The sequence below is a fragment of the Clostridium sp. D33t1_170424_F3 genome (assembly GCF_015667585.1).
Lineage (GTDB): Bacteria > Bacillota > Clostridia > Oscillospirales > Acutalibacteraceae > Anaeromassilibacillus.
Window position 1 is genome coordinate 1 of sequence record NZ_JADPEG010000014.1, and the last position, 57,671, is coordinate 57,671.

The 57,671-nt window shown below is 57.0% G+C and carries 22 protein-coding genes; 10 read left to right on the top strand and 12 right to left on the bottom strand.

The features are described from left to right. From I4V53_RS10320 to I4V53_RS10345, 6 genes are all read left to right on the top strand, one after another. On the top strand, positions 1–233 hold a 233-nt coding region (locus I4V53_RS10320; RefSeq protein ID WP_195985615.1), incomplete at its 5' end, for a hypothetical protein. A 532-nt stretch (positions 234–765) separates the two neighbouring features. After that, the gene (locus I4V53_RS10325) at positions 766–6,987 is read left to right on the top strand and encodes a carbohydrate-binding protein (protein ID WP_195985616.1); all 6,222 of its coding nucleotides are present in this window, start codon (positions 766–768) and stop codon (positions 6,985–6,987) included. A gap of 372 nt (positions 6,988–7,359) precedes the next feature. After that, positions 7,360–10,965: an FIVAR domain-containing protein gene (locus I4V53_RS10330; RefSeq protein ID WP_195985617.1), complete on the top strand. Its 3,606-nt coding sequence runs from the start codon at positions 7,360–7,362 to the stop codon at positions 10,963–10,965. Between the two features lie 308 nt (positions 10,966–11,273). Beyond that, positions 11,274–12,566 (top strand): SPFH domain-containing protein, encoded by a 1,293-nt coding sequence (locus I4V53_RS10335; RefSeq protein ID WP_195985618.1) that lies wholly within the window; start codon positions 11,274–11,276, stop codon positions 12,564–12,566. Between the two features lie 26 nt (positions 12,567–12,592). Next, a complete protein-coding gene (locus tag I4V53_RS10340; protein WP_195985619.1) occupies positions 12,593–13,657 on the top strand; it encodes a TFIIB-type zinc ribbon-containing protein in 1,065 nt (354 codons plus the stop codon). Then, positions 13,657–15,330 (top strand): TPM domain-containing protein, encoded by a 1,674-nt coding sequence (locus I4V53_RS10345; RefSeq protein WP_195985620.1) that lies wholly within the window; start codon positions 13,657–13,659, stop codon positions 15,328–15,330. The genes I4V53_RS10340 and I4V53_RS10345 overlap by 1 nt, the downstream gene beginning before the upstream one ends. A gap of 190 nt (positions 15,331–15,520) precedes the next feature. Here I4V53_RS10345 and I4V53_RS14200 read toward each other — a convergent pair whose 3' ends face one another. From I4V53_RS14200 to I4V53_RS10355, 3 genes are all read right to left on the bottom strand, one after another. Further along, positions 15,521–15,853 carry a DUF6809 family protein gene (locus I4V53_RS14200; protein WP_353616511.1) on the bottom strand — a complete coding sequence of 111 codons (333 nt, stop codon included), beginning with the start codon at positions 15,851–15,853 and terminating at the stop codon, positions 15,521–15,523. Between the two features lie 88 nt (positions 15,854–15,941). After that, positions 15,942–16,121, bottom strand: a complete 180-nt coding sequence (locus I4V53_RS10350; protein WP_195985621.1) for a ribbon-helix-helix domain-containing protein — start codon at positions 16,119–16,121, stop codon at positions 15,942–15,944. A 218-nt stretch (positions 16,122–16,339) separates the two neighbouring features. After that, on the bottom strand, positions 16,340–23,389 hold the full coding sequence (locus I4V53_RS10355; RefSeq protein ID WP_195985622.1) for a glycoside hydrolase family 3 C-terminal domain-containing protein: 7,050 nt from the start codon (positions 23,387–23,389) through the stop codon (positions 16,340–16,342). Between the two features lie 343 nt (positions 23,390–23,732). On the opposite strand from I4V53_RS10355, the gene I4V53_RS10360 reads away from it, so the two are divergent. After that, positions 23,733–24,626 (top strand): N-acetylmuramoyl-L-alanine amidase, encoded by an 894-nt coding sequence (locus I4V53_RS10360; protein WP_195985623.1) that lies wholly within the window; start codon positions 23,733–23,735, stop codon positions 24,624–24,626. A 149-nt stretch (positions 24,627–24,775) separates the two neighbouring features. Here I4V53_RS10360 and I4V53_RS10365 read toward each other — a convergent pair whose 3' ends face one another. Together I4V53_RS10365 and I4V53_RS10370 are read right to left on the bottom strand one after the other, a co-directional pair. Beyond that, positions 24,776–25,732: a collagen-like domain-containing protein gene (locus tag I4V53_RS10365; protein WP_286167112.1), complete on the bottom strand. Its 957-nt coding sequence runs from the start codon at positions 25,730–25,732 to the stop codon at positions 24,776–24,778. 183 nt (positions 25,733–25,915) lie between these two features. Beyond that, on the bottom strand, positions 25,916–29,878 hold the full coding sequence (locus I4V53_RS10370) for a discoidin domain-containing protein (protein ID WP_195985625.1): 3,963 nt from the start codon (positions 29,876–29,878) through the stop codon (positions 25,916–25,918). Between the two features lie 463 nt (positions 29,879–30,341). Here I4V53_RS10370 and I4V53_RS10375 point away from each other — a divergent pair, with 463 nt between their 5' ends. Then, on the top strand, positions 30,342–31,580 hold the full coding sequence (locus tag I4V53_RS10375) for an ROK family protein (RefSeq protein ID WP_195985626.1): 1,239 nt from the start codon (positions 30,342–30,344) through the stop codon (positions 31,578–31,580). Positions 31,581–31,643: 63 nt separating this feature from the next. Here the strand turns inward: I4V53_RS10375 and I4V53_RS10380 are convergent, their stop codons facing one another. Beyond that, positions 31,644–32,924 carry a glycosyl hydrolase family 18 protein gene (locus tag I4V53_RS10380; RefSeq protein WP_195985627.1) on the bottom strand — a complete coding sequence of 427 codons (1,281 nt, stop codon included), beginning with the start codon at positions 32,922–32,924 and terminating at the stop codon, positions 31,644–31,646. A 511-nt stretch (positions 32,925–33,435) separates the two neighbouring features. Between I4V53_RS10380 and I4V53_RS10385 the strand changes: the two genes are divergently transcribed. Both I4V53_RS10385 and abc-f read left to right on the top strand, forming a co-directional pair. Beyond that, positions 33,436–38,976, top strand: coding sequence for a beta-N-acetylglucosaminidase domain-containing protein (locus tag I4V53_RS10385; RefSeq protein ID WP_195985628.1), 5,541 nt, complete (start codon positions 33,436–33,438; stop codon positions 38,974–38,976). 450 nt (positions 38,977–39,426) lie between these two features. Then, positions 39,427–40,905, top strand: coding sequence for a ribosomal protection-like ABC-F family protein (abc-f, locus tag I4V53_RS10390; RefSeq protein ID WP_195985629.1), 1,479 nt, complete (start codon positions 39,427–39,429; stop codon positions 40,903–40,905). Between the two features lie 139 nt (positions 40,906–41,044). Here abc-f and I4V53_RS10395 read toward each other — a convergent pair whose 3' ends face one another. The 6 genes from I4V53_RS10395 to I4V53_RS10420 form a co-directional block, all read right to left on the bottom strand. Next, the gene (locus I4V53_RS10395) at positions 41,045–41,812 is read right to left on the bottom strand and encodes a sulfite exporter TauE/SafE family protein (protein WP_195985630.1); all 768 of its coding nucleotides are present in this window, start codon (positions 41,810–41,812) and stop codon (positions 41,045–41,047) included. Between the two features lie 3 nt (positions 41,813–41,815). Beyond that, positions 41,816–42,268 (bottom strand): MarR family winged helix-turn-helix transcriptional regulator, encoded by a 453-nt coding sequence (locus tag I4V53_RS10400; RefSeq protein WP_207747893.1) that lies wholly within the window; start codon positions 42,266–42,268, stop codon positions 41,816–41,818. Positions 42,269–42,406: 138 nt separating this feature from the next. Beyond that, positions 42,407–43,084, bottom strand: coding sequence for a hypothetical protein (locus I4V53_RS10405; RefSeq protein WP_195985631.1), 678 nt, complete (start codon positions 43,082–43,084; stop codon positions 42,407–42,409). A gap of 108 nt (positions 43,085–43,192) precedes the next feature. Further along, positions 43,193–44,437, bottom strand: coding sequence for an ROK family protein (locus I4V53_RS10410; protein WP_195985632.1), 1,245 nt, complete (start codon positions 44,435–44,437; stop codon positions 43,193–43,195). 410 nt (positions 44,438–44,847) lie between these two features. Next, on the bottom strand, positions 44,848–51,393 hold the full coding sequence (locus I4V53_RS10415) for a cadherin-like beta sandwich domain-containing protein (RefSeq protein WP_195985633.1): 6,546 nt from the start codon (positions 51,391–51,393) through the stop codon (positions 44,848–44,850). A gap of 840 nt (positions 51,394–52,233) precedes the next feature. After that, complete coding sequence (locus I4V53_RS10420) at positions 52,234–57,651, bottom strand: NPCBM/NEW2 domain-containing protein (protein ID WP_195985634.1); 5,418 nt, start codon at positions 57,649–57,651, stop codon at positions 52,234–52,236. Between the last annotated feature and the right edge of the window lie 20 nt (positions 57,652–57,671).

Sequence of the window (57,671 nt, forward strand, 5' to 3'; positions counted from 1 at the left end):
TGAAGAGAGGCAGCGCCTACTGCTTCAAGATGACGGTTGTCAACGGCAGCAATGCGGCCCCGAACTTCACTGTGGGCGACGGCAGTGTATTGAAGACCCAGTTTGTGGCGAAGATCGGCAACGACTGCTATTACAGAGTCTGGGCGGTCGGCACACCGGGCCAGAGCACCGGCGTGTATACGACTATGTCCAATGAGGAGCCGCAAAAGCATTGTGTTATCACAATTGCGTAAAATGGTCTTCGCTGTAAGCGCGTCCTGACCGGAGGTTCCGATGAAGCGGCACAGCGGAATTGTATGGTAACCTTCGGTTAAAGCTAGATGACAGCTGCCTGAAAAAATCACCAAAGATGTGTCCTGACCGAAGGTCCATCTTAGGTGGGTGCACGCTTTGTGTTCATGAAAGACGCTGTGCGTCCGCGTGCCGGCTACAGATTTATAACGACATCCCTGGTGCAAAAGACAGCATCAGGGGTGTCGTTTTTATTTGATTCAATATGCGAAGAAAAAATAAAGATATCTATAAATTTAACATAAATTTTTAATATAAAATTGACAACAAATAGATAACATGCTACTATTATTACAAATGAATATAATACTGAATATAATTTAATTTATTATTCGAGGGATATAAAATGTTGAGATAATTTGATGCGGCTGATGACGCTTGCCCATCGGAAAATCAGCAGAATAATGAAGGAGGTGCAGGTCTCAGAATTCGGTTCACAGGAGTTTGCAGACAAAAGGAAAGTTGGTATGGAAGATGAAAAGTAAAAAAATACTCGCATTGGTTATGGCAATGACAATTGGATTGTCCGGGTTCTCATCCATGTTTGCGGCAGATACAACCGCCCCGGCTTCCGGGAGTACACAGGCGCAGCAGGTGGCGGGAGAAGCGGTAGAACTGCCCGCAAAACTGGCCTCCGCATCATACAGCGACGCTTCACAGGGCGTTGTGTTGAAGGCAAATACCGACCCGCTGAAAATTGACGGGCAGATGACGGGCGAAACCTACGGCGGCGCGTGGATTGAGTTTCAGGTTTCCGTTCCGGCAAACGGGGATTATCTGTTTACCGCACGCGTGCAGTCTCCGGCTGGCGCGAAGCCGCAGATGGACGTTCTTGTGGACGGTGAATTGGCGCTTACGGTGGAGGAGGGAGACCCCGCAGGGGAGAGCCTGCCGTGGATGACAACGACGCCCCAGGCTCTTTCAATGAAAAAGGGCGAACACACCATCCGTCTGGTCTTCAGCAGCGATTTTGAGATGAGCTGGATGCAGCTTGCCTCCGCCGTGGAGCCAATTGAAATCAGCGACAGCACGGTCATTCCCGTAATGGACTACGCCCGCATTTCCAAGGAAAATGTGGAGACGGAGTCGGGCGATGATCCGCAGGTTCCAGGCGGATTGATTCCCAAATACATGATGGCCGGGGACTGGCTGGAATATGAAGTGACCGTCCCGGAAGAGGCGGCGGGTGCGTATAACCTGGTGATGAACGTTGCCCGTGCCGGCACGGACGACGGTGCAATCGGACTGCAATGCTATGTGGACGGTACGCTGGCCGGGCAGATTTCCCGCGCCGGTACGGGCGGCTGGAAATCCTGGGTCCCCTCTGATGAACTGGAGCTGGACCTCAGCGCCGGCGTCCACACGATCAAGCTGGTGTATACCAGGCAGTTCAACATGAGCATGCTGAAGTTTACCGAGGCGGTCAAAGGGGACAAGCGCTTCAAGATCGATGCGGTCAGTTATTCCAAGGCGTCCAAGACGCTGAAAACGGAAGAGGCCAACAACCCCGAGGTGGAAAGCGGCCTGATCCCTGCGGGAACTTACGCGGGCGACTGGCTGGAGTATACCATTGACGTGCCGGAAAACATGGCGGGCAAATATTACCTGACCATGCAGGTGGCGCGTGCGGGTACAGCGCCGGGCGATATTAAAATAAAAGCGCATTTGGACGGCGTGCAGGTGATGGATTACGTGCGTGCCGGAACAGGGGGCTGGAAAGCCTGGGCGGAGACAGACGCGGCGCTGGTGAATTTAACCGCAGGTACGCATACGCTCAAGGTGTCTTTTGTCAGCCAATTTAATCTCAGCCTGTTAAAATTTGAGCAGGAAAAGGAGATTGGGAACAGCATTAAGGTGGAGGCTTCCACTTTTTCCCGCGCGTCCGGCAATATCGGTCTGGAAAACTGCCAGGACCCGGAGGTCACCAGCGGCAAGAACCCGACGTCCACAATGGCGGGAACCTGGCTGGAGTACAATATTAACGTGCCGAAGAAGCTGGAAGGCGACTTCAAATTGAGTATGCATGTGGCGCGCGCCACAACGGAACCGGACCTGATCGGTCTGGAAGCCTATATAGACGGGGAGCTGGCGGCAATTGTCAGCCACGACGGCACGGGCGGCTGGCAGAACTGGCAGGCGACGGAGCCGGTTGGCGTCAATCTGACCGCGGGCAGCCATGTGGTTCGCATCCTGTTCACCAAGCAGTTCAACCTCAGTCTGTTGAAATTTGAGCAGTTGGAGGTCGATCCCGACGCGAAGGTGTCGGAGATCACCGTACAGACGCAAGAGCCTCAGGCGATTAAAGGAAAAACGACCTCTTTCTTTGCCACCGTCAAGGGTGATGAGAACTGCGACCCGTTTGTTACCTGGGAGGTGGAAGGCGCGGAGAGCGCGAAGATCAGCGCTTACGGCCTGCTTTCTGTATCGTTCGGAGACCCGGCGGCGTTTGTGACTGTGCGCGCGCGGTCCCGTTCCAACCCGGAGGTGGTTTCGGCGCCGGTAACAATTCCGCTGATCGACGAATCGACCGAGCACGGCAGGCTTTCCCGCGAGATCGCGGAGGAAGGCATGGTGCTCCTCAAAAATGAAAATGGAGCGCTCCCGCTCAGAGCGGAAACCAATGTGGCGCTGCTGGGCATTGGGCAGGCGAGTTATGTCAAGGGCGGCAGCGGCTCCGGCGACGTGGAGTCCGCATATGTCCGCACCATCCAGGAGGGCCTGCTCGACAAGGCGGCGAATAAGAAGATTAAGCTGTACGAGCCGCTGACGGATTACTATTCCCAGTATTACACGAGGGTTGGCGGCGGTTATGGGACGGACGAGCCGGAAATGAACGGCGAGCTGGCCCGGCTGGTCGACGAAGCCGCCGCACAGGAGAATGCGACGGCGGTGGTTGTTCTGCGCCGCCGCACGGGAGAAGGCTCCGATATCGGCATTAAAGCAGGCGAGTATTACCTGCGCAGCCGTGAAAAGGAGTTGATCCAGACTGCGCTGGACAAGTTCGACCGTGTGGTTGTGGTTTTGAATATCGGCGTGGTTATGGACGTCAATTGGCTGAACACCATTCAGAGCAGCGACGGCAGAAGTGTCGACGCGGTATTCCTTGCCTGGCAGCCGGGCATGGAGGGCGGCGTCGCTGTGGCGAACGCGCTCTGCGGCGAGGTCAACCCGTCCGGCCGTTTGACGGACACCTTTGTAACCAGCTTTGACGATTATCCCTCCGCAAATGTCTATGAAAATGCCGGCAGAAACGCGTGGGTTTCTTATGAAGAAGATATTTTTGTCGGCTACCGCTATTTTGAAACCTTTGCAAAGGACAAGGTGATTTTCCCGTTTGGATTCGGCCTGTCTTATACAACCTTTGACATTCACGATGTAAATGCGGTTGCAAACCCGGAGAAAGGCGTCATCGACGTTTCCGCAACAGTGACCAACACCGGCGATCTGGCGGGCAAGGAAGTGGTGCAGACCTATTTCAGCGCGCCGGCAGGCGACCTGCCCAAACCGGCTCTGGAGCTGGCGGCGTTCCAGAAAACGGAGCTGCTGCAGCCCGGTGCGTCGCAGACCGTTACCATGTCCTTTGACATTGCGGACATGGCTTCCTATGACGACGTCGGCAAGACAGGGGCAGAGTCCGCGTTCGTATGGGAGCCGGGCGCATACAAGATTCTGGTGGGCAGCAATGTGCGCGACACCCAGCAGGCGGGCGTCTACACCGTGGACAAGCTGGAAGTGGCGGAGCAGCTCACAAAGGCTTTCCAGCCGGCGAATCCGGACAAGATGCTGGAGCGCCGTCTGGATGGAAAGGGTCCGGACAGCTACGAAACAACCGTCTGGTCGGATTCCGAAAAACCGGACGCACAGTCTATGCAGCCGGAACCAACAAGGGCCCAGATGAACAACGCGGCGCGGGCCGTACAGACCTCCGGCGAAACGATCATGCTGGCGGATGTGGCGGAAAACCCGGCGCTGATGACCGCGTTCCTGGAGCAGCTTTCGGACGACCAATTGATCATCCTGTCCCGCGGCACCGGCAGCGACAATCCCAGAGAGATCGTGGACGGAGCAAACACCGCCTGTACCAAGGAAGTGCTGGAATTCGGTATTCCGCGCCTGCAAACGGCGGACGGCCCTGCCGGTATTCGTAACAATAAATACACAGCCACGGCATGGCCCTGCGCAACCCTGCAGGCTTGTACCTGGAACCCTGATTTGATAGAAGCGGCGGGACAGGCCGGCGCGGAAGAGGCCAAGACCTTTAAGACGCTGGACAAATACAAGAATCTGTCCATGGGCAACGACGGATTCCCCATCTGGCTGACGCCCAGCACCAATATTCATCGCAATCCCAGATGCGGGCGAAATTTTGAGTATTATTCGGAAGATCCGTTTATTGCCGGCAAAATGGCTGCCGCGCAGATCCGCGGTATTCAGTCGGAGGGCGTCTCTGCAACGCTCAAGCATTTTTCGGCGAACAACAGCGAAAATTACCGTAAAAACAGCGACAGTATGGTTTCCGAGCGCGCCATGCGCGAAATCTACCTGCGCCCGTTTGAAATCGCGGTCAAGGAGTCCCAGCCGTGGTGCGTGATGTCCTCCTATAATCTGATTAACGGGGTGCGCGCGGCGGAGAGTGTGGACTTGCTCACGCAGGTGCTGCGCAACGAATGGAATTTCAAGGGCATGGTTATGACCGATTGGGGCAGTGAATCCACCCTGGTTGAGGAGATCAAGGCTGGCGGAGATTTGAAGATGCCGTCTTCCGGCAGCGACAACGACCCTGCCGGCGCCCCCGGCAGCCTGCAGCTGCAGGCGGTGCGCGATGCGCTCGCGGACGGCTCCCTTTCCCGAAAGACACTGGAGCGCAATATCCGCAGCACCATGCGCATGATCCTGCACACCTATTTCTTCGACGGCGATAAAGAAGCGCTGGATGTCTACAATCCGGTCGACGTCGCCTCAGCGCCCGGTGTCATTGCAGCGACCGATTTCCGCTTCTATTATGAAAACGAACCGGTATCCCTGCATGTAACGCAGGCCGAAGGAAGTGGGCCAGTACAAGCAGTGTCCGTTGTTGACGCGGACGGAAATGCGGTGGACGTGACCAAGCTGGCGGATGGCGAGTATAGCTTTGTCATGCCGGCCTCCGCTGTGACAGTCTACACCGAACAGAAGGAAGCCGACCCGCAGCTCTTGAACGTGCAGTGGAACCCGAGCCAGGCGGATGTGGAAATCGCCGGCGAGGCGGATGTGCTGATCGACGGCAACGGCATTTACGGCGCGACGGTGGTTCCGGGCACGAAGCTGACCCTGACCTTCACCCCGGCGAACGGCCCGTTTGCGAGCGCGCAGCTCAACGGCGAGGACATCCCGTTTGAGGCCGACGGCTTTACCTACACTTATACCATGCCGAACGATAAGACCGTCCTGCGCTTCACCTTTACCAGCGTGAACAAGGATGTTCTGGAAACCCTGCTGGAGAAGGCGAACGAAGTGACCGACGAGCAGCTTGACAAGCTGGTCGAATCCGTGCGCAAGAAGTTTATCGCAGCGCGCGACAACGCCCAGAAAGCCTTTGAAAGCGATAAGGCTACTCAGGACGAAGTGAACGAAGCCTGGAAAGAGCTGCTCGACGCGATGCATTACCTCTCCTTTGAGGAAGGCACCAAGGACAAGATGGAATACTGGCTCGACTACGCGGCGCAGCTCGATCTGGACAACTTCACCCCGAAGAGTCAGGAAGGCTACGCGGAAGCGCTTGCCTACGCAGAAGAAATCTACAACGACGAGGGCGAAACGCTGAAGGCGGAAGTCGAAAAGGCGGCTAAGAATCTGTACGATGCGATTATGCGCCTGACATTCAAGGCAAATACCGAGACGCTGGCGCTGTTCGTGCAGCAGGCACAGGAAATCGATCCGGATGCGTATCTGGACGGCCCGGAAAAGGATAAGTTCAATGAAATCCTCCCGCAGGCGGAAGCTGTTCTGGCAGACGCCAACGCGACCCAGAAGCAGGTCGACGAAATGGCGGATAAACTGTTTGACGCCCTGACCGGTCTGCGCGTCACGCCGGACAGAGAAGCCCTGAAAGCCCTGCTGGAGGAATCCGAAGCGCTCAATCCGGCGGACTACACAGAAGCAAGCTATGCGATCCTGCGCGCGGCACTGAATCTGGCGTGGGATACCTGCAAGGATGATGCAGCCACCCCGAAGGACGTCGCCGTGCAGTATGCAACGGTGGAGAAAGCCCGCGCGGGTCTGGTTCTGACGGACAAGCCGGAAGAGCCTGCGAAGCCTGACAACAAGCCCAGCAGCAAGCCGTCCAACAGCGGCAGCAAGAGACCGTCTGGCAATGTTTCTGGCGCAGGAACGGCAGTCGCCGTAACCAGTCCGGTCGTCAGTGCGGCACAGAACGTGATGGGCCAGAAGTCCGTCCGTTCCGATACGACGATGAACTTCACCCTGAAGAGAGGCAGCGCCTACTGCTTCAAGATGACGGTTGTCAACGGAAGCAATACGGCCCCGAACTTCACCGTGGGCAACGGCAGTGTACTGAAGACCCAGTTCGTGGCGAAAATCGGCAATGACTGCTATTACAGAGTCTGGGCGGTCGGCACACCCGGCCAGAGCACCGGCGTGTATACGACTATGTCCAATGAGGAGCCGCAAAAGCATTGTGTTATCACAATTGCTTAAAATGGTCTTCGCTGTAAGCGCGTCCTGACCGGAGGTCCTGGAGAGAACGCACAGCAGCATTGTGTAGTAACAGTTGGCTGATGACTGCCACTGAAAGCCTCTAATAGGTGCGGACAGCACTGTGCATCTGTGTGATGAAAAAAATAAACGAACCGTCTTCCGGCTGCTCCCGGGGGACGGTTCTGCTTTTATATGGGAATATGCGAAAATGTTTTTGTAAAATTTCTAAATTGATATATATGCTAAAATTTCATATAATCCTGATTGATTTTCATAAATACAAACCAAATATGTACGCCTATGATTAAGATAAACAGGGACGGTCAATTGGGAACCGCCCAAGAGGAGTACTATTGGATTAGGAGGCGTATTATGAAAAAACAGATCATCGCGTGCTTGCTCAGCACAACCATTCTGTGTTCCAGCGTTCCCACCGCGCTTGCCGCCACACCCACGAAGGGCGGAGCGATTCCCGGCGCATATGCATCGTTTGTCAACCGGGAGGGCGTTCCGGAAAATCTGGACAATCTGGCGCTCAATCCCCAGAATCTCGGTTTTCCGAAAGTCTTTGCCGAATTCACCTGTTCGGGCGACAAATTGGAACAGATCAACGACGGCGTCATATCCAGCAAGCAGGGGCCGCCCATTGATGAAGGCCCGCGCAACCGCTGGACCAACTACAACAAACAGGGAACCGCCTACGTGGATACCATCTTTGAAACGGAACAAAATGTCTACAGTGTGGAGCTGTTTGCCTATAACGATTTTGGCGGCGTACCGACGCCCAAGTCAGTCAGCGTGCAGTATTGGGACGGCAGTCAATGGATAGAAGCAAACAACCAGGTGGTAGAGCAGGGAACCTATGGAACGGATACCTGGATCGTACCGTTTACCATCACGTTTGACATGTTCCGCGCCTCGCAGGTGCGCGTGCTGATGGAACCGCAGGGCGGTAAATCGGTCGGCGCAACGGAGCTGCGCATTTGGGGTATAAAGGAAATGCTGCACGGCTTTGAGATGCAGACGCCCGCCGTTGTCCCGGAGGACGGCATATTGCCTGTTTCCATCACGTTGGAAGAGGCGCAGAACGTTGCGCAGTCCGTCTACATAAAGGCGGTGGACAGCCAAAACATAACACGGACCTTCCAAAAGGAAATTCCGGCCGGGGAGAACTCCGGTACCTTTACAGTAGACCTTTCCGCCTGTGCGGAGGGAGCGCTCGGCCTGACCGTATCCCTGGATGAGTCATACTCACAGGCGCGCACAGTTCAGTTGACAAAACGCATGTCCAGCGAAGTCATCCGGCAAATTTATGAGGAGGTCAAGACCCCCTATGAATATGGAATCGTTCTATCCTATTCCGGACAGGGAACGGGCACGTTTGACAGCGACCTGATCGACAACCCGAATGTGTTTGCGATTCCCGGCGATGACGCCTATGTCTATATGACCTATGTCGGCCACGACGGCACCGGATACCGCACGGGTCTGGCGCGCAGCAAAGATATGATTACCTGGGAAAAGGTCGGCAAGATTCTGGAAAACGGCGAACCTGGCGCTTGGGACGAGTTCAACGCCGCGGGATATATTGTCCGCGATCACGAGTGGGGCGAGCTTCCAACCCCGCATGTCATGAAGGACGGCCGGCTGGCCATGACCTATCTGGCCTCCGACACGCCGGGCTATGAAGCAGGCATCAAGCGCGCGGGCGTGGCATTTGCCGACACGATTTTTCAGGAGGACGGCTCGCTTTCCCAGTGGGAACGCTATCCGGAGCCGGTTCTGGATGCGCACGACGGGGCGTATCCCTACGAAAAAGGCACCATCTGGAAGCTGCAGGCGGTTTGGGACGAAGCAAACCAGCGCTATGTGGGCTTTTATAACGCCGCGGGCGGACCGGAAGTCATGTGCCAGGCATATTCCAAAGACCTGATCCAATGGGAACGTGAGGAAACCAATCCGGTCCTCAATCAGGACAGCTCGCCCACCGGGGAGGTTTGGGGCGCCAGCCACAACGCGGACGCGGATGTGGTAAAAATCGGTGACTACTGGGTAATGTTTTACTTTACCAGTTCGCCGGGCGGGATCATCGATTCCTTTGCCGTTTCCCGCGATATGGTTCACTGGGAAAAATCCTATCTCCCGCTGACCACACGCAACAGCACCTACAGTTCCACCTATGCGCATAAACCGTGCGTGCTGCAAAAGAACGGCGTCACCTATCATTATTACAACGCCGTCGGCAGTCAGGGCCGGCTGATCGCGCTGGACACCTCCGTAGACCTGACTGCCCTGCGGCAGGCGCAGGAAATCGACCCGGCCTCCTGCCCCGAAGCGTGGTACGCTGCATTACAGACGAAAATATATGCGCTCCAAACGGAGCTGCGCCGCGATAACGGTTCTCTGGAGCAGGTGCAATCGGCTTTGCAAACGCTGCAAGATTATCTGGAAGCGGGGCCGCAGGAATCCCCGCAGCTGCTGAACGTACAGTGGAACCCAAGCCAGGCAGATGTGGAAATCGCCGGAGAAGCGGACGTACTGATCGACGGCAACGGCATTTACGGCGCGACGGTGGTTCCGGGTACGAAGCTGACCTTCACCTTCACCCCGGCGAACGGCCCGTTTGCAAGCGCGCAGCTCAACGGCGAGGACATCCCGTTTGAAGCGGACGGCTGCACCTATGCCTTTACCATGCCGAACGACAAGACGGTTCTGCGCTTCACCTTCACCACCGTGAACAAGGACGTGCTGGAAACCCTGCTGGAGAAGGCGAACGAAGTCACCGACGAGCAGCTCGGCAAGCTGGTCGAATCCGTGCGCAAGAAGTTTATTGCGGCGCGCGACAACGCCCAGAAGGTCTTTGAAAGCGACAAAGCTACCCAGGACGAAGTGAACGAAGCCTGGAAGGAACTGCTCGATGCGATGCATTACCTCTCCTTTGAGGAAGGCACCAAGGAGAAGCTGGAGTACTGGCTCGACTATGCAGCGCTGCTCGATCTGGACAACTTCACCCCGAAGAGCCAGGAAGGCTACGTGGAAGCACTCGCCTACGCACAGGAAATCTACAACGACGAGGGCGAAACGCTGAAGGCGGAAGTCGAAAAGGCGGCAAAGAACCTGTACGACGCGATTATGCGTCTGACGTTCAAGGCGAATACCGAGACGCTGGCATTGTTCGTACAGCAGGCACAGGAAATTGATCCGGATGCGTATCTGGATGGCCCGGAGAAGGATACGTTCAATGAGATTCTCCCGCAGGCGGAAGCTGTTCTGGCAGACGCCAACGCGACCCAGAAGCAGGTCGACGAAATGGCGGATAAACTGTTTGACGCCCTGACCGGCCTGCGCGTAATGCCGGACAGAGAAGCACTGAAAGCCCTGCTGGAGGAATCCGAAGCGCTCAATCCGGCGGACTACACCGAAGCAAGCTATGCGATCCTGCGCGCGGCACTGAATCTGGCGTGGGAAACCTGCAAGGACGAGGCAGCGACTCCGAAGGACGTCGCCGTGCAGTATGCAATGGTGGAGAAGGCCCGCGCGGGTCTGGTTCCGGCAGACAAGCCGGAAGAGCCTGCGAAGCCTGACAATAAACCCAGTAGCAAGCCATCCAGCGGCAGCAAGAAGCCGACTGGCAACACCTCCGGCGCGGGAACGGCAGTTGCCGTAACCAGTCCGGTCGTCAGCGCGGCGCAGAATGTGATGGGCCAGAAGTCCGTGCGTTCCGATACGACGATGAACTTCACTTTGAAGAGAGGCAATGCATATTGCTTCAAGATGACGGTTGTCAATGGAAGCAATGCGGCCCCGAGCTTCACAGTGGGCAACGGCAATGTGCTCAAGACGCAGTTCGTGGCAAAGATCGGCAACGACTGCTATTATAGAGTCTGGGCCGTCGGCGCGCCGGGCCAGAGTACCGGCGTATATACAACTATGGCGGGTGAAGCGGCACAGCAGCATTGTGTGATCACAATTGCTTAAAATGGTCTCCGCTGTAAGCGCGTCCCGACCGGAGGTCCCCAATGAGAAACCGCAACAGCATTGTGTGATTACAATTGCGTAAAATGCTCTTCGCTGTAAGCGCGTCCCTGCGTTGACCGGAACCCATTGCATAAAAACGGAAAAACCCGGCAGGCTTTCTTTTGAAACCTGCCGGGTTTTTTGTTAAACGAAGAAACTTCACGTCCAATCCATTGCATCTTCCGGTGTTTTCCGTTACACTGAAGAGGATCACAAATATTCTAATAAGAGGCGGCTGAACCGTCCCTTTCATTCAGGAGGTATATAAAATGGGAATCATCAAAGCAGCGGCAAATATGATCGGCGGCGCGCTGGCGGATCAGTGGCTGGAGGTCATCGAGCCGGACAATATGAGCGACACCACCGTATTCACCAGCGGCGTGACCGTGCGGAAAAATGACCGGCGCAACAGCAATACCAAAGGGACAGCGAACACCGTTTCCGATGGTTCCGTCATCCATGTTTACGCCAACCAATTCATGATGCTGGTGGATGGCGGCAGGATTGTCGATTATACCGCGGAGGAGGGTTATTACATTGTAAACAATGCCTCCATGCCCTCGCTGATGAACGGGCAGCTTGACGAAACCATTGACGAGGCGTTCAACCGCTTCCGCTTTGGCGGCGTGACGCCGGCGCAGCAGAAGGTGTATTTTGTCAACCTGCAGGAGATCAAGGGGATTAAATTCGGCACCCGCAATCCGGTCAATTATTTTGATAACGCCTACAATGCGGAGCTGTTTCTGCGTGCGCACGGCACCTATTCCATCAAGATTACCAACCCGCTTTTGTTTTACAAGGAGGCGATTCCGCACAACCGCGAGCGTGTGGACATTGAGGATATCAACGAACAGTACCTGTCGGAATTCATGGAGGCGCTGCAGGCGGCGATCAACCAGATGTCCGCGGACGGCGTGCGCATCTCCTATGTGACCTCCAAAGGGCGGGAACTCAGCAAGTATATGAGCACCATTCTGGACGAGGACTGGAACCGTACACGCGGCATGCAGATTCAATCCGTCGGCATCGCCAGCATCAGCTATGACGAGGAGTCCACCCGCCTGATCCACATGCGCAACCAGGGCGCGATGCTCGGCGACCCGTCCGTCCGCGAGGGCTACGTGCAGGGCGCGGCGGCACGGGGGCTGGAGGCGGCGGGCTCCAATCCCAACGGCGCCATGTCAGGTTTTATGGGTGTGAATATGGGCACGCAGGGCGGCGGAATCGCGGGGGCGTTTTCCCAGTCCAACCAGCAGCAGATGCAGCGTGGGCAGGCGGACGCACAGAAGAACGAGCCGAAGGTATGGACCTGTTCCTGCGGGACGCAGAACAGCCGCGGCAACCGGTTCTGTAAAGACTGCGGCCGGCCGAAGCCACAGCTAGAAGCGCAGTGGGCCTGCCCGGAATGCGGCGCCTCCAACGATGGCAAGTTCTGCGGAACCTGCGGGCAGAAACGGCCCGCAGGTGGGTTCCGGTGCGACAAATGCGGCTATACCTCCGATGAGGACATGAAGTTCTGCCCGGAATGCGGCGACCGCGTGGATGAAAACGACCGGAGGTAAAACCGGGAAATCGGGGAGGGAAACAGATGGAGACCGTAACCTATAAATGCCCCAACTGCGACGCCGGCCTGATATTCAGCCCGGAAAAGCAGTCGTTTGTATGTGAATACTGCCGCAGTGCTTTTTCAGAAGCGGAGCTGGAAAAGGTGGAGCAAAACAGCACGGCGGCGGACCGTACGCAGGATGTGCCAGCCGGGGAGGAAACGGTAGACGCGTTCACCGCGCACGCCGCCCTGTATACCTGTGCGAACTGCGGCGCGGAGGTTGTGACGGACGATACCACCGCCGCCACACAGTGCTTCTATTGCCATAATCCGGTGGTGCTTTCCGGAAAACTCTCCGGGGAATACCGCCCGCAGAGTATTGTTCCGTTTGCGCTGGAAAAGGAAGAGGTCAAAAAGCGCTTTGCGGATTTCTGCCGGAAAAAACATTTTCTCCGCCGAGACTTCCGCACGGAAGCGCAGGCGCAGGAACTGACAGGCGTGTATCTGCCGTATTGGCTGATCGACAGCAGGCTGACCGCAAAAATGGACGCGGACGGCACCAAAATCCGCGTTTGGAAGGTTGGGGACACAGAATACACGGAGACCAAACGTTACCGCATCCGACGCGAGGGATACGTGGATTTCCGCGATTTTTCCGCCTCAGCGTTTTCCAAGCGGACAATGGAACTGGCCCGCGGCGTCCTGCCGTTTGATATGGACAAAAGAAAACCGTTTTCTATGCCGTATCTTTCCGGATTCCAGGCGGAAAAGCGCAGTCTGGAACGGGCGGAGCTCCAGGTCCGGGTTCATGAGGAAATGGCGCGGGAGGCGGGGCGGCTTTTGGACGACAGTATACACGGATACACCACCGTGCGGAAGGACGATTTGCAGACCAATGTCACGCAGGAGGACTGGAACCATACGCTGCTGCCGGTTTGGCTGATGACGTACCAATTCCATGATCAGCTGTACTATTTCGCCATGAACGGACAGACGGGAAAAGTCTGCGGCAGCCTGCCGGTCAGCGTTCCAAAGCTGGCGGCGCTGTTTTTCGGCGTGGCAGCGGCGATTTTTGCCCTGTTTCTGCTGATTGGGGGTGCGCTGTAATGAGAGTGCGGATAACAGGCGGCGTGCTGGCGTTTTTTCTGCTGATTACGGTATGCTGCGGCGGATGGACGGCCTTTGCTGCGGAGAAGAAGGTCTACGATCAGGCGGGATTGTTTTCCGCGGACAGCGCCGTGACGCTGGACGCCCGGGCGTCGGCTTTGACCCGGAAGCTGGAATCGGATTTCATCATCGTCACGACGGACGACGCGCGGGGAAAAACGCCGCAGGATTACGCGGACGATTTTTATGACGAGAACGGCTTTGGCGTGGGGGAGGATCAAACCGGCGCGCTGTTCCTGATCGATATGGACAACCGGCAGGTGTACATTTCCACTTCCGGAAAGGCCATCGCCTATCTGACGGACTCCATCATAGACGGGCTTCTGGACGATTCCGTCGGGTATCTCAAGAGACAGGACTATGACGGCGCGGCCTCGCATTTTCTGGACCGGATGGAAAAGCTGTTTCCGTCCGGGGATCCTATGCCCGGGGAAAAAGAACCGGAATATGTCTTCGATCAGGTGGGACTGCTGTTGCCAAATCAGCTGTTGTCGCTGGAGAGCGACGCGGCCACCCTGAGCAAAAGTTTGCAGATGGATCTGGTGATTGTCACCGCGGACGATACGGAGGGAAAACCCTCGCAAACCTATGCGGATACATTTTTTCAATCGAATGGGTTTGGGCAGGGGGACGGCAAAAGCGGTGCGCTGTTCCTGATCGACGTTGCAAACCGGCAGGTGACCCTTTCCACGTCGGGCAGAGCTTCCCGGCTTCTGACCACGGAAAAAATCCAGGCCGTTCTGGATCGTGTCGCCCCGATGATGGAGACGCAGGATTACAATGGAGCGGTACAGTCCTTTTTGAATACCATGCGGGAATTTGTCCGGCCCGAGACGAAATATGTGGTCGACCCGGCCCGCCTGCTGACAAGTGAGCAGCTTGTGGAGCTGAATGAAGAGGCGGAAGAGATGAGCCGGCGGTGGGACGTGGACATCATTATGGTTTATACGGATGACCTGCAGGGGGAAAGCATTCAAAGTTACACAGACAGAATATACGATGAAGGGAATTATCGTTCGAAAGCGGTTCTGCTGGTGTACCATTTGAACGACGGAGCAGTTTATGAGAAAAGCCGGGGCGGCATCCTGGAAAGTGTAACAAAGGAGTCTCCGGTGATGCAAAGCCCGATGCGGTACTTGGAAAAACAGGATTATGTTGGTGCGGTAAAAAGCTATTTGGAGGAGTCGGAAAAAGAACTGACGAGACAAGTACGCATGGAGGAAGTGCGGCGAAAGGAACGGGAGCGCCAGGAAAGACAGAGGCAGCGGGAGCAGCGCTTCCAGATATTGCTTGCGATCGGAAGCCTGGTCTCTCTGGCGGGCGGTTTTATCGCCGTACAGATCGCGCGCTCCGGCTACAAGGCCCGCGCGGAGAAAGAGGAAGAAAAGCAGCAGCGCGGCGGCGCACTGCATCTGACGGTGGACGAGGATGTGCTGGTCAACACATATACGACCAGCCGGTATATTCCGCCTCCCCCGCCGCCCAGCTCGCACAGCGGGGGAGGCTCCAGCGGAGGAGGGTCCAGCTTTGGCGGGGGCAGCTCCGGTTTTGGCGGAAGCACCCATACCTCCAGCGGCGGCGCAACGCACGGCGGCGGGGGAAGAGGCTTTTAGCTGTAAGAAAAGCGCGGCCTTAACGGCGCCGTAAAATGGAGTCTTTTCATCGGCGTTCAAAATAATATTAAAAATGGTCGGCCCTTTGTAAAGAGCCGGCCATTCTTTGAATGAATAGGTAGTGGGGATTTTGTTTGATCGTCCTTCAAGACTTATTGTAAAAAGTGTTGAAATCCATTTTATTGAAGTCCTATTTGTTGTATTCCATAAAAACCTCACATATAAAACGTACGCCAAGCTTTAGCCCATAGGAAAAACCAGCGCAGCAGTTCATAGAAGATTCGCTGTAGAAATCATCGCATAGTTTATCCAGTAGTTCGGCAGCCTCTCTGTTCAGTTTCTGTCTGATATGTTCGCATGTGCCCTGAATTTCATGTATCAGGGGCCAGTAATCCGGCTCTTGCGGCAAAATTTGATCCGCTGGGGATAGATCACCAGAATACATTTGATCAAATATGCTTTTCAATTGAAACAGTCCTTTCTTCGTGCTTCCGACAAAAACTTGAAAGGAGTTGCGCCGCATGATATAATTATTTACGTCGCAAGTGCTTTTGGCGGTTGTCGGCTGGGGAGGCGGCGAGTTGCTTTGTAGGGGCACGCGCCGCTTCCTTTCATTTTTCTTCCAGGTCGTTGTGGACCTTATGAATGCCCTGCCGGATCACTTCCGCTCGTGAAACGTGCATTTTTTCACTGCATTCTTTCAACTTTTCAAAGGTTTCGTTATCCGATTGGAACTTAACAGACACATTCTTTGGATTATCGGTCGGACGGCCCATTTTTTTCTCACCCAAGGATGAATCACCTCACTTTATTGGGTCATTCAATATTGCAACTTATTAACCCAATAAAGTCAATGAAAAAGGTTGTTTCCGCTTATAAAAACACTGAAAGAGGGCCCTTGCAGATGGCGTCAGCCACCCGCAAGGGCCTTTTTACAGCTTAAATGCAAGATGCATTGAAGAGATCCTATGCTTTCAAACGATTTTCACAGATAGCGGTGGTTATGCATTTACCCAATCGTTACCGTACAGTGTTTAACCGGCGTCTGACCATTCAGCGCCGTATACACGCCGGTGCTCTGGCCCGATGCGCCAACGGCGTAGACTCTGTAGTAGCAGTCGTTGCCGACCTTCGCCACAAACTGGGTCTTGAGCACGCTGCCGTTGCCCACGGTGAAGCTCGGAACCTGTCCGTTACCGTTGACAACCGTCATCTTGAAACAGTACGCGCTGCCTCTCCTGAGCGCGAAGTCCACGGTGGTATCGGAACGGACGAACGCCTGCTGTACCACGCCCTGCGCCGCGTTTACCACCGCGATGCCCTGCGCGCCGTAGAGGTTGCCGTAGGACGGCGTGCGGCTGCCGGAGCTCTTGGAGGGTTTGTTTTCCGGTTTCAGCTGCAGGCCGTTGTACGCGTTGGTGACGAGGTCGATTGCCTGCGCGATTTCTTCGCCGGTCGCGTCAGGATCGTCCAGTACGCCGTTTGCCAGGTTGACGGACGCCTTGAGGGCCGCAACGCTGGTATCCGTGTACTTGCTGAGATCCAGTGTGTTGTACATATTGAGCACGTCTTTCAGCGCGTCCTTGGTCGGAATTTTACGGAGCTCCTGCATCGCGTTGTTCAGCGCGGACAATGCCGCATTGACTTCCGCCGCGGTCGCGTCCTGGTCTTCCAGCACGGCCTGCGCGTGGGTGAGCGCCTCGGTGAAGGCTTCCTTGCCCTCGTCCAAATACTCGTTCAGGTCGATCGCCAGCGCCGTGTTGACCACCTCTTGCAAAAGGTTCTTATCCGCCGCGCGAACCAGGGCGTTCCACGCCTTTTGCAGCGCGTCGTATGCTTTTTCCACGTCCGCCTGGAGCGGTTCGCCGTCCGCGATCAGTTCTTTCGCGGTATCGACGGCGGTCTGGAGCGCCGCCCAGCTGTCGGAGGTGTAATCCGCCGGGTCGAGCATCTCGATCACAGCCAGCAGATGTTCCAATTCGGTGGTGTCGCCCTCGGCAAAGCTCAGGAAATGGATGGCTTTCAGCATTTTCGACCACGCGTTGTCGATGGCTTTCTGGTCGGCCTTCCGGTCGGCTTCCACGGACTGCGCGTTTTCCAGCGCCTTGTCAAACGCCTTCCGCACGGTCGGGATTGCCGCGCCGTACTCGTCGCCGTTCCGGAGGTCTTCCGCGATAGAGATCACCGTGCGCAAAACCTGCTTGTTCACGGTGGTGAACGCAAAGTTCAGTTCTTTGTCCGCCTTTGCCATTTCGCCCTCGTAAGTGAACGCGGACTCGTTAGTTTCCTCATTGAATCCAATCGCGTCGGAAACATCCTTGCCGTTGAGCTGGGCGGAGAGGAACTCTCTGCCTTCCACTCTGGGGGTGAAGACCAGTGTGAACGCTTCGCCCGCTTTCAGCGCCGCCTTGTAGACGCCGGTCAGATTGGCAAGTCCAGTGTCGCCCTCTGCTTCCAGCGCCGCCAGTCTGGCGGTGAAGGTCACGGTGAGATGACGGTCCGGCTGCTGGACTTCCGCCTGATTGTACAGATAAAGTTCGTTGATGGACCACCAGTTGGAGGGTACGTTTTCCGTGGAAATGATCTTTACAAACTGCGCGGTCTGCGCCGGGAAGTTGATCTCCATACTTTCGGACGGATAGCCCTTGCCGCTGGTAACCGGCTCGGACCAGGTTTCGCCGTCGTTGGAGACCACGACTTCATAGCCATGGATATAGTCGCCGCTGCTCTGGCAGTTCAAAACAATGCGGCTGAAGGTCTGCGGTTTGCCCAGGTTGACCATAAACCACATGCCCTTGTACTGTCCGGTTCCGGAGGTCCAGCGGCTGCCAACGTTGTTGTCGATGGCGCAGCCGGGGCTGTCCTGCGCGGGCGTTGCGGACGACGGCATGTCGGAGGCGTCCGCGGCCCAGCCGTCCTTCGGGAGCAGGACGGGCGCATCCGCCACCTGCACGGTGACTGTTTTGGACAGTTCGGATTCGTTGTCCGCGGCGTCCAGCGCGCGGATGCTGTACGTATAGAATTCGCCGGTTTCCAGGCCGGTATCCGTATAGGTGCTGTTGGAGGTGCGGGCGATCTCCTCGCCGTCGCGGTAAATCACATACATCACGACGCCGGTGTCGTCTGCCGCGCCGCTCCAGTTCAGTGTCACTGCGCCATTGTTGGAGACGGCGGAAAGCTCCGTCGGCGGGGTAGGCGGTTCTTTATCCTCCACCCTGCGGTTGCAGATGTTCAGTTCAAAGATGGCCCACCAGTTGCCGCCCGCGACGCCAACCTGGTTGATCTTTACGTATTCCGCCACCTGCTGCGGGAAGGTGATCACGGTCTGTCCCTGTACGCCGAGGGCGCTGACGACCGGATCGGACCAGGTGACGCCGTCGTTGGAGACGCGCACCTCGTAGGCGCGGCCGTAATCGGCGGTGTCGCAGTCGATCACAACCTGGTTGAAAGCGTATCTGCCGCCCAGGTCAATCATGAACCACTGGTTGTTCGGGTCCTGCATCACACTGGAAGTCCAGCGTGTACCCGGGTTGCCGTCGATGGCGCACACCGGCGCGTCTCCAGAGGGAGAAGCGGAGGCCGGGGATTTAAATGCGCTGGCAGTCCATTTGTCGCGCGGGAGCTGCTCCTTGGACGGGTCGTCCTGTGCCTGAAATTCCATGGAGGCATCGGAGACATTGCCCGCAAGATCGTAAGCCTTGACGGTATAGGTATAGGAGACGCCGCTCTCGACATTCGTGTCCACATAGAGAAGCTCGGAGGTCCGGGCGATTTCCACGCCGTTGCGGTATACGATGTACCCGGCCACGCCGATGTCATCGGACCCGCCCTCCCAATTCAGGATAATCTGTCCGCCGAGGCCGGTCGCATAGAGGTATTCCGGCGGGGTCGGAGGCTCTTTGTCCGTAAACTCCTTACAGAAGAGGTACGCTTCGTTGACGCACCACCAGTTGTTGGAGGAGGAGCCGGTCTGGACGATCTTGATATAGCGGCAGTTTTGCTTGGAGAAATTCATCGTGGTGTAGCCCTTGACGCCCTTGCCGGAGGTAAGGATCGGGCCCCAGACGGTTCCGTCGTTGGAGGCGTAGACCTCGTAGCCGCGGATATAGTCGTCGTTCGGGGTGTACAGAACAATGGTGTTGATGTCCTTCGGCTCTTTGAAGTCGACCGTCAGCCACTGGCCGGGGGCCTGCATCTGGCCGGAGGACCAGCGCGCGCCTGTGCCGTCAAAGATATTGGAGAACGGCTCGGAATCGACCGCGTAGGAGAAGCCGTTTGCGACGAAACCGTCGGTGGACATCGGCGCGGAGGAGAGTCCGCCTACAATCTCCAAAGCGCGCAGGCCGATCGCGCCGTTTGCGGTGATGCGGACGCGGTGCATGCCTTCGGAGAGGGTGCCGGTGTCGTATACCAGCGCGTTGTCCGCCGCGTCGTCCTGCCGGAAGCTGATGGAACCGGCGACCGTGTCGTCGATGGCGACAGAGGCGGTTCCCAGGCCGGGACCCTTGGGGCCGTACAGCTTCGCGTTGGTGCCGTCAAACCAGAATTCCACATAATCGCCTGCGTTGGAGGTGGCGTTTACGCCGTCCGCTTCGGTCCAACCGGAGCCGTGGTAGGAGAGGTCCGCGTCGCTGCTCTCATAGGTGAAGACCTGCGGGGCTTTGACGGTAAATTGGAAGTCCGCCTCCATCGCGTTGCCGGAGGCGTCCGTGATCGCCGCGGCGGGAAGCACCGCGGTGTAAACTTTGCCGTATTCCAGCGTTTCCGCCGGCGTCAGGGAAAGCTTGCTGCCGTTTGTCACGGCGGTGCAGCCGATGGCTGTATCGCCGTCGGAGAGGGTGAAGGAAGCGCCCTCGGCTGCCTGAATCACTTCGGAGAAATAGACGTCGATGCTGGCGGTCAGGTTGGGCATGTAACGGCCCGCCATGGGAACCGTTGCGATGACCTCCGGCGCGGTGGTATCCAGCACGCCCATGCCGCCGTGCATCAGGACGCTGTCGAGGAGCAGGCCCTGGCTCAGCGATTTGATCTGAATCTGGTTCAGGCCCACCTTGAGGTCGACCGGCGCGCACATCTCGGTTTTCCAGCGCGTCCAGCCGCCGGTGGAGGGCAGATAATACGTTGCAGCCAGCTTGCCGTTGACGTACAGCTCGCACGGGGCGGCCTCGCGGTTGCCGTTGGAGTAGGTGAGACCCAGACGGTAGGCGTTGAAGGTCGGGGCAAGAACGTCCATATTGACAGTGCTGCCCGCGCCGTTGAGCTCCACATAGCCGGTTCCGGTGAATCCGGGGGTCTTTTTGCCGACTTCCGCGCCGTTGAGCTCGGTGGCGTTCTCCGCCTGATAGACGAATCCGTCGTCTGTCTCGTCCGGAGGCGGCACGTCGCCGTCGTCGGGCGCGCAGTCCGCAGGCTTCGGCGCGGTGCGGTGAATGGTCTGCACGATCAGTTTGTCAAGGTGCAGGTTTTCCGTTGCGTCGGTGCCCTGCAGCTCCACGGTGTTGTCGCCTGCGGTCAGCGCGACGTCGATGCTGTCGTAGTTCCAGACGGTATCCCAGCGGGTGTTCTGGAAGTCGTACGCGCCGGCGGTTTCGCCGTTGACCAGCAGCGTGGTCACGCGGTTCGGACCGTAGCTCGAAGCGGTCGCGCCGTTGTAGCCGGGGTTGGAATAGCGGAAAATCAGGGAATAATTGCCGTCCTCGGGCACGTTGACGGTCCACCTGGCGTGGCTGTCCGCGCTGTTGAAAAGCAGGTAGCCGGTTTTGGCGCCGTCCACCTCTTCGCCCTCTTTCACCTGGGCGTCGACGGTGTCAGCAGCGTCTTCCGCCTGCACAACGCGATAGTCCGGGTCCGGCAGCGTATCTTCCGTCAGGGTAAAGGTACCCTTCTGGCGGATGTCGTCGGACGCAGAGCCGATCCAGGCCTCAAAGTCGCCCTTTTCTGCCATCAGGGAGTGTACGTCCACATCCCAGAAGCTCAGGGATTCCGCATTGATGGTAAAATCGACGGTTTTGGTCTCGCCGGGCTCCAGGGAAATCTTTTTGTAGCCCTTGAGCTCCTTGAGCGGCCGGTCGATGGAGGATTCCACATCGTGGATATAGAGCTGTACGACTTCCTTGCCCGCGCGGCTGCCGTTATTGGTCACGTCCACGCTGGCTGTGATGGTGTCGTCGCGGCCCATGGAGTCCGCGCTGAAGCGCAGATTGTCATAGGTGAAGTCGGTGTAGGAAAGGCCGTGGCCGAACGCGAATTCCGGCTCGATGTTTTGCAGGTCGTTCCATTTGTAGCCGACATAGACGCCTTCCTTGTAGAATACGTCGTCGTATTTCACATCGCGCTGGTCCTCGCCCTCGTGGCCCGGCACATAGCCGACGGTGTCCTCGTAGCGCTTGGGCCAGGTGTTGGTCAGTTTGCCGGAGGGGTTTACGTTGCCCAGCAGAATATCCGCGACGGCGTTGCCGCCCTCCATGCCGGGATAATAGGTCTGCAGCACGGCGGGCACGTTGTCCACCCAGTCGCGCACTTCATACATGGAACCGCTCAGGACCACGATGGTCTTCGGGTTGACTTCCGCCACGGCGTTGATCAGCTCCAGCTGAAGCGGCGGGAAGTCCAGATTGGAGCGGTCGCCGTCCTCGGTGTCCGCCACGTTCGGGTCTCCGGTGGTGGTGCTGTTCAGCCCCGCGAATACGATCGCGTATTCGGCGTTCTTCGCGGCCTCTACCGCGGCGGCCTTGGTCGCCGCAAAATTGCCTTCGTCGTAGGCGGGAACATTCAGGCTGACGGAATCGCCCAGCCTGCTTTGAAGTCCCTGTAAATTGGTAATCTGGTACGGCGGGTTGGTCGCGCCGCTGCCGCCCAGGCCGGGGACATAGAAGTTGTAATTGACATATTTGCCCAGCAGGGCGATGGAACCAGTTTTCTCCTTGTCCAGTGGCAGGAGGTTGCCGTCGTTTTTCAGCAGGACAATACCTTCGTCCGCGACCTGCCGTGCGACCGCCTGGTTCGCCGGGGTGTTGGACTCGCCCTTTTTGCGGTCCGCCGCGGTGTAACCGGTGGAATCGACCTCGTCCGTGGAGATCATGGACTTGGTCAGATGCGCCAATCGCAAAAAGCGCTGGGACGCTTCGTTCAGATATTTGACGTCCAGTTCGTCGCCGCGGATCAGCGCTTCCAGCTTTTTGAAGGGGCTGCCCGCGCTGTAGGGCATGGCCAGATCCAATCCGGCCTTGGCGGCGATCACGTCGGTGCGGGTGTTGATCCAGTCGGTGATGACAACGCCCTTCATGCCGTAGTCGTATTTGACCAGGTTGGTCAGGACATATCGGTTGTCGCTGGTGAAGATGCCGTTCATGCGGTTGGCCGCGGTCATCACGCTCCACGCGTCGCCCTGCTCAATGGAGGCCTGGAAGGCCGGCAGGTACAGCTCGTGCATGGCGCGTTCGCTGACGTTGGAGGACATGAAGTTGCGGTTCTTCTCCTGATTGTTCGCCATCAGGTGCTTGACCGTGGCGGCGACGTCCATGCTCTGGACGCCCTGCACATACGGGGCGACCGTTTGCGCGGAGAGGTACGGATCCTCGCTGTAATATTCAAAGGTGCGGCCATTGATGAGGTCGCGGTTGATATTGGTGCCCGGTCCCAGGAAATACTGGATGTCTTTGTCCAGACATTCCTTTCCGATGACCTCGCCGATCTGGTAAACCAGCTCCGGGTTCCAGGTGGAAGCCATAATCAGGCCGGAACCGAAGGAGGTGTGGTGCCCCATGACGTTGCAGCCCATCGGGCCGTCGGACATGGTCATGTATCCAAGGCCCTTGTCCGCAATCGCCTTGGTCTGGTTGCCGATTTTAGTGCTCTGTCCGGGTTCTCCCGCGACGCCGCCCAGCGTCAGGCGGGTGCGGTCGCGCAGCGTGAGCTGGGACAGGGACAGGTTGATTTGTTCCTCCAGGTTTGCGCCCTTCTGCGGCTCCGCCGCCTCCGGCACAGCAAACGCCGGGGTGCAGCTTCCCAGCGCCAGCAATGCGCTGAGCAGAACCGCGGTTGCTCGTTTCAATTTCATCTGCAAGCTCCTTTCATATTGCGGAACCGCTGTGCCGGCACTTCCGGCGGCGGTCCCAATCCCCCTGAATCCAAATAAGCGCGTTTCATCCTCCTTCCGGTTTCACAGCCAAAAAATACAAGTTAAACCATTTAAATCTGTAATTGTATTAAATCAAATTCAATAATTAAAGTGATATTAATGAAAGAATTATAGGGAATTATCATAAAATCCCGCCTGGCGGATACAGCGAATGATTCACAAAAAGTTCAGGGTTTCGTTCTGGATGTGATTTATACAGGCCACGCTATCCGATAGGATAAGGGCAACCGGTCCGCCGGAAAAACAGAGAGGAGAAACCGTTATGAAACGACCAGCTAAGACCAGCCTGACCGCCGCATTGCTTTGCCTTGCCGTGTCCGTTGCCGGGATCCCGCCGGCCTCGGCTGCCGTCGCGGAAAAAACGTTCCTTGTCTACATCAGCCCGTCCGCCCAGCCGTGGAACACCTATGCGGACGGTGCGGGCAACGAGGAGATGTACATGCGGAAGATCGCCGTGGCCATGGTGCCGTATTTACAGCAGTACGGCATCCAGTATATTGTCGCCGGCCCGCAGGACGGCCCGTCGTCCAACCAGAGCAATTTTCTGCGCGCCCGCATCCGGGAGGCGGAAAACCGCGGTTGCGACCTTTACCTGTCCATCCACTCGAACGCCGCCAACGGGCAGGCCCGGGGCGCGCGCTTTTATCTGCACGGGCAGGACCAGGGGGGCAACACCTTTACGCAGCTCCTTGCCAGAAACTATCCCTACCCCGACGCGTCCAATATCCGGCGCATCAACAACAGCTCGTTTCTGGAGCTGAACACGCCGTCCATGCCGCGCGCGCTGATTGAAACGGCCTTCCACGACAACACACAGGATATGGTGTGGATTCAGAACAACATCGACGTGATTGCAAGAGATCTGGCGGAATCCGTCTATCAATTCTCGCAGCAGCGGGACGTGCCGGCCCGCGCGGGGATCGGTTCTACCCGCATCTCGGCGCGGCTTGCGCCCGGAGAGAGCTTTCAGTGGCTGATCGACTCCGTGCCGACGGGAATTGTCTACAACGCGTCCGACGTCCGGTTCACGACCAGCAATGCCGCTGTGGCGACGGTGGACGCGGGCGGCAGGGTGACGGCGCGCGGCAGAGGGACCGCCGTGGTCCGCGCCAGCGTGGACGGTTATACCACCTCCTGCACCGTGACGGTCCAATAAGTTCAGCCGCGCGGTCATGGGACAACAGAACAAGCAGGACCTGCATCGGAACAGGTTTGCACAAAAATTCAGGCGTATTCCCCCGCTAAAAACGGGGGAATACGCCTGTTTTGGGATTGTTTGCCTGTAATATGGTTCCGGTGTGCGTGTTACAGGTCGGCCACAGATGAAATACTGACGATACCGGTAAGGTTGTCTGTCAAGCTGCCGTATACCTGAAAGGTGAGGTACGTCTGCAAAGGAACGTCGACAAAGAACGTGCCGGAAGCGGAGATCGGCAAATCGCTGGAAACCGCCTGTGCGGTGACAATCAGGTTCCGATCCGGCCCGCTGCCAATGTTTGGCACAATTTGCAGATAGCTTCCCGCCGCAACCTTTGTCTGAAAGATAAAAGAGCATTGGTACAATTTAGGAGGGGACGGGGCGATTGTCTGGTTGTTTGCGTTCAGAACAATGCCGCCCTTGCCGGGCAGGTAACGGTACAATGTGATATAAGAGCCGCTTGTATATCTTTGAGGCTGTGCGTAGAATATGGCGTAATCGTGGCTGTCCGCGCCGGAAGGCCCCGTTGCCCCGGTTGGCCCGGCGTCGCCCTGGGGCCCGGTCGCGCCGGTTTCTCCCCGTGGACCTGTGGGGCCGATGGGGCCCGGATCGCCCGTCGCGCCCGTCGTGCCCTGCGGCCCGGCTGCACCGGTTTCCCCCCGCGGCCCTGTGGGGCCGATGGGGCCCGGATCGCCCGTCGCGCCTGTTGTGCCCTGCGGCCCGGTCGCGCCGGTTTCCCCCCGCAAACCCGCCACGCCCGTGGCTCCGGTCGGCCCCTGGCGCCCGGTGGTTCCGGTTGCGCCCCGTGCGCCGGTTGGGCCGGTTGCCCCGCGGGGCCCGGCTGGCCCGGTTGCGCCCTGCTGCCCGGTGGTCCCGGTCGCGCCCCGCATGCCGGTTGGCCCTGTTGGCCCGCGGAACCCGGTTGCGCCGGTCATGCCCCTTGGTCCGGTCGGTCCGGTTGTACCTCTTGGCCCGGTTGGTCCCACAATGCCCGTGGGGATGCATCCCGGGCAGCATCCCGGGACATAAAACGGAACGGATCCGTTTGTATCATATGGATTCATAGTCATAACCTCCCGCGCCAGTCTATGCATGGTTTGCGGCGCGGGGAAGTTGTCCGGAACGAATGGATCACAGTGTATGTCTTATATTTATAGCGATAAGAAAACGGCTCCTGCCCACCAAAGCGGGAAGAAGCCGTTCAATTCAGCCTTTAGCCGGTTTCTGCGGATGGCGGTACAGCTCTGTCAGCTGAGCACCTGGTAAACGTTGAGTTCCGCGGCGGAGGCAAAGCCGCCGTTGCCCGCTTTGGCGACCAGTGTGATGCTCCTGGCGTTCACCGTGTCAAAGGAGACGGTTTTCAGGTTGGCGTTGTTTGCCCAGCTGCCGCTGGCAACGGTGACGGTGTCGCCCTCTGCGCTGACCACCTGCAGGTCGTACTGTGTGATGATGCCGTTCGGACCGGAGGCGCGCGGCAGATAGGTGAATTTGTTGATGTTGAACGGTTCGCTGAAGGTCAGGGTGATGCTCTGCGGCAGCGCGTCCGACGCGCCGGCCGGATAATTGGTGTGCCACAGGGTCGATTCGTCTCCGTCGATGGCGAAGGAGGCCGGGCCGTCGTTGCCCGCGGCGGGAGTCTTCTCGCTGGTTGCCGTGGCAGTCATCTTGCTGTGCGGCACCAGGCTCTTGTCGATAAAGAGGTCGCCCTTGTAAACGGTGAAGTCGTCGATGACACCCTGGAAGGCGTCCGTTTCGCTGCCCAGCGTGGTCAGCGGCAGCAGGAAGGTGCCGAATTGTGCGGTGCTCACGCCGTGCTGGGTGATGATGGTGTTCGCGCGGCTGATCTCATCCACATAGGCGTCGTTGACGAACAGCTTGGTCTTGTTGTGCTGGCCGACAATGCCGAGCTTGACCCACTCGCCGACCGGCAGCGTGTAGTTGAAGGAGTAGTCCACGTTGTCGCGGGAGAAGCCGACCTTGCCGGTGCCCGCCTGCACGGCTTTGAACTTTCCTTTGGCGGATTCCAGCAGAACCTGCTCGTCGTTTCCGCCCAGCTCGCGCTTAACCCACATGGACATGGAGTATTCCGGCCCCATATTGGCAAGCGGCAGGGAAACGTGGCTGTCGTAGGAGGTAAAGGCAAGGCCCTGTCCGTTCCTGCCGCCGTCCGTCAGTTCGACGTTGGACATGTAGAGCGCGTCGTAGCCGTTGTCGGAGGTATCGGACATGGCGCGGCCCAGAGAGCCCTCAAAGTCGAAGGAGAGGACCTCGTCGCCCTTGGATTCCACATCGCCGCGCGGGTTGGTGTTTGGCGCGGTGTCGATGATCTTGGCAAGCGACTGGAACTGCGCATAGGTTTTGTCCGTCCCCTCGCCCCAGCATTTTTCGGAGAGCACCTGGACCGGCGGGAAGAGGCGGTCGAACATGTCGTATTCGGTGATGCCGTTGTAGCTGATGCCGGTCAGGTCGTTCCACAGGGCGAACGAGCCGCCCAGCACCTGCGGTTCGCAGGCGGAAATGACAGTGCCTTCAAAGTTGTTTGGCGTCCAGGTGTTGTACAGGCTCCGGACGTCCAGATAGTCGTGGTAATAGGTTGCGCCGGGAACGATATACAGGTTTCCGTCCAGGATATTAATCAAATCATAGCCCTGGTTGAACATCTGTGCCGGGTTGCACCAGCTTCTGTTCCAGATGTCCATCTGGACGCCTTTGGCGGCGACCGGTGTGCTGCCGCTCTTTTGGGTCAGGCTGCCCCAGATGCGCGGGGTGATGCCCTTGTCCATCACGTATTTGAGCATGGTATCCGCATACGCGCGGTACTGCTCCGCGTCGCCGTAGAATTCGTCCGCGCCGACATGGAAGACGGAATCGCGGAAAACCGGCTCCTCGCCGTCCTGCGGATCCAGATACTCGTCAAAAATGCCCTTCATGAAGTTGACGGCCTCCGGATTGGTCACATCCAGCATCGCGGCGTTTTCCTGCGGGCTGTGCGTGTTCGGCCCGCTGTAGGAGTATTCCGGGTGCACCTTGATAAAGGCCAGTGAGTGGCCGGGGCTGTCGAATTCCGGCACAATATTGACGCCGTATTGCTTGGACAGGTCGATGAAGTTGCCGAAATCCCGTTTGGAATAGGATAGATCCTGCGCCGTCAGGTAGACGCCGTTTTCGCCCCGGACGTCGGATTCCAGGCGGAAGGCGGAATAGGCGTTTGCAATCGCTTCCTGTTTGTTGGCATAGTTGTTCATCGATATGTAGTTGTCGTTAAGATGGAGATGGAAGTCGTTCATCTTGTACCAGGACATGGTCTTCATGACTTCCGTGATGAATTCCAGGGAGACCGGGCGGCGGGCCACGTCGAACATGAAGCCGCGCACCTTGAACTTCGGATAGTCGCGCGAGACGCCCTTCGGAATCGTGGTACCCGTCTGTTTGAGAATCTGCAGGACGGATCGTGTGCCCAGGAACACGCCCTGCGCGGTTTCTGCCTCAATGGTCAGGCTGTCGCCCACGCGGAGGTAATAGCCCTCGTCGCCCAGGCCGCCGTCGTCGGTGTCCAGCGTGAGGAAGAAGCCGTGCGCGTCCGCCTTGCTGCCCGTGGTGACGGAAGCCCAGCGGCCGGTAATATCCTCGTAGTCCTCCGCAAAGATATTTGCTGTTTCCAGCAGCTCACGGGCGTAGGCGTCGTCCACCACAATGCGCGTCGCATTCGAGATGGAGAAGTTGCCCTGGCCGCCGCTCCACTCGCGCAGCTCCGGAATGACCAGGGGCTTTGCGTTGCCGCCCTTGGGTTCGGTGCCGGGGATGGATACGGCAATATCGGGGGATTTGGCGGTTTCGATGCCGCGCGTAACCAGGAACATCACGGAGACGGTGACGTCGGAAACCGGTGGGTAGATGGTTCCGTCGCTGCCGATGACCTGCTCGTAGTCCGCGCCGATCAGTTCGACGGAGCAGTCCTCCGGTACCGCAGGCATTGTCAGAGCGGTGTCGCCCGCCCGAACGGCGGGAACCTGCAGGGAGGCGGCGACGTCGGCGAGCGTCTGCGGAATATCGCCGCTGTAGGCCTCTACCTCATAGAGGGAGACGGTGTTCCATTCAACGCCCTCGCTGTTGGAATTGAATCTGGTAATATATACGCGGATATAACGCGTGGAGACCGCCTGATCCAGCGTGACAATCTGCCGGAAGTTGGCGGGTGCGGCGGTGCCGGTGTAGACCGGGTTCCAGGTTTCCCCGTCCTCGGAGAAGTCCACGGTATAGGAGGTCGCGTTGCGGCGTTCCCATTCCAGAACGATGTTTTTCACAGGCTTCGCCTTGCCCAGATCGATTTTCAGCCACTGCGGAGCGCCTTTGATGTCGCTGGCCCAGCGGGATTTTTTGGCGCCGTCGCGGTCGATTACGCCGTCGATGGCCTTGGAGGCGGTGAAGTCGGCGGTTTCCTGTGAGGACGCGGTGGCCGTGCCCTTCAGGCAGAGGTTGCCCTGCTCGATGGGCTCGTCCGGCTTCTCCGGCTCCTCGGTGCTGTACGCTTCAACTTCAAAGAGGGAAACGGTATTCCACTTGACGCCCTCGCTGGTTTCGTCAAAAGCGCGGATCACAATTTGCAGGTAACGTCCGGAGACGGGCGCGTCCAGCGCGATCTCCTCGCGCAGCTCGGACGGGGCCTGTGTGCCGGTGTAGACGGGCGTCCAGTTCTGCCCGTCCTCCGAGAGCTCAACAGAGTAGTCGGTGGGGTTGCGGCGCTCCCATTCCAGCGCGATGGAGGAGATAGGATACGATTTGCCGAAGTCGATCTTCAGCCATTTTGTACCTCCAAGGGTGTCGCTGGCCCAGCGGGACTGGTCGGCGGTGGGCTTTACGCCGCGGTTGACAACGCCGTCCACCGCTTTGGAGGCGGGGAAGTCGGCGGTTTCCGTATCCGAGGCGGCCGCCGCAGCGTGCAGCGCTACATTATAAAGCGGATCTTCCACCTGTGCGGATGTGCTGCTGGAAGACTCTGTGCGCGAGGGGGCTTCTGTTTTTGGCGTCGAGGCTTCCTCCTGGCCGGGTGCGGAGGGGAGCTCTGTAACGGCGGCCGGGCCGCGCGTGGGGTCGTATTGGGTCCGGTTGTTGATGGCGGCCAGCGCCGTGCCGGCTGTGCCGCCGCAGAGCAGCGCGCAGGCCAGTGCCAGTGCGGTCAGCTTTCTGCTGATGCGAGTATTTCCTTTCACGTTTTCATTCCTCCTTAAACAATTGATTTTCAGGCTCCTTTCTACCCTCCTTCATCCGGACGGCTGGTCCGTTATTGTTTCTTTTTCAGTATAGAGTCTGCAAAAGAAAAAAAGAAGTGAATCTGGAAAATTACAACAATTTTTCTGCTTTAATAAAATTATTTTTTAACATCATTCATAGCGTGTAAATGATCAGCGGATGGCAATTCGGGGCGGAAGCGTCACATGATTCTGAAAGGTGAAAAAATATACGGTCTGGATGGATGCTATCTATATGTTATAGATTAAATAACATATGACAGTGATATGATTTTATAGTAATTTTATAAATGCTATCTCACAAAAAACATATTTTTTCGTAAAAATGGTGCATTCTGTATGGTTTTAATTATATACAGGAATTTATATGTAAAAAAATTTTAGTATAATGGAGAAAATTACCAATGGATGGGCGGGAGTAAACATGAATGAATTTAATACGCGTAAAAGTATCAATCAGGAAAAAAGCCAGTTGATCAACCGCGCTTTGGTGCTGGATCTGCTCAGGCAGGAAGGGGTCTGTTCGCGTGCCACGCTTTCCCAACTGTCCGGGCTCAAGCAGGCGACCATCACCAACATCATCAACGAATTTATCACCTGCGGCCTGGTGGTGGAAACCGGACTGATGAGCGGCAGCAAGGGAAGGCGCTCCATCGGCATCGCTTTAAACGACCAGAAGTATAAGGTGATCGGCATCCGTATGACGCGCAGCGCGTTTTATCTCTGCCTGGCGGGCTTGTCCGGCAAGCTTTATACGGTAAAGCAGTACCGGATCGGGCCCAAGGAGAATGTGCAGATCACGATTACCCGGATTCGGACGGCGATCTATACCATGCTGCAGGAAAATACGGACACGGAAATCCCTGTGGTCTGTATGGCAATGCCCGGCCCGTATTACGAGGAGCGTGACAGCATCTTTTTTGTGACGGAGCTGTCCGGCTGGCAGAATTTCCCGATCAAGGACGCGCTTACCAAGGACTTCACCGTGCCGATCCAGATCGTCAACGACGCAAACGCCGGCGCGTTTGCACAGCTCTGGTATCGCAGTAAGGAATACGGCATCCGCAATATGATCTATGTGCTGGCGGGACAGGGCGTGGGCTGCGGCATGATCACGGACGGCAAGCTGGTGCTGGGCCACCGCGGGCTTGCGGGCGAGTTCGGGCACAATACGATCAATTTCAACGGACCCCTGTGCGAGTGCGGCAATTATGGCTGCCTGGAAAAATACTGCTCCACCATCGTCCTGTGCGAAAACATTCAGAAGCGGCTGCAGGCCGGAGAGGCCTCCATGCTGTCTGCGGAAGACCTGAGCGTGCAGCGTATTTCCGAGGCGGTCAAGGCGGGGGACAAGGTTGCGCGCGAAGAGTTTGAGAAGGTATGCGGTTTCCTGGCGATCGGCATCATCAATCTGGTAAACCAGTTCAACCCGGGTCTGATCGTCATTGGAGATGAGCTGACCAAGGTGGACGGTGAGCTGCTGATCGCGATCGTGCAGGAACGCGTACATAAATGCGTCAACCCGCTGATCTACAACGAGATCACCATCGAGCTGGACCAGATGCCGGAAAACCCTGTGCTGATGGGCGCGGCGGCCATTGCGGCACAGCAGGTGCTGGCCGATCCCGGCAAGCTGATGGAGCTTCCGGACGAGGAAGAATGACCCCCACGGAAAAAAAGAGAAACCGGCGGCTGTATAAACAGCCGCCGGTTTTTTCATATGCGTTCAGCCGACGCCGCTCCGGATGTGGAACAGCGCGTTGAGTACCAGCCAATTCTGCGGAAAATACCGCATGATGTTCCAATAGCTGACGCCCTGCAGTGGATAGCTGTGCGCCAGGGCCAGTTTGGCCGCGATGCTGCGCGCGTCCTCAAACCAGACCTCGTGTTCCCTGCCGGATGGATCCCAGTACCTGAACCACGGGGACTGGGCTTTTGGATCGTACCGGATGACCGCGCCGCGGTCGACCGCCAGCTGGACCGCCGCCGTGTTGGAAATGGAAGGCGCGCGCGATTGTCCATATATATAAGATAAGGTCCAGTCGTAGCCGTAATTGGGAATGCCCATCAGCAGCTTGGCCGGTTCGATTTGTGTGACGGAGTAATCCATGACCCGGCGCACGCTGTCAAGCGGGGCGATTGCCATCGGCATGCCAGTGGAATAGCCCCACTCATAGGTCATGATCATCACGCCGTTGGCGGCCCGGCCAAGGCTTGCATAATCGTGGCCCGCGTAGAGGACGCCTCTCTGGTCGGAGGAAGTCTTTGGGGCCAAAGCGGTAAAGACAACAAGGCCGGCAGGGTTCAGTTTGGCGGAAAGCTCGCGCATCAGGGAGGCGTAAGGTTCCGCGTCCTCCTCCAGAATGTATTCAAAATCGACGTCGATCCCGGCATAGCCCATCTCCAGGGCGCGGCGGTATGTCTGTTCAACCAGCCGTTCGCGCGCTTCGGGGCTGTTCAGAATCTGATGTGCCAGCTCGCTGTTGAAACGGTCCTGGCAGTCGAGATTGGAAATCAGCATCAGCGGCGCGGTGCCGTAGGCGCGGGCAGTTGCGATCAGTTCGGCGTCGTCCATGTTTTTAAGCGACCCATCCGCGTTGGCATGGCAGCCGAACAGCGTCAGGAAGGTGAGGAAGGGCAGCGTTTTGTACAGGGTGTCCCGGTTGATGAACGGGTATGCGTAGCCGTTGACGGTGATCGGGCCGAACGGCGGCGCCGGATACTGCAGGACAACTGCCTGCCCGGGCCGCACGGAACGGTACAGGGTGGGGTTGTTGCGCAGGAGCTGCCGCACCGGCACGCCGAACCGCTGGGCGATCGACGGCAGCGTCTCGCCCGGTTCTGCAAGATGAACCTGTTCCGGGAACAGGATTACCAGCGTTTGTCCCACAGCCAACCGGTCCGGCTGGGCAAGCTCGTTGTCCGTGACAATACGTTCCGCCGGCACACCATAGCGGCGCGCAATGGTATAGATGCTTTCGCCCGGCTGTACCACATGTATCTGCATTTGCTGTCCCCTCCCGGCGCATTTTTTCTCCTCCATACTATGTTTGGACTGCCGTCTCTGCGCCAGATTTTGTCAAAATATATGGTTGCAGATTGTGGATTTTTTTTGCACCATTCCGGAATTACCAGAACAGATGATGTATAAATATAATCTATTTTAAGAATTTGTGAATATTTATTCGCTTGCGCTGCTGAAATCAAAGAGTGAAAGAAGTTGACCAAAAAAACATTAAACAAGAAATTTGAAAAATCAAAAAAATATATACCATAATTTGGTATTTATATAAAATATCACGCCCACAGAAATATAAAAAATGAAAAATAAATAAACTTGTATGCAAAGTGTATAAAAATTGACTAGTTTATCCGTTAAAACTATAATATAAATACTATTGGCATACAGGAAAGGTATGACTTCCTCCGTATGGCGCGGAGAAAAACAGCGAGGAGGGTGAGGCGTTTATTAACTTTCTTGGCATTTCAAATGTTTTTGGAAAGAAGGAGATGTGAAAATGAGAAAAAACGGCAGCAAAATCCTGTCCCTGCTTCTGGCGTTTGCGCTGTTGATGAGCACCTTTACGGTGGCGGCGTCGGCAGCGACAGCGGATTTGTCCAGCCTGCTTGGTACGGCGGTCTCCAGCGCACAGCCGGAAGATGGCACGAACATGGCGCTGAACAAAACCGCTTCCGCCTCCGGCGTGGAAAGCGGCACGAGCCATATAGCACAGCATGCGTTTGACGGGGATACCAGTGGCTCCCGCTGGTCCGTCGATAAAATCCGCAACCATGCGCCGCAATGGCTGAAGGTAGACCTGGGAGAGGAAATGACCTTTAACCAGGTTCGCATTTACTGGGAAGCCGCGTATGCAAGCGGCTATGAAATCCAGGTATCCAACGACAACGTCAATTTTACCACCGTCTATAAGACAGAAGACGGCCAGGGTAAAACCGAACGGATTACGCTGGACGAGTCCGCCACGGGCCGCTATGTGCGCCTGTGGTGCATCACCCGCCCGGCGGACGGCTGGGACGGCGTTTCCGTCTATGAGCTGGAGCTCTATCGTTTTACCAGCGAAGCCATTGTCAACAAAGCGATTGCCAAGCTGAATGTACCGAAGATTGTCAACGGCGACTTCAGCGTGGTCGTTTCCGATGAGGACGGCGCGTCTATTTCCTGGGAAAGCGACAGCGACCTGCTCCGTATCGATCCGGAAACCGGCAAAGTCACCGTTACCGCGCCGGCGGAGTCCACGGACGTCACACTGACGGCCAAAGTCACCTACAAGGATGTTACAAAAACGGTTTCCTTCACAGCGGATGTGCGCAGTGAGGCCGAACGGCAGATCGAATACACGGTCTACCCGGTTCCGCAGCAGGTGACGCTGGGCGAGGAACGCATTACACTGACCGAGGAAGTCAACGTTGTGCTGGAGGACGGCATCAGCGAGGTCACCAAGGCCCGTCTGGAAGAAGTTCTGGACAACGCGGGACTGACCTATACCTACAGTGCGGCGCCTGTGGCGGACAAGACCAACCTTTTATTGGGCGTCAACGGTTCCGGCAAGGCGGCGGATGCGTATGCAACGGAGCATAATATTTCCCGCAATGTCTTTGCACCGGGCGAGAACAAGTTTGACATGCACATTGTTCAGCTGAATCACAACAGCGAACACGGCGATTTCCTGCTGCTGGGCAGGGACGACGACGCGGCGTTCTACGCCATCGCCACCCTGGAGCAGGTACTTGACCAGAGGGTGAATGGGGAATTGACGGCCGTCACCTTCGACGATTACGCCAACCAGCAGTACCGCGGCATGGTGGAGGGCTTCTATGGCTATCCGTGGAGCGTCCAGGCCCGCGTCGACTGGTTTGAATTTGCGAAGAAGCTGAAGATGAACATCTTTGTCTACGGTCCGAAGGGGGATCCGTACCATCTGGGCCTGTGGGATGAGGAATATCCCGACACCGTGACGGACCAGGAGCGCAAACAGGGCGTCCTGACCAAGGACGACATCCGCGTCATCACCGCGGAAGCAAAGAAATGCAACGTTGACTTTGTCTGGGTAGCGCATCCCGCGATGCAGCGTTCGCTGAACATGAGCAGCAACGCGACGGTTGAGAGTGAAATTGAAAACCGCCTGATGCCGAAATTCCACAGCCTGTACGAGTTGGGCGTCCGTGAATTCGGCATCTTCATGGATGACATCACCATCGGCGAGGGATTGACGCAGAAATACACACAGCCGCACCTGATCGATGAGACCCAGAAGCGCCTGTATGCAAAGTACAATACAGCGGACGCGGCGGAAGAGGATAAAGTAAAGCCGCTCTTCTATACGCCGACCTGGTATACCTATGGACTGGGTTATGCCGACATGCAGAATCAGTGCATGGAGGCGTTTAAAAACTCCAACGTACACGAGGATGTTGTGATCTGCTTTACCGGCGACGCGGTGTGCGGCCCGATCAACAACAGCTCTTGTGAGAATTTTGCCACCCGCACCGGCCGCAAGCCCTGTATCTGGTGGAACTATCCGGTAAACGACTATGCGGACGCACAGCTCTTTATGGACCGTATCGACGCGAACTTTGCCGTCAGTACGGAGACAAAGGACATGGTCGGCGTGATCGCGAACCCGATGAACCAGGCGGAAGCGTCCAAGGTCGCGTTCTTCGGCGTGGCGGACTTTGTCTGGAACACAAAGATCTTTGATTCCCAGAAGAACTGGGACAACAGCTTCCCGTATCTGATTGAGAAGGGAATCCCGGGCGTATCCAGGGAAGAACTGCAGGAAGCCTACCGCGTGGTCTGCAAAAACATTGTGACCGAGCCGGAAGCGAAGGATATGCAGGAGCTGTACACCAAGTTCAAAGCGGAGTATCCGCTCGGCGAGCTGGGGACCGCGAAAAAGATGCTGGCGACTTTCAAGGAATTGAACGACGGCATCGCAAAGGTCCGTCTGATGAAGGACTGCGGCGACGCCTCCTATGAGCTGCTCTATACGGAGCTGGAGGGCAACCTGAACCGCCTGTCCGACATGGCGCTGGTCATTGAGAATTCTCTGACAGTTCTGTTGAGCGATGACGACGACACCCGCTGGGCAGCGTTCAATACCGCGTCCAAAATCCAGAATGAAGAGCTTTCCCAAAGCAAAAATCCGCGTTACGTTATTCATGCGATGGAGGATGCCGGCATGTCTCCTACCTTTAAGGATTACTGGGCGGATCCGTCCAAGAATGCCATGCGCCCGTTCGTCAGCTATATCCTGACACAGGCGACAAGCGCGATCAACAACGTGACGCCGGTCTCCAGAGAACCGCGCCTCTTCACCAATTCCAGCGCATCGTTTGCGCTGGAAAACAGCGGCGGAACCCTTTCCGTAACCGTCCCGCAGGGGGCGAGCCTGAGCCGGAACGAGTATGTCGGCGTTGCGTTCAATAAGGTGCGCAATTTGACCGGGATTGCCGATCCGCAGGCGGAAGGCCTGACGCTGGAGTATTCCCTGGACGGCAAATTGTGGACGTCGTATACCGCCAGAGCGGCGGAGCCGGAAGCCGCGTTTGTAAGGGTCAAGAACAACACGCCCGACGCCATTGCATTGGGCGCAGAGACGCTGGACTGGACTGTGAAGCCTTTGGGTCGCTTTGTAAGCGCGTCCGTGGGCGGCGTGGGAATTTATCAGAGCTATGGAACCCAAAATCTCACCGACGGCAATTACAATACCAAGCTCTGGACCGCCGATGCACAGCAGGCGGGCCAGACCGTCACGATGGAATACAGCGATCTGATCAACGTCAACAACGTCAAGCTGGTATTCCAGAAGGGAAATGCCGACAGCGCCAAGGCCGCCGTCGTGGAAATTTCTGCGGATAACCTCGACTGGAAGGAAATCGGTTCCTTTACGGAACAGGATACCAACAACAATAATGGCGTCTATGAGACGAGCGGCAACGGGCAGCCCGCAAAGTATGTGCGCATACGCCTGACCCAAAGCGCGTCCAACTGGCTGCAGCTCTTTGAGTTTGAAGTCAACAAGGACGAGCCGGAAAACGTGGAAATCCCGCTTGCGGTGACGGAATCCGGCGCGGACGCCAGCGCGGTGTGCGACCGCGATATTGGCACCTCTTATACCGCCAGAAGCGCGGGCCATGTGGATTACAGGCTGCTGCTGGGACTGAAGGTCAATCAGCTCCGCGTCCTGTTCCAGCCCGGAGCGGAAGGCGAAGCGCCGGCTGTCTCCGTTAAATCGAACGGCGAATGGCAGCAGGTGGGCACACTGACGCAGAATCCTGCGGACTTCGACGTTTCTGCCTATGCGAACATCAGCGACGTCCGTGTGTCGTGGACCGACAGCTTCCCGGCCATTATGGAGATCATTGAAGACGGCGAGCCGTATATCGAGCCCGACCGCGTCGACCTGTATCAGTACGTTGCATATGCCAACAGCCTGAACGAGGAAGATTACACGGCGGACGAGTGGGCCGCCATCCAGGCGGCGCTGGCTGCCGCGGAGGCAAAGATCAACGGCGAGGCGAGCCAGGACGACGTCGACGCCGTGCAGAAAGACCTGGAAGAAGCTGTGGGCGGCGTGATTGAACCCACCGCGCATACCCTCACTGTAAACTTTACCACCAATGCGAAGCTGACCGCGGAGGATGCGGCGATCGCGAACCTCATCGGCAAATATGAGCTGCAGCTCAAGGCGGGCGATCCGTATGAGCTGACCTTTATCCCGAGAGTGGAAGGCCGCGAGTTTGCAAAGATCCTCATCGGCGATGCGGATACCTCCTTCGAGGATACGGAAGCCTTTACCCTTACGGGCACAATGGGCAATGCGAACCGGACACTGAACGTCCAGTTTACCGTTGTCGACAAGCAGGTTCTGCGCCTGACCATCGAAATCGCGGAAGGCTGCGTTGGTTCCGACGAGTACAACAACGCGATCCCGCTGGTGAAGGAAGCGCTTGACAAGGCGCTGGCGGCGGCGAAGAAGGTAGAAGCAGACCAGACAGCGGATCAGGAAACCATCAACAATGCATGGAGCAAGCTGATGAAGGTCATGCATTATTTGCAGTTTGCCACCGGCAATAAGGATGGATTGGACGACACGATCATCATGGCGGAGGGCCTGCTTAAAGAGAACTACACCAGCGAAAGCTGGGCGGTTCTGGAGGCGGCTTATGCCAAGGCGCTGGAAGTCCAGGCGGACAAAAACGCTATGGAAAAAGAGATCAAGGAAGCCGCGGATGCATTGTACAATGCCATTATGGACCTTGACTTTGCCGCGAACTTCAGCTGGCTGGAGAAGCTGGTGGGCATAGCCGGAGACATCAACCTGGACGAATATCTCGACCTTGACGGGGATGATTTCAAGACTTTCCGGGATGCGCTTGCAGCAGCGGAAGAGATCCTGCTGAACAAAAACGCGACGCAGGTACAGGTAGACAAGGCGGCAGAGACGCTCGACAATGCGATCGCCGCACTGCGTAAGATCCCGACCAGGGAAGCACTGGAAACACGGATTGAAAAAGCGGAATCCATTCCGCTCAGCAAGTATACCGACGACAGCGTCGCCATGCTCGAAAAAGCGCTGGACGATGCGAAGGATCTGCTGCTGAACGATCCGGACAACGGACCCGCGCGCGCAAAGGTTTACTATGCGCTGGGCGATGCGATGGAAGGCCTGAAGGAAAAGACCGTCCGGAAGTCCTCCGGTTCTGCTGCAAAGATCACCGATAACAGCTATGGAATCGCCGGTACGGCGATTGTCGGTGCGGCATCTCCGTTTGTCCGCTCCGATACCACCGTTGATTTTACCGTCAGAAGGGGCGCGGCATATTGCTTTAAGATGACGGTTGTCAATGGAAACGGCCTGACTCCGAGCTTTACCGTCGGCAACGGCGATGTGCTCAAGACCCAGTACGTGACCCGCATCGGCAACGATTATTACTTCCGTGTGTGGGCCGTCGGTACGCCGGGCCAGAGCGCGGGCGTATATACCCAGCTGACGGGTCAGAACCCGGTCAAACATTGCACGGTAAAGGTTGCGTAATCTTTTTACTGGACCGGGGAAGGCCCTGGTTAAATGAACCTTCTCTCCTAATGACAATAGCAGAGCGCCCCGGCGAAATCCGCCGGGGCGTTTCTGCGTTTGGGAGTTGACAAAGCGTGGTTCTTTTGTTATATTGAGAAACATACGGAACGGGTTGTCCGTATAAAAATGAAAAGATGGGAGTTGGGAATTTGCGTTATTTTTCTTGCTGAGTGTTGTACACGAACGGCGTAAAGAAATCGGGGAAAAGTCCCTTTGATTTGCTGCGCCCTGCAGGAAGGATACGCTCCCGCAACTCCCTGATCCGTTGGAAGCATCCGCGCGTGCAAATGCTTTGCGCCTGAAAAGGGCGGCATTTGCGGCTGTTGGCGCGCTGTTTCCGCAGAGAAGAGCCGCAGGAGAGCCATGCTTTCCTGCGGCTTATTAATTGTGCTGCGGAGGGATGCATCTATGGCAATGATACAGGTAAAACATTTGACTTTTGGATACGACGGAAACCCGGACAATGTATTTGAGGACGTCTCGTTCCAGATGGATACGGACTGGAAGCTGGGCTTTATCGGCCGGAACGGGCGGGGCAAAACCACGTTTTTAAAACTGCTTTTGGGGGAGTACGTGTACAGCGGGCACATTTCCTGCCCGGTTCCGGTATCTTATTTCCCCTATCCCGTGCCGGACGCCGCATGGAACACGCTGGAAATTGCGCAAGCGCTGGCGCCGGAAGCGGAGCAATGGCAGCTCAGCCGGGAGCTGTCCCTTTTACAGGTGGAGCAGGAAGTGCTCTACCGTCCCTTTGAAACGCTCAGCAACGGCGAGCAGACCAAGGTGCTGCTGGCGGTGCTCTTTCTGCGGGAGAACCGCTTCCTGCTGATCGACGAGCCGACCAACCATCTGGATGAGGATGCCCGCGAGGCGGTCTGCCGCTACCTGAACGGGAAAAAAGGTTTTATCCTGGTTTCCCACGACCGGTGGCTGCTGGATCACTGCGTGGACCACGTGCTGTCCGTCAACCGTGCCGACATCGAGGTGCAGGCGGGCAATTTCAGCTCCTGGCGGGAAAACCGGGAGCGGCAGGACCGGTTTGAGCGCGCGGAACAGGAGAAGCTGAAAAAAGAGGTGGACCGGCTGACAAACGCGGCGCGGCGCGCCGCCGGCTGGAGCGATAAGACGGAGAAGGGAAAGTACCAAACGCGCAATTCCGGCCTGCGCCCGGACCGCGGCTTTATCGGGCACAAGGCCGCTAAAATGATGCAGCGTTCCAAGACCATCGAGTCCCGGCGGGAAACGGCGGTGGAGGAGAAGGCAAAGCTGCTGAAAAATCTGGAGACGGCGGAGCGGCTGGTCCTGCGCCCGACGGAATATCCCAGGCGCGTACTGGCGGAGGCAAACGGCTTGTCCGCCTTTTACGGGGAAAAGCGCGTCTTTTCCGATGTGCGTTTCTCCATCGAACGCGGAGACCGCGTCGCTGTGTGCGGCCGGAACGGATGCGGGAAATCCACCCTGCTCAGACTGCTGCTGGGCGAGCCGGTCGCGCATACGGGAGAGCTGCACATCGGCGGCAATCTGGTGTGTTCCTGTGTACAGCAGAGGACGGATGGGCTGAAGGGGGACCTGCGCGCCTATGCGGAACAGAACGGGCTGGATGAAAGCCTGTTCAAGGCGATCCTGCGCAAGCTGGACTTTTCCCGGCAGCAGTTTGAAAAGGATATGGCGGGCTACAGCGACGGGCAGAAAAAGAAAGTCCTGCTTGCCCGGAGCCTGTGCCAGCCCGCGCACCTCTATGTTTGGGATGAGCCGCTCAACTTTATCGATGTATTGTCCCGGGTGCAGATCGAGGAACTGATTCTGGACAGCTGCCCCACGCTGCTGTTTGTGGAGCACGACCGCGCCTTCCGGGAAAAAATTGCGACAAAGTTTCTGGTACTATAGATATTGTGTGCGAGTGCGGATCAGATAGAATTTGCAGTTGGATATGAATCCGAGTAAACGCGTATGGGAAAATACCAAGTCGCTCGAAACACATAAAAACAGGGCTGTGGATTTATTTCCACAGCCCTGTTTTGAAGACTCATAAATAATTGACCGCCAGGATGGCGACGCCGAGCACGGTCAACACCACGCCGGTCGCCCGGTTGAGGACGATGGGGGAGGCCTTGTTGGCAAATTTGGCGGCGATCCGCGCCCAGAGCAGAGTGCTCAGCACGCAGAGGATCAGGATGACCGGATCGGGCATTCCGCCGATGGCGAAGTGGCTGGCGGAGCCGGTCAGAGCGGTAAACGCCATGATGAAGACGCTGGTGCCGACCGCTGTTTTCAGCTCGTACCCCAGGACGCTGGTCAGAATCAACAGCATCATCATCCCGCCGCCCGCGCCGACGAAGCCGCAGATCAGGCCGATCAGCGCGCCGCATACAAGGGACTGAATCAGACGTTTCTTAGCGCTGACGCCCTCCATGCTGGCCTTGGTGGTCATAACGGGCCTGACGATGAATTTAATTCCCAGGAGCAGCGTCATAAAGGTGGAAAAGCCGCCCATTGCGGTTCCGGGCAGCAGGCTGGACAGGTAACTGCCCGCCAGGGTGAAGCAGAGAACGGAGGCCATCATGACCAGGCCGTTCCGAATGTCGAGATTTTTGTTTTTTCCGTAGGTGTAGGCGGAGACGGCGCTGGCCAGCACATCGCTGGCGAGCGCCACGCCCACCGCCGTATACGGCTCCACGTGCAGAAAGGTGATCAGCATCGGGCTGATCACCGCCGCCGCGCTCATACCGGCAAAGCCGGTCCCCAGTCCTGCGCCGATTCCCGCGATAAAACAGATAAAAAATGTATACAGCACCCGTTACGCCTCCCTTTCCGCTGAACTCTTTTTGTGCAGCGCGGCTACGACGTTCGCGTCAATGCGCTCCAGAAACTGCCGCAGCGCGCCGCGTTCCTCCGGCGTAAAGCCTTCCAGCATAAAGGCGAAGCACTGCTGCTGCACCGCGGCGAGCGCGCGAAGCGGCTCGTCCATGGAAGCGGGCAGGGAAAGGCGCTGCACCTTGCGGTTCTCCGGGTCGGTCTCAGAAAGGAGGCGGCCTTTGCGTTTCAGAGCGTCCACCGCGGTGGATACGTTTGATTTGGCCACTCCGCGCATAGCGACGATATCGCGCGCCGTATTATACGCTGGATTGTTGTAAAGAAACAGCAGAATGTCAATTTCCAGCTGGGAAAGCTCCAACTGTGCGGCGACAGGTTGGAATAGCTGCCCGTATAATCGTTTAAAGTGGCTGGCGTAAGCAAGAATTTCCCTCATGATCTCCCTCTTTCTTTTTGTTATATTCAGAACCGTTCTGATTATAACTTAATAAAGCGGGGTTGTCAACCGCATGGAATCGCAAAACCGCCGGTGTGAACACAGCGTTCACACCGGCGGTAAAGAGCGGGCAGAGAATTATTCCACAGCTTCAAACTCCAAAGAGTCGACGAGGGACTCGAAGACAGCCTCCCCGTCTTCCTGGCTGGATAGGGGAGAGGCGTACGAGAAGGAATAGATGCTGTTGACATCGGTAAAACACAGGTTGTACATATCATAGGAATTGCCGTAAATGTCGCTTTGATAATGAAGCAGCATGGCGCAATGCTCTTCAAATTTTCCCTGCTGGACCTCCGCGTCCTCCGGATTTGTGGCGTTTTTCATCAAACTGCGGGAAAAAGACGCCAAAGTCACGTAGGCGTCGTCGTCGTTTGACAGATCGATTGTTCCGGTGTCGTCAATCATATGGCTGGTGTTAAACAGTCCGCCCGATGGGGTATGGTGGTTAAAGCCTGCCTCATGTGTGTCCGTTGTCCATTCAGCGGGAATCCAATAGGTAACGTCCCCGATGGTGTAGTCCTCCATGGTTTCAAACTCGGTATCTGTTTTGTCGCCGGGTTCTTCACTGGAGGCCGGCGATTCAGACGAGGGGGTTGCTTCTTCCGAAGAAGCTTTGGAAAACGGCGTTGTGCTGGAGGATTCCACCTCATGGCGCGATGAAGGCGGTGCGGAAGAGGGGGAGACGGCGTTCTCCCCACAGGATGCGGTACACAAAAGCATGCCTGCCGCCAAAATCAGGCTAACAATTTTTTTCATATTCTTCCCTCCTTGTTTTTATTCTAAGACAAAAATTCACATAAGACAAGAAAAATCCCGCCATGGTGAAGATCTTTCTCCAACCGGCGGGATTCCGTTTTGATGATATTAAATTTCTGCTGCAACGGGGACCGTCTGCATCAGCTTGCCGGGGTCCGCCAGGATTTTCTGCGCCGCGATAGCCGCCGCACCCAACAGCGCGGGACTGCCCGGCAGGCGGTTAATCTCAATGGCTACATCCCCGCTGGTCATCGGGTTCACGCAGGAACGCACTTTGGTTTGGACGATTTTGAGCAGCCGTTCCGATGCGATTTCCGCCAGTTCGTCGCCAATGACGATCAGGCCGGGATTGAACTGGTTGATCAGGTTGACGATGCCGATGGAAAGGAATCCGCAGATGTTGTCGTACTCGCGGCAGGCGACGGCGTCCCCATCGCAAATCGCATCGGCAATGGCGGCGGCGCTCAGATTTTGCGCTTTCAGGGCGGAGGCTTCTCCCGCTTCCAGACATTTCATGATGTTTTCCCGCAGGACGATGGTAGAGCAGTATTTTTCCAAACAACCGCGGTTGCCGCATTCACACGGCAGACCCCTGTAGTCGATTGAGTTATGGCCGAACTCGCCTGCGATGCCGCGCTGTCCCATGACCAGTTTTCCGTTGGAGATCATGCCGCAGCCGATGCCTTCGCCCGCCAGCACATAGATCATATCCTGCGTGTCATAGGTGTCGCCGTAATACCAGAGCTGTGCAAAGGCGCTGGCATTGGCGTCGTTTGCGATATAGAAGGGGAGGTCCAGGTTTTCCGTCAATGTTTTGCGGATGGGAAAGTCCTGCCATCCGGCAAGCTCCGTCACAAAAAACAGGCAGTCCCGTTCTTCGTGATAGGGACCGGGCATCGCCATGCAGGCCGCGGCAATTTCCGTATCGGGGTTTTCTGCCAGGACGGTTTCAACCGCCGCGCGGATGCGCGGAATGGTCGTTTGGACTGATTCGCGGGGCGCGATCGGGTATTCCTGCACGCTGGTCAGTTTGCCGGACAGGCCGGCCAGGGAGATATAGAACGCGCTGCGCGTCATGCGGATACTGATCACCTTGCAACGTTCTTCATTTAGAGTGATGCCGATGGAACGCCTGCCTTTCATACCGCTCATCAGACCGGTTTCCACAACGAGCCCGCATTCAATGAATTCTGCAATGATGTTTGTAATGGTTGCCTGCTTCAGTCCGGAAAGATGTGCCAGCGTTGCGCGGGAGCATACCCCCTGCTGCCGCAGCAGGTCCATAATGAGCGCACGGTTGATGAACTGGCTCCTTTCCTGGTTGATACTTTTGCGGTCAATGGAATCGTTCATAATCAATTCTCCAATCCAATTATTGGCGGCTTGCCCCACGTCCCCATCGTACGGCGAGACCTTACTAACTCTCAATATACACGATTTTTTACAAATATTAGTTCTATTTCGATATTAACATTACTTTGAACAAATTTATATATCGAATAAACTGTGTGACATATATTATATATTATTTCTATAAATTATTGACAATAAAAATAAGAAAAGGTTTAAATAGATAAGAAATTATAAGAGCTAATGTTTACTGGTTAAATGCTTTCACAACGCCCCTTTGCATATTGAGGAAATAACAGGCCGCCGTGCAAATTTACTGCACGGCGGCCCGTAGCCTTTTCAGGTAACATCAAAGCGCGGATGGATCAGATGCCAGCGCTTAGCATATCTGCGGCGGCTTTCAGTGGCGGCAATCAGCCAATGGTTACCGTGCAGTGTTTGACCGGGTTTTGACTTGGCATCTGGGTATAGACGCCGGCGCTCTGGCCCGGTGTGCCAACTGCCCAAATTCTGTAGTAGTAATCGTTGCCGATCCTGGCCACATACTGCGTCTTGAGGACGGAGCCGTCGCCCACGGTGAAGCTCGGCGCGGTATTGCCGTTGACGACCGTCATCTTGAAGCAATACGCCTGTCCTCTCTTGAGGGTGAAATTCATCGTTGTGTCGGAACGGACATACGCCGCTGCGTTTTGGACGGAGCCAGCCGCGCTGACAACGCCCGTATTGCCGTAGCTGTTGTCCTGCATGGCGCTGGTGCTGCCCTTGCCGCTGCTGCTCGGCTTCGGGGCATCCTTTACTTCCAGCGCTTTGTAGGCGGCGGTCAGTTCGTCGTTTGCCGCGTCGACCTCTTCCTGTCCGGCGGTGTCGCTGTTCAGGACGGTGAGCGCGTTGGAGAGGGCCCGATGTAACCGCTGGACGGATTCCGCCGTATATTTGCCGGTATCGACGGCCTGCGCGGTTTGGACGTTCTCTTTCAGCGCGTCTTTGTTCGGGATTATGCGCAGGGAAGCCATGGCGTTGGTCAGGCGGTTAAGCGCCGCATTGATTTCCGCCGGCGTATTCGCGCCTGTGATGTTCTTTGCAGCTTCCAGAGCGGCGAGGAATTCTTCCTGGCCCACGGCAAGATACTGGTCCTTCAGCAGGGGGACGATCGCGTCCGCCTGATCGATCACCGTCTGCAAAGCGCTCAGGTCGCTCTGGCGGACCAGGCTTTCCACTGCCGCGCGCAGCTCTTTGTACGCTTTGTCCACGTCGGCCTTCAAAGGCTCTTTATCGGCAAGGACCGTGTTTGCCGCGTCCAGCTTGGCCAGCATGACCGCCCAGCTTGCGGCGGTGTAATCGCCTTCTGTGAGCATACCGGCGGATTCCACCAGCTCCTTCAGGCTGTCGGTATTGCCCAGCTCAAAGCTCAGCAGATGGATGGCGTCGATCAGATCGCCCCACGCCGTGTCGATTGCCGCCTGCGTTGCGGTCTTGTTGCCCTCGACGGCCTGTGCCGCCGCCAGCTTGCTGCGCAGGTTGGTTTGCACAGTCGGAACGGCGAGCTGGAACTCGTCGCTGTTGATCAGCTGTCCCGCGGTATCGATCACCGTGCGCAGGATCATCTTGTTGACAACGGTGAACGCGATTTCCGCATTTGCATCCGCGGTCAGGTTGGCGAACGTCATGGAGAAGGCGTTCGGGGTGAAGTCCTCCTGTGCGATGCCGTTGACGGTCACGCCCGCGAACTCCCTGCCTTCCACTGCCGGGGCAAAGGTCAGAACACTGGTCGCGTTGGGCTGGAGCGTGGCTTTGTAGGAACCGGTGAGGTCCGCGAGTTTCTGGGCCTCGCCGTCCACGGTCAGCTTGGCCTGACGGCCGCTGTAGCTGACGGAGATGCTGTGCTCGGCCGGTTTTACATCCTTCTTGCCAAAGGCTTCGATCTCTGTGATACAGGTGTTGCCCCAGGCGTGCAATCCTTCCTTGAGGACCATGCGCAGGTTCGTGACGCCGGTGAGCGGCTCGTCGAAGGAGACCGTATAGCTCTCCTGTGTCTTATCTTCCTTTTCCCAGGTGGCGGTTACGTCTGCCGCGATGGTCTCCCAGGTGACGCCGTTGTCCTTGGAAATCTGGTAGTCCCACTTGGTCGGGCCCTGCTTTGCGCCGTAGAAGGTCCAGACAAGCACCTTCTCGAAGCTCTGCGGCTCGTCCCAGTTGAGAGTGATCCAGTTGTCCGGCGTGCCGTCCGGCGCAACGGTGATATGGGTACTGCTGGAGCCGTCCAGGCCGTGGTGGCCGTCGATCAGGCTCATGGGGTTGGTCGCCGGGCCCTGAATGCGGGTTGCGGTGACGCTGCTTGCCTTGCGAGCGATGTTCTCATAGCCGCCCATGGTGGAAACGGTGACAGTATAGGCGGTTTTAGCGGCCTGATACTGCGATTTTACAACAATCGGGATGGTTTTTTCCTGCATCGGACCGTCTATTGTGACGGTGTAGCTCTCTCCCGGCAGAACGCGTGTGCCGTTGACGTACACAACCGCGTGTTCGCTGTTCGCGGCGGGGGTGATGTCCACGCTGCCGGCTTCCGCGCCGATGTCCACGGTGTAGTCGGTGACGTCCGCCTGGAAGGCCGGGCTGAGCTCACCCTTGCTGACCGTCAGGCTGCGCAGGCTGGAATCCTTGTCCGCGTTTTCAAGATCTGCGGCGTTTTCCGCAGTGGAAACCCAAGTGGGCAGGCCCGCCGCAACGACGGCGGATTTATCCCCGTCGTAGAATTTGACGGTAACATTGGTTTCGGCATTGACCTGTACGCTGACGTTGGAAACCACGTTTTCACTCGGTGTGACCACCAGACCGCCGTCTTTCTGCTCGACGGAGCAGTTATACGCTTCAAAGCTGCCGTCTTCCTTCTGGGAGACATAGGCTTTGGTCAGGGCGACTTCGCCCAATGCCTTGAAGATTTCATGCACGTCGTTGTCGCACGCCGCGCCCTGCGTGACGGAGCCGCCCATGCCGGTGTAACCCGGGACCCAGGTGTTCTTCGGCGCTCTCCACCAGTAGGAAATCATATCGACGTATTCTTCGCCGATAACGGCGTCCACGTGTTTGCCCTTGATCACATCGCCCTGGGAAGCTTCTTCATCTTTCACCCAAAGCTTTGTTTCACGGTACGGGTCCGCGATGAAGGCCCAGCGCAGGGTGCCGTCAAAGCTCATGAGCTGCGCGCAGGAGCCCATGGCGTTCATGCCGCGCTCCAGGTACTGCTGGTCGCCGGTCAGTTCGTACAGGTTGAACAGCGCGTAAATGCTCCAGGCGGACCAGCCGTGCGGGGAGTTCATCATATTCGGGGAACCGCTGGTCAGGCCCATCTCCACATCGTACTGGGCTTCCCAGAAACGCAGGGTGCCGCCGTTGATGCGGGAATCCGGGATAATGGATTGCTGGTGCGAGGTGTGGTAGTCGATGATTTTCAGTGCGGCGTTGGTGTATTTCTCGCGCTCGGCGGAACCGGCCGGGAACATCAGCGCAAATTCGCTGAGCTGGGTGGCGGAGCAGGAGTTCGCGCCGTCCTCAAAGGTCTGCTGGCCTTCCGTCTCAAAATGGCCGTCCAGGCGGACCAGGTTATCCATGGCACGGGTGACGGACGCAAAGTGGCGGTCGTAGCGCTCCGTCCATTTGGCGCGCTCGTCTTCGGTCAGGCTTGCGTCGTCCTTGAGCTCCTTTTCCACATGGATCAGCTCCATGATGGACTTGGCCGGGTAGATGACGGAGGTGTAGTCCGTACCGCCGTTATAGTAGCCGCCGTTGTCCTTCTGCTTGGTCAGCAGGAATTCCGCCAGATTGACAGCGCTTTCCAGATCGCTCCAGTTGCCGGAGCTCTGGAACTTGTCCACGAAGATGCCCAGCATGGCGGAATGGTTCTGGATGCGGTTTTCCCAGGAGGTGGGCAGATCGGTGGTGACGTCGTACATCAGGGGATAGATCTCTTCAAATTTCTCGTCAATGGCCATATCCAGCGCATCGTCCGGGAAATATTTCTTTGCAATATAAGCGGAGTACAGGCCATAGAATTCTTCCGAATGGGATCCGCCTTTTTGCGGCGCTTCCACAGCGGCCTTGCGGGCCTGCTGGGCGTACCAGGACCAGGATTTACGGATGGAGAACATGCCCTCCGACTTGTAGCCCGCTTCGTTTTCCGCCCAGAGCTTGTAAACGCCCTCGGCTTTGTCCGCCGCGTCAAAAGTGCAATGATAGACACCATTTCCGTTGTCCACGGCGTCAAGTGCAGTTTCCGTGCCATCCGACGCAACCAGTGCGACCTTGCCGTTTTTCAGCGGGGACTGGGATTGGATCGTGATTTGGGAGGACTCGCCCTCCGCCATCGTATAGCGGTCCGCGTCGATCATCGGCAGCAGGGTATTGTTGGAAATAGTCGGCTTGACGTCCTCGATGGCATTCAGGTCCTCGACGGGTTTGAGGTAGACGTTCCAGGTCTTCGTCTCGTTCGCGCCGATGTGGTCCGCGTCCTGCGGATGGCGCTCCGGCAGTTCGCCGGACTGCAGCATGTCGAGGGATGCGGTATAGATGCGGTGCGCGCCCCACTGGTAATCCAATGTGTAGGAGGCGACCGGCGCGTCGGTCGCAATGGTCATCAACCGGCCGGACGGGGTGGAAAGATAGCCCCACATATGGGTCTTTTCACAGCGAAGTAGGGTGGGGAAGAGCTGGTCGTTGTACTGCGGATAGCTCTCCAGATAGGTGTTGAAGCCCAAATTCAGGGAGAGTTTGTCCACCTGCTGTTCCGCGTCTTTGTTATTGGTGACAGAGGCGGTGACCACCAGCTGTTTCTGCTCGTCCACAGAGTAGCGCATGGAGAAGGTCAGATCCTCCGATGCGGTGCGGGAACGGCCCGTGTAGGTGATGCTGCCGTCTTCGGCCGCTTCGCCCGCGGTCATCGCGATCGCGCGCCCATTGTATTTCCATACAAAGCCGCCGCGGTCATCCGTGCGCATCGGGATGGTGTACATTTCGCCGCCGATCATGGTCTTCAGAGACTGGATCTGGCCGCCTGTGTGGTTGATTTCCCACTCGGGTGTGGTGATTTTTTCCTCCAGGCTGGTGGGAGCGGTGTCGGAAAGGGTAACCGCCTGGATACTCATGTTGCCCCAGTTGCTGTCGTAGGCGTTGGAGATCAGCGCGCGCACCTCAACGGTGTCGTCCGCGCTGGGCGTGCTGTACTGCAGGCGGGCCACGTGGCACACGGCGGGCGTGCCCGCGGTGGTGACGCTGTTGCCGTAGGTTTCACTGTACTGCACCTCGCCGTTGACGACCAGTTCCAGGGTGATGTCGGAAGCCCATTCGCCGGTGTAGACGTTCAGGTATTTCATATCCGGGCCGCCGGGGACGTTGAAGGTTACGCCGCTGCCTTCTTTGACAAAGACAAAGCCGTTATGTACGCCTGCCTCGGATTCCGGGGTAACGCCGTCCGTGTAGCTGTAGGCGGTTTTGGCGTCCTTGATGATCGGGTTGCTCTGCTGATTGCCGACGCCCGTCATGTTGGTAATCAGGGAGCTTTCCTGATTCTTGCGGTTGTAGCCGGAAAAAGTGGCGTTGTTGAAATACGCCCAATCCAGATTCCCTTCGGTGGACAGATTGGCGGAGACCGGCGCGCTGGAAGCTTTACCGGTTACAATAGAACCGTCGTCCTCGATCTGCCGGTCGCTCAGCGCGATGGCGGAGACGTTCATATTGCCCCACTGGCTGCTGTATGCCTTGGACACCCAGAGCTTGACTTTGACCTCGTCGTTCGCGTCCGCCGCCTGATACTGGATGGAAAGCAGGTTGTACTTTGCAGGCGTGCCGCTTGTGGTATCGCTGCTGCCGTAGGTTTCGGTATACTGTACTTCGCCGTTGACGGAGACTTCCGCGGTGATGTCCGCCGCCCATGCGCCGGTATAGATGTTCAGGTACCGGGGGGTGAGGCTGGCCGGGACGGTAAATTCCAGACCGTTGTTTGCTCCGGTGAAAACCAGGCCCTTTTTATTGTCGTCTCCCAGGGACTGCACGGGGGACAATCCGTCCAGGTATAAAAAGTTGGTCTGTGTGTTCTTTGTAACATAATCCTGTTTGCCGATCAGCGTGAGGCCGCCGATCGCCGGGTCCTCGGTGTCCTTGCGGTTGAACGCGTCAAAGTCGGTGGAGTCGAGCATGACCCAATCGATGCCGCCCTGTTTGGTCAGGTTGGCGGTCGCCGGGGCGTCCAGCACCTCGCCGGAAGCGAGCGCATCCTCTTTTACAGGCGCTTCGTCGGTTACGGCAATCGCCTGGATGCTCATATTGCCGTAAGTTTCGTCCATCACGGCGGTGACCTCGGCGGTGACGGTTACAATGTCGTCCTCGGAATCCGTCTGGTATTCGATTGTGGAAAGATAACAGTTTGCACCGGAAGAAGTATTCGTTTTACCGTATTCGCGGCTGTACTGTTCTTCTCCATTGACGGCGACGGACAGCTTGATCTGGGACGCCCAGGAACCGGTATAAAGACGCACATAGCGGGGATCGATGCTGCCCGGCAGGGTAAAGGAAACTTTTCCGCCTTTTCCGTTGATCACCTGGCCTTTGCGGTTCTTTTCCGCGGCGTCGGTATAAACGAAGTTGGTCGCGGCGTCTGTGGCGATCTGTGCCAGCGTGCCGGAGAGTTCCAGGTTGGAAATAACGCTGCCCTCACCCATCTGTGCACAGCTTTCCAGATCCTTGCTGGTGAAGTGGAACCAGCCAAGCGGGCCTTCCGCCTCCAGGTCTGCCTCAGAAGGGGCAGTGCGCAGTGTGCCTTTGACAGCCGTCGCCGCGGCCTGCATGGAAACGCTCTGTGCGACGCCGTTGGGGGACAGTTCCACAGCGGCGTTTGCGATGCCGGCGCCGGAAGCCGCCATCAGGGTGGCCAGCATCAGGGCAATCGCTCTTCTTCTCATCTCAATCATCTTTCTCCTCCTAAGTTAATCTTCCTGTAAAAATTTGCTTGCCTTCCAAAGGGATAATCCAGTTATTTTTACCTCCTTTCAACCCGCGTCCATCGGCAAGGGGACCTTGTTTGTCCGCTGGTTCGCAGTTGGTATGTAATCTTACATTATCTGTAAAACTAAATGACGCGAGTTTAATAGTTATTTCAGTTAAAGTATAACCTTATTAAAGCATATGGGCTTTCAAAAGTCAACTAAATATATGAAAACATGTAAAGATTTTGCAAAACTTTCATGCCTTTTGTAAGAACGTAGAGTCAAAGAATTTTGACATCTGCTTTGCAGCGAACAAAAATACTTATATTAGTTACTTATATAAGTTAACGATGAAAGTATAGGCCGGAAAAGTTTTTTTGTCAATGGGATTTTGAAAATATTTCAATAAATACTTAAGGGGAGAAATCCATGGAAAATAAAAACTCCCCGCCAACAGGTGATAACCCGTTGGCGGGGAGTACAGATACATGGCCGGTATAGGCTCTTATCCGGTTTTTACCGCAGTGTGCGTTTCCGTCCGTCTTACGCTTCCGAAGATTTACTCAGACGGCAATGATGCGGATTTTTAGCCGATCGTCACTGGCAATGCGTAACGGCGTTCTGCCCGGGACGCCCGGTCGGGACACGCTTACAGCGAAGCCATTTTAAGCAATTGCGACAGAACAATCCTTTTACAGTTGACATATAACGCCGTTCGCAGACACGAAGTGTCCAACACACCTATGGTGCTTTTAGTGGAGGTTCACTTTAAAACGGGGCGTTTCCATGTTTTATTTGCAAAAAGGTTGCTTTCAGCGGCAGCAATCAGCCAATGGTTACCGTGCAGTGCTTGACAGCGTTCTGGCCCGGCAGGGTCATATAAACGCCCGTGCTCTGGCCCGGTGTGCCAACCGCATACACTCTGTAGTAGGAATCGTTGCCGATCTTCGCCACGAACTGGGTCTTGAGCACGCTGCCGTTGCCGGTAGTGAAGCTCGGAACCAGATTGTTTCCGTTGACCACGGTCATCTTGAAGCAGTATGCGCTGCCTCTCTTCAGGGTGAAGTCCACAGTGGTGTCGGAACGGACGGAAGCGGTGGAGACGACGTTCTGCGCCGCGTTCACAACCGCGATGCCCTGTGCGCCGTAGAGGTTGCCGTAGGACGGCGTACGGCTGCCGGAACCCTTGGAGGTGTTGTTTTCCGGCTTGAGTTTCAGGCCGTTGTATGCGTTGGTGACAAGCTCGAATGCCTGAGCGACTTTCTCACTGGCCGCATTCGGATCGTCCAGTACGCCGTTCGCCAGATTGATGGACGCCTTCAGCGCCGCAACGCTGGTATCCGTGTACTTACTGTAATCCAGCGCTTCAACCATGCTGAGCAGGTCCTTCAGGGCCTCTCTGCTCGGGATCAGGCGGAGCGCCGCCATGGCGGCGGCCAGATTCTGTTCGGCCTCGTTGATCTGCTTCTGGGTGGCTTTTTCGTTCGCAAGAACGGTTTCCGCCGCCTGCAGCATTTCGCTGAAATGCGCCTTGCCGTCCTCCAGGTACTTATTAAGGTCAAGGTTCTGCGCTTCTGTTACCAGGGTGCGCAGGCTGTCCTTGTCCGCCAGGTACTTCAGGGAGGTGACTGCCTTCATCAGGTCGTCGTAAGCCTGGTCGATGTCCTTCTGCAGGGCGTCTTCATCGTCCGCGACAGCCTGTGCTTCCGCGAGGACCGCCTCATAGGCCGCCCAGCTCTCCGCAGTGTAGTCTTCTTCGATGAACAGCGCACAGTTTTCCAACAAGGCTTTCAGCGCGGTCTTGTCGCCCGCCTGGAAGCTGAGCATCTGGATCGCCTTGAGCATGTCTTTCCATGCGTTGTCAATGGCGGTCTGCGTGGCGGCCTTGTCGGCTTCCACCTTGACGGCCGTGTTCAGGGATTTGTCGAAGAACTTCCTGACAGTCGGAACGGCGGTCTTGTACTCGTCGCCCTCCTGGAGGCTCTCGGCGGTTTCGATTGTGGAGCGCAGGATCATCTTGTTGACGATCGTAAAGTCGAAGCGCAGCGTGGTGTCCGCGTTCGGCATGGTGAAATCGTAGGAGAAGGATGCGGAGTCGGTCACTGTCTGCGCCTGGTCGTTCACAGACACGCCGGCGATCTCTCTGCCTTCCACCGCCGGTGCAAAGGCCAGCAGCAGCTCCGTCTTGGAGAGGACGTCCGCCTTGTAGGAACCGAGCAGGTCCGCCAGGCGCTGTGCCTCGCCGTCCACGGTCAGGCTGACTTTCTTACCGCTGTAGTTGACAGTCAGAGCGCGCTCCGTGGGTACGTCTTCCTCGAATGCCGCGTCCGCGGTGACGTCCGCCTGGACGTTCTCCACGGTGTAGGTGTTGTCCGCGGTCAGGGTAACGGCCTCGCCGTTGATGGTCGCGGTCTTGACACGGTATCCATCGTTGGGGGTAAAGGTAAAGGTGATATTTGTTCCGGCAGCTACCTTTGTGCCCGCAACGATTTCGCCACTGTCTGTAGCCGCCGAAATCTTACCGTTAACGGGCTCCGAAAAATTTACAGTTACCTGATCGTCCGTCTTGGCATTCATGCCAAAGGCCTGGAACTCGGTGATCACGCCGCCGTTCCATTTGAGGTTGGCTTTGTTAACCATGATGCGCAGGACGTTCACGTTCTTTGCGGTCGCGCCAAAGACCAGTTCCTTAACGGCCTGTTCTCTCTCTGTGGAGGGGGACGGCCAATCAATGTCGCCGGAGGACGCTGCCGTTGTGAAGGTTGCGCCGCCGTCGGAGGAGACCAGTACGTCGAAGTTAGTAACGCCCTGATCCTTTGCATAATACGTAAAGAGCTTTACGCTGTCGATATCGACCGGGTTATCCCAGGTGAGGTCGAGATATTTCTTCTCTGCGGCAAGGGTGCTTGCAAAAGCGAATACACCGTTGCCGTTTGCGCCCGGCTCCTGGTCGTCAAAGATGTTGTCGTTGATAAAGCCGGCTTTCTTACCCGAAGCAGCAGCGCCGCTCGGGCAGCTTGCGGTTGCTTCCAGCGCGACGTTGCGCACGGTTTCCTCGCCGACGTTGACAACGGCCTTCACTTCCACGCCGTTGCTGTTGACAATGCAGGCCGGCAGCGTCAGCGTGCCGGTGATCGTCTGTGCGCCGGACTGGTTCGGGCTGTAATCCCCGCTGTTCCAGACAACCGGAACCGTAGAGGTCAGGCCGTCGTCCAGCTGCAGGGCGAGGGTTTTCGGCAGATTAAGCGCAGCGAACGCTGTGCCGTAATCTACTTCCTGCGTACTTACAGAATCAGCAGAGACAATGGCCTTCTGTGTGCCGGTCTCGCCTTCCCTGACGAACTCAGCGGAGATATTTACATCGCCCTTAACGCCGGTTACGGTGTACTGGTTATTCACCGGGGCGACAATCTCGTTGTTGACGATTGCCATATGGGTGGTATAACCCTCGTCCGGTGTAAAGGTGACTGTTACCGGCATGCCGTCCATCACGGTATCGGCGGGATCGGTTGTAACAGTACCGTTGACCGTATCGGCGATGTTGATCTGATAATAGGTCACGTCGTCCGTCTTTGTCAATGTCGCGTCCGCCCAGTCACCGTGGTCGGAACCGATGCCGTCGCCCGCGTCGCCGATATGCAGGGTCAAAACGCGGCAGTCGGTGATGTTGAGGTTGACCTCTTTGCGCTCGTTGGCCTTCATCACGCCGGAGCTGTAAATGCTCTTGCCGTCGGCCAGAATCTCAAACTCAATGCTGGAGGTATCAACCTGCATCTCCTGGTCCACGCCGATAAAGGAATGGAAGTTGTAGCTGCCGCCGCCCAGATAAACGGTGATGTCAGAGACGGCATGTACGCCGATACCGGAGGCGTAGGTTTCACCGCCCAGACGCAGCGCGTTGCCATCGATGGACTTATTGCGCTTGATGGTTCCCCAGCCGGTGGTGGAACTCAGCCACGGGTGATCGCCGAGCTTGGTCACCGTATTCTGCGGCGCCACGGCTACTTTGATCGCCTTGGTGGCGAGCTTGGAGGTATCCTCGGTGTCACCGTCGTAGCGGTAGGAAGCCGTCGCGGAGAGGATGTAATCATCAGCGGGCTTTGCGATGGTGTTGGAAGCCGTTTCCGGCATGGTGACCTGGAAGGTAACGGTCTTCTTTTCATTCAGTGCCAGAGCGTCGATGGTTTCGCCGCCGGTAACCGTAAAGCCTTCCGGCGCGCTGAATGCGACGTTGACATTCTTCATGGTTTCCCTGCCGACGTTTTCAACAATGACGTCGACAGAAGTGGTTTCACCGGCGCTGAAAGTCGTATAGGGCATATCCATCTTAATGGTGCCCAGCTTGTCGACCGAACCAGCCTCCACTTTGCTGACGCGGTACATATGCGCGCCGTGCGTCGGGATCGCGCCGGAATTCAAGGAAGTGCCGACCACAGTTTCTTCACCGCTCCACAGATCCTTCACTTTATAGGCGGAGGCGGAGGGCAGTGTAATGCGGTCGTCTTTGTCCGCCAGAGCGGAGAGGTCGATGCTGGCGGATGCGCCAGCCGCCGCATTTTTGTTCAGGAAAAGAACAGCCGCATCGCCGCCGGAAAGAGGCTTGACCAGAATGTCGATGCCGTCCGCGGTGGAAACGCGTTTGCCCTGCAGGAGCAGCGGATCCTGATTGATGTTGACGACGTCCTGGTTGGTGATGATGTCATACGCGCCGTTGTTGGCGGAATGATCCACGCCGTCCGGGCTTTCCGGATCCACAAAGTTGCGCACGTCGCAGCCGAGGATCAGCGGGGAGTTCATCATGCACCACAGGGAGAAGTGCGCCTGGTTTTCATTTGCCGTCAGGTTGCCGACGCCGACCTCGAGCATGTCGGGGTCGTTGTAGGTGCCCGGCTTCTGATAAGACCAGAGGTTTACGTTTGTCTCATAGATGCCGATCATGGAACTCCAGCTGTCGGAAATGTCGTGAGTGGTACGCCAGGAGTTGGCAAAATCGCCGGCCCAGGTCCACGGGCTGGTTCTGCCGTGTTCACACACGGAGAAGAAAAGCGGCTTTTCCGGGTTGCCGGTTTCCTCCGCGACCTGCGCGGTTGCTTCTTTGAGCGCATTGCCCATCTTGCTGTAGCGGCGAATGGAGTCCGCCTTCTGGCCGTCGATGGGGTTGAAAATTTTAATGGTATTTTCGCCGGCCGCCAGATCAATATACATCTGCTGTCTGCCGGTGCCGCTCCAGCCGCTGGTGCGCGGAATTTCGGTGTCATATACGTTGCCGCCGTTTACCTGTGCGGAAATAAATTTAGAAACGATGGACTTTGACTTGTGGAAACCAATGGTCAGCACATAACGGCCAGCCTCTTCCACCGTCTTTTTGATTGTGATCGCACCGCCGTTGGCGTTCAGGCCGGTTACATAACCGGTGCCGTCGCAGCTGCCGCAACGGACAGTGGACGCTGCGCCGGAGAGCTCGGCTGTTTCCGCCTGAATTCTTTCTCCCTCAGGCGTGCCGGCCTTTGCGACGGAGAGGTAATCCACGTCGGGCGCTTTAATGCTGTGTGTATACACGTCAGTTTCCATGTCCACTACGTGGCAGTAGTCGTATTTAAGGTATTCGACGCCCCACTCGGCGAAAGTCCGGGCGTCTTTTTCCTCGTTGCCTGCCGCGCCGGGCATGTCCTCACAGGTGAGGTCGCCGCTGGAGCTGTACACGCCGACACGGAGCGGATGCTCGGAATCCGGGCCGGCGAGGGCGTTGACGTTCTTAATGAACTGCGGGCCGCTCGGGAAGCCCGTCAGGTCAAACTGCATGTTGCCGTTTTCATCGCGCATACTGGACTGCCAGCAGTCGTCCAGGTTAAAGTAGACATAGCCGTGCTCGTTCAGGCCGGTGCTCACCAATGCTTTGGCGGCGTCCATGGCCTTTTCCTCATTGATTTTTTCACGGAAGAAATTCCAGGTGGACCAGCCCATCTGGGGCGGCAGCTTCCCGGCTGCCTCTGCTTCCTGCTGTGCAAGCAGGTCCTCTTTTGCTTTTGCGCTTTCCGCCGTTTCTCCAACGCTTTTGTTGGAGCCGGAAAGGGTCAGGGTATTCTGCGCAACGCCCGCGGCTGCCGTGGGCAGCGTCGTCAGGATGTGCGGTGCAATTTCGCTCGGCGCGGTGATGTCCGATGCGGCGAAGGCCGCGGTGGACGCCGGGCTGAGCAGTGCGGCGCAGAGCAGGATACTGATCAGTTTCTTTGCTCTCTTCACGTTTTTCTCTCCTTCTCACA

Excerpts from the sequence above, each read along its gene's own strand:
- I4V53_RS10325 (WP_195985616.1), top strand. The coding sequence starts at position 766 with ATGAAAAGTAAAAAAATACTCGCATTGGTTATGGCAATGACAATTGGA.
- I4V53_RS10330 (WP_195985617.1), top strand. The coding sequence starts at position 7,360 with ATGAAAAAACAGATCATCGCGTGCTTGCTCAGCACAACCATTCTGTGT.
- I4V53_RS10335 (WP_195985618.1), top strand. The coding sequence starts at position 11,274 with ATGGGAATCATCAAAGCAGCGGCAAATATGATCGGCGGCGCGCTGGCG.
- I4V53_RS10340 (WP_195985619.1), top strand. The coding sequence starts at position 12,593 with ATGGAGACCGTAACCTATAAATGCCCCAACTGCGACGCCGGCCTGATA.
- I4V53_RS10345 (WP_195985620.1), top strand. The coding sequence starts at position 13,657 with ATGAGAGTGCGGATAACAGGCGGCGTGCTGGCGTTTTTTCTGCTGATT.
- I4V53_RS14200 (WP_353616511.1), bottom strand. The coding sequence starts at position 15,853 with ATGCGGCGCAACTCCTTTCAAGTTTTTGTCGGAAGCACGAAGAAAGGA.
- I4V53_RS10355 (WP_195985622.1), bottom strand. The coding sequence starts at position 23,389 with ATGAAATTGAAACGAGCAACCGCGGTTCTGCTCAGCGCATTGCTGGCG.
- I4V53_RS10360 (WP_195985623.1), top strand. The coding sequence starts at position 23,733 with ATGAAACGACCAGCTAAGACCAGCCTGACCGCCGCATTGCTTTGCCTT.
- I4V53_RS10365 (WP_286167112.1), bottom strand. The coding sequence starts at position 25,732 with ATGAATCCATATGATACAAACGGATCCGTTCCGTTTTATGTCCCGGGA.
- I4V53_RS10375 (WP_195985626.1), top strand. The coding sequence starts at position 30,342 with ATGAATGAATTTAATACGCGTAAAAGTATCAATCAGGAAAAAAGCCAG.
- I4V53_RS10380 (WP_195985627.1), bottom strand. The coding sequence starts at position 32,924 with ATGCAGATACATGTGGTACAGCCGGGCGAAAGCATCTATACCATTGCG.
- I4V53_RS10385 (WP_195985628.1), top strand. The coding sequence starts at position 33,436 with ATGAGAAAAAACGGCAGCAAAATCCTGTCCCTGCTTCTGGCGTTTGCG.
- abc-f (WP_195985629.1), top strand. The coding sequence starts at position 39,427 with ATGGCAATGATACAGGTAAAACATTTGACTTTTGGATACGACGGAAAC.
- I4V53_RS10400 (WP_207747893.1), bottom strand. The coding sequence starts at position 42,268 with ATGAGGGAAATTCTTGCTTACGCCAGCCACTTTAAACGATTATACGGG.
- I4V53_RS10405 (WP_195985631.1), bottom strand. The coding sequence starts at position 43,084 with ATGAAAAAAATTGTTAGCCTGATTTTGGCGGCAGGCATGCTTTTGTGT.
- I4V53_RS10410 (WP_195985632.1), bottom strand. The coding sequence starts at position 44,437 with ATGAACGATTCCATTGACCGCAAAAGTATCAACCAGGAAAGGAGCCAG.
- I4V53_RS10415 (WP_195985633.1), bottom strand. The coding sequence starts at position 51,393 with ATGATTGAGATGAGAAGAAGAGCGATTGCCCTGATGCTGGCCACCCTG.